Source organism: Ignavibacteriota bacterium (assembly GCA_016716225.1).
In the GTDB taxonomy this organism is placed as follows: domain Bacteria; phylum Bacteroidota; class Ignavibacteria; order Ignavibacteriales; family Melioribacteraceae.
Window position 1 is genome coordinate 3,777,990 of sequence record JADJWT010000001.1, and the last position, 57,671, is coordinate 3,835,660.

Consider the following 57,671-nt stretch of genomic DNA (forward strand, 5'->3'; position numbering starts at 1 on the left):
ACGAAGTAATTTCTGCTGTTGATCTTGGCTCTTTTATAAATAACCAAAAAACAACAGAAAATGAAATAAATATTCCGCAAAGAATATAAAGTAACTGATAATTCTGCGTTTCGGAAATAATGTTTGCAACACCTTGGCTCATCATTTGTGGAAGTACAACAGCAAGATTGAAAATTCCCATAAACAAACCCATTTTATTTTGGTTTATTCTTTCAGTCACAATTGAAAATACAATTGAAATTACAGCCGACCAACCGATTCCGGTTAAAAACATTCCCAAATAAAAATTGCCTTCAAATTTTCCTAAAAATGCAATATAGAAATATCCGATTGCGCTAAAAGCTAAAGCAATTGTGTAAGTTCTAACTCTTCCAATTTTTTGGAAATTGCAGATAAAACCATTGGGAATATTGCTCCAACTGCATTTAGAATTAAAAATCCCAGTGAAACAATATTGCCGGTTGTTGTATCTTTTGTCTGCATAACTCCAGTTAAAAATTCTGCAAATTTATTTGCAAAAACATTTGTAAGATCAATATTTGGAATTATTTGTTTATCAATAAAAAATCCGGACATCACAAACATACTTTGAAAAGCAATCCACGTAAATGTGTGAGCAAGCATAATTTTTTGAAATTCATTTTTATCTGATTCTGCACTTTTACCTTTTATAATTATCCAAGTGCCAATAATAACGGTGTAAACTAAACTAAGAATCAACAAAGGATTATGCATAAATCGTAATTCATTTTGATAGAAATGAAATATTAAACTGAATACACCAAAAACTAAAAATCCGTACAATGGAAAAATTGATTTAACAATATCCAAAACTGAATGTGAATCTTTATTTGTCTCAACTAATCCGGGTAATTCTCTTGGTTCTTCAATCAACAAAATTGGAAATATTGAACAAGCAAAAACAAAAATTGCGGCAATCAATAGTAAAGTTTCATTTCCGTAAACCATAGATAGAAAATATGCCAACACGCCGAAAGTACCCGAAATTACTTGCATCCAAACATAACCGGAAGTTCGTTTTTTCCCCTCCGGAGTTAAATCTGCAATTATAGATCTTGCCGGATTGAATGTTACGTTTACGGATAAATCAAGAAGTAACGCAATAATTGACGCAATAAAAATTATACTTGTAATTCCCGTAGCTTTGGAGATAACTCCAATTTGTGGTAAAGCTAAAAACATCAATGATCCGACAATTCCGCCAATCATTATAAATGGTCTTCGCCTTCCTTTTAGAAACCAAACATTATCACTAATCATTCCAACAATAACTTGACCAAAAATACCGGCAAGCGGTCCGGCAAGCCAAACAAACGCAACTTCATGAATATTCAAACCATATTTTTTATTTAGTATCCAACTCAATGCGGCGATTTGTGTTGATAGCGCAAAGCCAACAGCTGTAGCTGGCAAAGCTAAAATACTATAAAATGTGTTTGTTAATTTTTTCTGGATTTCTAACATTTAATCCTCAACATAATTTTAGCGGAAATGTATCCTAATTTTTGTGTTTAAATTCCCAAATGGATATTGAATTATTTGGTAATATAAATTTTTCATCAAATTTTATTTCGGGTAAATTTTCATTTAGCAAATTTTTTGTTTCAATATTTTCAAAATTATTGGTTGATAAATATCTTGATAAATCAATTTGATATTCTTGATTTCCATCATTTAAAAATATAACTATTTCAATATTATCTAAAACCTTTTTATACACATAAACATTATCTTTCGGAAAATACTGAACAAATTTTCCTATTCTCATTGCTTCATTATTTTTTCTGAGATTTAAAAGTTTTTTCGTGAAATTAAAAATTTCATTTTGGTTGGAATTTCTTCCACCTTCAACAAAAGCATTTAATGAATCTTTCGGAAAACCACCGGGAAATTCTGCTCTAATTTTTCCATGATGTCCGCCGCCATCTATCCCAATTTCCGTTCCATAAAATATTTGAGGAATTCCTCTTGAGGTTAAAATAATTGTTAAAGCTTTTTTAAACTTTTCCAAATTCCATTTTGCGGCAAACATTCCTCGATCTGTATCATGATTATCAAAAAATGTAAGAAGATTATCGGGATTTGAATAAACAAAATCTTGCCCGAAAGTTTCATAAATTTTCAGCAACCCGGAATTTCCATCCAAATAATCATAAAGTGCATCACGAATTGCAAAATCTGTAACTACCGGAAGATTTGTATCAAATTCATTTGGGAAATAATTATTGGTTTGAAACTTTGCTAATACTGCGGGATCGCCTTTCCAGACTTCACCAACAATATTAAGTTTTGGATAATGTGTTAAAATTTCTTTAGCCCAAATTGACATAAATTCCGGATCAGAATAAGGATAAGTATCTTCACGAATTCCATCAAGTCCGGAAAATTCAATCCACCAAATTGTATTTTGAATAATATATTTTGCAAGTAAAGAATCAGTTTGATTCAAATCCGGCATTGTATCAACAAACCATCCTTTATTTGCAAATTCAATATTTCGTTTATCTGCATGAACATCAACATAAACAACTTTATCATGCTCGGCTGGCAAATGATTTTGCGTAGTTCCATTTATCCATGTTGGAGTTGGAGGTTTTGAAATCCATTCATGATTGCTTCCGATATGATTTGCAACGTGATCTAAGATTATTTTAATTCCTCTTTTATGAGCTTCATCAACCAATTTTTTGTAAAGTTCATTGCTTCCAAACCGTGGATCAATTTTATAGAAATCAGTTGCCGCATAACCGTGATAACTCATGTACATATTATTTTCAACAAGCGGAGTGATCCAAATTACAGTTATTCCTAAATCATGAAGATAATCTAATTTATCAATAATTCCTCGAATATCGCCGCCGTGTCTTCCATTCAAATCTTTAAATTCGAACTCTTCTTTTTCATTTGCAATAAAATCATTTGAAGTATCTCCATTAACAAATCTATCCGGAAAAATCAAATAAATTACATCTTCTGTGGAAAATCCTTGATGAATATTTTCAGAATTATTTTTTTCTAAAAGCTGATATTGTAAAGTATCAACTCCAAATTTATTGGAGATTAAAAAATTATAAATCTTTGGTTGTGCAGAATTTTCAATTTCTATTTCCGCAAATAAATAATTTTCATTTTTATGAGGAATGGAAGAAATATTAATCTTTTCATCTAACGAAATCAAATTTGCATGAGATAAATTTTCGCCGTAAATCATTAATTGAATTTTATTGAAAGTGTGATTGCTCCACCAATTTGGCGGTTCTATTTTATTAATTTTTGGCTGCTGTGCGATGAGTAAAATATTTGCTAAAAAGATAAGATTAAAATAAATTTTTCTAAATTTCATAATTCCCGACGCAATTTTATTATTTATATAATCTTTTCAAACCTTGCATTTAACAGTCATTAAAAATAACTTTATTTTTCTTAAAAAAAAGATATGAAAGAAGAATCAAAAAATATTACGCATAACAGAAAAGCTCGGCATGATTATGCAATTCTTCAAACTTTGGAAGCAGGAATTGTTTTAGTTGGTACCGAAGTTAAATCTTGCAGAGAACATAAAGCAAATTTAGTTGATAGTTATGCGAAAATTGATTCTAACGGAGAAGTTTGGCTAATTGGCGCACACATTAACGAATATACACAAGGAAATAGATTTAATCACATTCCAAATAGAGATAGGAAACTTCTTTTAAATTCGAAAGAAATTAGAAAATTAGACCGACAAATAATGGAAAAAGGAAATACGCTTATTGCGTTAAGTTTATATTTCAAAAAAGGAAAAGTAAAAGTTGAGTTAGCAGTTGCAAAAGGTAAAAAGTCTTACGATAAACGTGAAGCAATTGCTAAAAAAGATATGCAGCGCGAAGCTGAAAGAAAAATTAAATTATAAATTTTAGTTTCATAGTAGTTGTGAGGAGTTTACGGTGAAACTTGCTTTTAAAATAAATATCTTCGTTAGCGATTGCACAGTTGTCATTCACGAAATTACTAAGTAACTATGCGGAATCTATAAAAGTTTTTTGGATTCCAGATTAAATCGTTCGGGAAAGACTAAATTAAATATTCAATAAATTTTAATAAAGTGAGTAATGAATGTTTTTACCAGTAAAAGAACAATTAGAAATTATTAAACGCGGAACTTCAGAAATTATTCCAGAAGAAGAATTAGTTAAAAAACTTGAAAAATCAAAGAATGAAAATAAGCCATTAAATATAAAATTGGGATGCGATCCAACTCGACCAGATTTGCATTTGGGACATTCCGTAGTTTTGAGAAAACTTGCACAATTTCAAAAACTTGGACATCAAGCAATTTTAATAATTGGTGATTTTACCGCGATGATTGGCGATCCTTCCGGAAGAAATGCAACTCGTCCCCCGTTAACTTTTGAAGAAGCTCAAGAAAATGCAAAAAGTTATTGGCTTCAAGCAAAGAAAATTCTTGATCCGGAAAAAACCAAAATTGTTAATAATTCCGATTGGTTGGGAAAAATGAGTTTTCAAGATGTGATAAAATTATCTTCAAAATATACAGTTGCGCGAATGTTGGAAAGAGACGATTTTACAAAAAGATTTCAAGGTGGAATTCCAATAAGTATGCATGAACTTCTTTATCCGCTTGCTCAAGCTATGGATTCTGTTGCAATTAAAAGCGATGTTGAACTTGGCGGAACCGATCAAAAATTTAATCTTTTGGTTGGAAGAGATATTCAAAGAGAATACGGTGTTGAAGCTCAAATAATTTTAACTATGCCGCTTCTAGTTGGAACCGATGGAACAGAAAAAATGAGCAAATCTTATGGAAATTATATTGGAATTGATGATACTCCGCAAGACATTTATGGAAAAACTCTATCCATTCCCGATGAATTAATTTTTACTTATTTTGAACTTGGCACAGATATTCCAGCTAATGAATTGGCCGAAGTAAAAAATAAACTTTCTGAAATGAATACAAATCCGAGAGATATTAAAAGAAAATTAGCACGCAAATTTGTTGAAATGTATCATTCAAAAGAAGCTTCGCAAAATGCAGAAGCAGAGTTTGATAAAATTTTTATTAACAAAGGTGTTCCTGATGAAATTCCGGAATTAAAACTTACTGAATCTAATATTGATATTATCGAATTAATTATGAGAGCAGAACTTGCTCCTTCTCGCGGTGAAGCCAGAAGACTAGTAACTCAAGGCGGAGTTTCAATTGAAGGGAATAAAATTGATGATCCGAAAACTATTATCAAAATTGAAAATGGAAATGTTTTAAAAGTTGGTAAACGTAAATTCATAAAATTATTTTTTGAATAGATTTAAATTAATATACTTCTTTAAACTTTTAAACAGAGAGCTTGCATTAAGTTCTTTGTTTATATAAAGATAACACATCTAAAAAACAACTTTTTTCTTTCGACAATAAATCGAAATTATATTTATTCACATTTTTTGTAATTATATGTCTGATGTAAATGTTGAAAAGTCTAAATCAACTTTTCAAAAAGCAAAACTTTTTGTTAAACCGCTTAGTGAAGAATTAACTTCTAAAATTCCACCAACACTTCAAGGAAGTAAAATTTATTTAACTAGACTTGATGTGCCGTTTGAACAACTCAATGTTGTAAAAAAATCTTCAATACTTTTTAGATACATTATTGATGAAAATGCTTCAGATACTGAAAATGAAAAATCAGATTTAATTTCCGAAATTAATCCAGATTTTCATGACAGTAAATCAAGTATAGAGCAACTTGGGAAAGATTATATCGCATCAGAAGATGGACTTTTTATTATTGAAAATCATCGCCCAAAAATAATTCCCATAAGTTTAGATGGATCCGGTGATGTAAAAATTTCTGAAGATACAATGAAAGTTTTGGTTGATATTTATCCATCAATTGATGATCATCCAATTACTTCTTTAGAAGATATAGTAAATAAAATTATAAGCTTAAACGTAACTTCCGAAATAAACAAAAATTTACTTTCAGAAAAATTAGAATTTGTGAAAAATGATAAACATATTTTAAAGGATATTTGTGTTTCAGAAGGAAAATTTCCGGTAAACGGCATTGATGGCAAATTGGAAAATTGTACAGCTAACAAAGAAAAATTGCAAAATTTAAATTGCGATGAATTTCATAAAACAAATCCAATAATTTCAGTAAAAGCGGAAGAATTAATTGCAATTATTCATCAGCCAACAAATGGTGAAAACGGAATAAATGTTTTCGGTAAAAATGTAAATCCAATTCCCGGTAAAGAAGTAAAAATAAAATTAGGTTCCAATACAAAATTTTCGGATGAAAATCCAAATCATATAATTTCAAAGTTGGATGGATTTCTTGAACTTAAAGAAGAATCAATTTCAATTACAGATACTTTTATGGTAAACGGTGATATTGATTTTAAATCCGGAAATATAATCAGCAAAGGTGCATTAAAAGTTAAAGGAAATGTAAATAATGATTTTACATTGAATTTATCAAAAGATATTGAAGTAGATGGATACGTCGGTGATGCAATTTTAGAATCAGGAAAAAATATTATTGTTCACGGTGGATTTTTAGGAAAAGGTAAAGGTATTCTTAAAGCAGATGGTGATATTGAAGTTAAATTTGTTGAAAATCAAAAAGTATTTTCGCGCGGATCCGTTACAGTTTATAAAGAACTGTTAAATGCTCAAGTTTTTGCAAAATCAAAAATTACTTGCAAAGGAAATAAAGCCGTTATTGTGGGCGGACAAACAATTGCCGGTGATGCAATAGATATTTATACTTTAGGAAATTCAAGTGAATCTGAAACAATTGTGGAAGTTGGTTTTGACTATCTAAAGAGAAATTCCATTATTGATAATAAAGCTTGCCAAGCAGAACTTAGAAAAAAACTAGAAGGAGTTGATAAAGTTTTATTTGAGTTTGCACAAATGAAAAGATTGAATGATCAATGTAAAGAAAAAGTAAAAGTATTTGTTGCAGAACATAAAAATTTAATAGCGGAAATTGATAAATTGAAAGAAATAAATTTAAAGTTAACCAATGAAATTTATGTTCCAACTTCATCTAAAATTTCTGTAACCGGAACAATTTATCCCGGAGTGAAAATTGGAATTAACGGAAGATTTTTTATTGTTAAAGAAATGATGAGATCAAAAACATTTGTTCTTTCAGCTGATAATGAAGTTATTGCAATTTAATTTTTATAGCACAAAAATTGTGTAATTTATTTCTTAATATATTCAACAATTATATGAGCCGGAATATTTTTTATTAGATTAAAAATCAAATCAATAAACTTCCACAACGTTAAAGGAAAATATTTTAGTAAAATATATGTGCGCAAAAATATTAAACCTTTATTGCCAAAAGTTTCCCAATTAATATTTTTTATTTCATAAGATTTTATAAGATTGGTAAGAATTTTTTCATCAAATGAATGAATATGTGCATGAACCGGAGTTTTTTTATTACAATGAATACATAAATAATACCGCAACTTTTCTTTGTATGGTGTTGTAACTATTAATTTTCCATTTGATTTTAAAACACTAAAGAGTTCATTTACAAATTCTTCCGGATTGAAAACGTGTTCAATAATTTCCGAAGCAATTACAATATCAAAACTTTTTTCTGAAAATGGCAGATGAAAAGAATCTGCTATAATTTGCGAATGTTTTTGTGATGGGAAATTATTTTTTGCTTTAACTACATTTTCTAAACTCAAATCAAGCGAAACAACTTTTACATTTTTATCAATAAAATGCTTTGCAACCCAAGCTGAACCGCAGCCAACATCTAAAACATTTTGAATGTTATTTGGAATTTTACTTAGTATAAATTCATGAACTCTTCTTTCGTCATGTTCCGTTGCGCCGGTTCTTTCCTCAAAATAATCAAATTCTTTTGCATCAATTTTGTAATGATTTATGTAATCAAAGTTTTGACTCATATTTTTTTTCAATATTTTAATTTTTGTGAATTTGTAAATAAATATAAGAATCTAATTTCAAAAATTGAGAGCTAATATTAAAATATTGATTTCAAAATTTTGCGTGGCTTTAATAATCATTTTTTTTGCAAATAAAATAAATATTGCACAAACAAAATCATTTGAGGATGGTGTAATTTTTTTATCAAAATTTATTGCTTCGGAAGAATTTCAACTAAAAAACAATCCGGATTGTTTTTTAGTTGATACACTTTTTAAAAAAGCTGTTAATTTTTATGATGGAGATATTTCAGAAGCATTGCTGGCATTGACTTTCTCAACACTTCCATTTAATAAAATGCCGGTTACAATTCCAATATTAAATTTAAAATTAGATTTAAAACTTCCAGCGGTGAATGAAGAATTATTCCAAATAAAAAAAGATAACCTACCGGGAATCATTTATTTTGATTCAAATACTAAAGGAAATCAAGATAAGGATAAAGTTGCGCATTTTTTCGGGAATGCATTTCTTTCGTATAATATTTCCTATTTTAATTTATCCAAATTTTTAGGAATGTTTGTTGAAATGTTTGAATCAATCTTTAAAGTAAGTGGTGGAATTGATCCAAGAGATTTGCATACAAATTATTTAGGAGAATTTTTCGGTGAATCAATTAAGAAAAATAAAGAATTGGTTCCATCCGATTTTTTTAAGTTGTATTCTTTATTTTACTTTTCTTATAATTAGATCATTATTTAATAACTTTCTTTTGAATATATGAAATCGATATTGATTATTGATGACGAAAAACAAATTTGCGAAAGTATCAGCATGATTCTTGAATACGAAAATTATTCTGTAGATTCCACAACAGATGTTAAAAACGGCATTAAAAAATTGGAATACAATTCCTACGATGCTCTTTTGTTAGATATTCAAATGCCGGAGATGACCGGATTTGAAGTTCTAAATTGGATTAAGGAAAATGAAATTGAAATTAGTACAATAATGATTTCAGCTCACAGCAATTTGGAAAACGCCATAAAAGCAACAAAACTTGGCGCTTTTGATTTTATTGAAAAACCGATTGAACGAGATAAACTTTTAATAAGTATTAGAAATGCAGTTGGAAAAACAAATCTTATAAAGGAAAATAAAAAGTTAAAAGAAAATTTATCTCAAGATGAAATTATTGTTGGCGAAAGTTCGCAAATAAAATCAGTAATTTCACTTATTGATCGAGTTGCAAAAACTGAATCTCGAGTTTTAATTACTGGAGAAAACGGAACCGGAAAAGAATTGGTTGCCAAAGCAATTCATAACAAAAGTGAAAGAGGAAATAAAGAATTAGTTGAAGTAAACTGCGCTGCAATTCCAAATGAACTAATTGAATCTGAATTATTTGGACATGAAAAAGGATCTTTTACCGGAGCTGCACAAAAAAGAATTGGTAAATTTGAATTGGCAGATGGAGGAACACTTTTTCTTGATGAAATTGGAGATATGAGTCTTCAAGCTCAAGCAAAAGTTTTACGTGCAATTGAAGAAGGTGTGATTGAAAGAGTCGGAGGAAATAATAAAATAAGTGTTGATGTACGAATAATTTCGGCAACAAATAAAGATTTGAAAAATGAAATTAAGGAAGGAAATTTCAGAGAAGATTTATACCATAGATTAAACGTAATTCCGCTAAAAGTACCATCTTTGCGGGAAAGAAAGGAAGATATTCCACTTTTGATAAATCACTTTTCTCAAAAAATTTGCAAACAAAATAAATTTCCGAATAAAACTTTTTCTGAAGATGCAATTGAAGTATTAAGAAATTATGATTGGTCCGGAAATGTTCGTGAATTAAGAAATATTATTGAACGAATAATTATTATGATTTCATCAAATTCAATTTCCAAACAAGATGTAATTTCATTACTTCCCAATGTTGAAACTAAACATGAAGATTTTATAGATATTTCAAATTCGTTTCAAGAGTTTAAAGAAAAAGCTGAAAAAGTATTTATACAAAAACAGTTGGAAATTAATAATTGGAATATTAGTAAAACAGCAGAAATTTTGGATATTCAAAGAAGTCATCTATATAATAAAATGAAAAAGTACGGAATTAATAAAGACTAAATTCTGGAGCAAGTAATGAGCACAATTTTCACAAAAATAATAAATAAAGAAATTCCCGCAAATATTGTTTACGAAACAGAAAATATTTTAGCATTTAGGGATATAAATCCCCAAGCTCCGGTGCACATATTAATTATTCCTAAAATTGAAATACCAAAAGTTACAGATGTAAAAAGTGCGGAGCACGCAATACTTTTAGGAGAAATGTTTGATGCAGCAAATATTATTGCAAAAAAAGAAGAAATTATGGAAGATGGATTTAGATTAGTTTTTAATTGTGGAAATAATGGTGGTCAAGAAGTTTACCATTTACATCTGCATTTATTAGGCGGAAGAAAAATGAATTGGCCTCCGGGATAAAAGATCTTTTAAAAAATATTTAATTTCTATTTTATTGCTTTAAACCCAATATCACTTCTAAAATATATCCTATCAAATTTAACTTTATCTAAAGCTACATAACCTATTTCTTTACAATATTTTAAGTTGTTTTGATTATTAAATGAAACAATATTTAATACTCTCCCACCGGATGTTAAAATTTTTCCATTTTGTAGTATTGTTCCAGCATGAATTATTTTAATATTATCATCAAACTTTTCATCTAATCCGAATATTTCAAATCCTTTTTCATAATTATCGGGATATCCACCGGAAGCGACAACAATGCACATTGCACTTCCTCCGTTATAATTTACAATTTCCTTATCAACCTTTCCCTTAGCAGTAGAGTATAAAAGTCCAAGAAAATCTCCATCTATTAGTTGTAAAACTGCTTGAGTTTCCGGATCACCAAATCTACAATTGAACTCAATTACTTTAATTCCGTTTATTGTATTTATAAGACCGCAATATAAACAACCATTAAATTTTGAATCTGCTTCTTCTAATCCTTTTAAAATTGGAATAATAACTTTTTCTTTAATTTCATTCTCTAATTTTTCGTCAAAAAAACCTACTGGTGAATATGCTCCCATTCCACCGGTATTTTTTCCCGTATCACCATCTCCAATTCTCTTATGATCTTGAGCCGGAGGAAGAATAACAAATTCACTTCCATCGGTAATAACGAAAACAGATAATTCTTCTCCCTCTAAAAATTCCTCTATTACAACTGTGTTTCCGGCATTTCCAAAGACTAATTTTTCCATAATATCAATTATATTTTTTTTTGCATAAACGAAATTTTCAGCAATTATCACACCTTTTCCGGCGGCTAACCCAGAAGCCTTAATAACAATTGGGAAATTTCCGTTTTCAAGAAAATGAATTGCTTCATCCATTTCAGATTTATGAAATATCTTAAATTTAGCAGTTGGAACATTCTTCACCATCATCAAATCTTTGGCAAAAGATTTATCTCCTTCAATTCTTGCAGCATTTTTACTTGGACCAAAAACATTTATTCCTGAATTTCTTAAATCATCTGCGATTCCATTTACAAGCGGTTGTTCCGGTCCGACAATTACCAATTTAATATCCTTTTGTGAACAAAAATTTATTACAGTTTGATGATCTAGCAAATCCAAATTTACATTTTCACCAATTTTCCTAGTGCCACCATTTCCCGGAGCAAAGAAAATATTTGATTTATTGTTTTGTTCGAAAATTTTTAATCCAATTGCGTGTTCTCTTCCGCCGGATCCAATAATTAATATATTCATTATTCTGTTTTTAAATAAAATTGAAAAATTTTTACTAATTGTTCTGTTAATTTTACTCTATCAAACTTATCAATAAATTCTTCGTCGGGTTTGGGAAGTATTTTTTCAACAAATAAATCATGACTTTTTATTAGCACATTTTTAATTTCTTCAATATTTTGTGGTTCCGTAACAAAAGAAGCTCCATATTCCAAAATTAGACTTTTAGATATTCCTTCTGGTAAATTTGCAATTATTGGCTTTTTTGTAGCAAAATATTCAAATATTTTACCTGGTGTTACATTATACATTCTGTTTCCTTTTGGCAGCATTATCCATAAAATATCACTTGAGATAATTCTGCTAAGTGTTTCCAAATGAGTAAGATAACCGATTTCTTTTACAAATTTTTCTAATTTTAATTTTTCAACTAATTTTTGATTTTCTCTTTTAAATTGTCCAATAAAATGAATTTCTATATTAGCTGCAATATCCGGCTGATCAATTGTTAATTTCTTAAAAGCTTGAAGTAAATACTTGGGTGTTATTCCTTCATAAAAGGATCCCGAGTATAATATTATCATTTTCTCAGTTTCCCTAGGGAAAGGATGAATCTTTGCAAAATCATCCGGATCGAAACCGTGAGGAATTATATCAATATCCCTAAATTTAAGAAAAGGATAATTTATTAATAACTCTTCTTTAATGTTTCTATTTACTGCAATTATTCTATCAGTTTTTCTTAAAACTTTGTCTTCAAATATTTTATGTAAATATCTGTGTAACGGAGTTGGATAAAATCTATATTGATTTGTAAGCCAAGCATCTCTATAATCAACAATTATTGGAATATCAAATTTTGCTTTTAATTTTGAAAAAGTCACTGCAGATGAAAATGGTGGTATTGTAATAAAAATAGCATCAAATTTTTCTTCTTTTAATATTTTTCTAGCAAATTTTGCTGATTTTTTTGCCCAAAATATTTTATTATCCGGAATAAAAAAAGTTTTGCTTATTCTTGCAAAAAGTCCTTGAATAAACGACGATGGCATCTTTACTGTATTTTTTTTAACAAATAAAGAAGCAGGGGTTATTGATTCCGTTCTTAGTATTCTAACATTTGAATTTTCGGCTTCTTTTAATAAGGATTCATCATGTGCAAAGTAACTAATTTTTCCAGTTGTAATTACTGTTGGCTGCCAATTAAATTGTGTAAAGTATTTTGTAAATTTTAATGTACGTTGAACACCGCTTAAGCCCAAAGGTGGAAAATAATATGCAATAACAAGAACCTTAAACATATTTTATCTATGAATGATAATTTGGAGATTCTTTCGTAATAATTACATCATGCGGATGACTTTCTCTTAATCCAGATGTAGAAATTTTTACAAATTTAGCATTTTTCTTAAAATCTTCAATAGTTCGTGCTCCGCAATATCCCATTGATGCTCTTAATCCACCAACAAATTGATATATTGTATCAGCAAGCGATCCCTTAAACGGAACTCTTCCTTCAACTCCTTCGGGAACAAGTTTTTTAATATCATCTTCCATATCTTGAAAATATCTGTCTTTACTTCCGTGTTTCATTGCGCCAATTGAACCCATTCCTCTATACATTTTGAAACTTCTTCCTTCAAATAAAATTTTCTCTCCAGGAGTTTCATCAACTCCGGCAAACATCCCTCCCATCATAACCGTATCCGCTCCAGCTGCAATTACTTTAGCCACATCACCTGTTTGTTTAACTCCGCCATCAGCAATTACTGGAATTCCGGTTCCTTCAAGAGCTCTAGCAACTTCAAAAACTGCACTAACTTGTGGAACACCAACACCAGCTATTATTCTTGTTGTACAAATTGATCCGGCACCAATTCCTACTTTTACTGCATCTACTCCAATTTCTACCAATTCTAGAGCAGCTTCTTTTGTTACAATATTTCCGGCAATTAATTGTATTTCGGGATAAGTATTTTTTATTTTTTTTACTGTTTTCAAAACTCCCTCCGAATGACCATGTGCAGTATCTACAACAATTACATCAACATTTGCTTTTATTAAAGCATCTACTCTCTGCATTGTATCTGATGAAACGCTCACAGCAGCACCCACTCTTAATCTTCCTAAATCATCTTTACATGCATTTGGATGTTTTTTCTTTTTCGAAATGTCTTTAAATGTAATTAATCCTTTCAAAATTCCATTTTCATCAACAACCGGAAGTTTTTCTACTTTATATTTTTGCAGTAACTTTTCAGCTTGATCAAGAGTAGTTCCCAATGGAGCAGTTCGCAAATTATTTTTGGTCATAATTTCCGAAATTTTAAGATTTAAATTTGGTTCAAATCTCAAATCTCTATTTGTTAAAATTCCAATTAATTTATTGATGTCATCAACAATTGGAATTCCGCTAATATGATATTTTTCCATCAATATTGTTGCGTCACCAACTGTTTTATCGGCTTGTAAAGTTATCGGATTTGTAATCATTCCGCTTTCTGATCTTTTAACTTTATCAACTTCCTCAGCTTGTTTTTCAATACTCATATTTTTATGAATAATTCCAATTCCGCCTTGAGCCGCCATAGCAATTGCCATTTTGGATTCCGTTACCGTATCCATTGCTGCGGAAAGAAACGGAAGATTTAGTTTAATCTTTTTGGTAAGCATTGATTCTAAATTTGTTTCTCTTGGTAATACATTTGATTTTGCCGGAATTAATAAAAGATCGTCAAATGTTAATCCTTCAAATAATATTTTATCGATGTGCATACAATTTTTCCAAAATTTATAAAATAATTTTAACTTTATCCAAAAGCAGAAATTCCAGTAATATCTTCACCAATAATTAACGTGTGCATTTCATGTGTGCCTTCATATGTTTTTACACTTTCTAAATTCGCAGAATGACGCATGACAGGATATTCATCTAAAATTCCATTTGCGCCAAGAATTTCTCTTGAAATTCTCGCTGCATTTAAGGCAACTTCACAATTATTTCTTTTAGCCATAGAAATTTGTGTATGTTTTACTTTTCCTTCGTCTTTCAGTTTTGCCAATCTATAATTTAATAATTGAGCTTTTGTAATTTCAGTAAGAATATCTGCTAATTTTTTTTGAGTTAATTGATAGCCGGCAATTGGTTTTGAAAATTGAATTCTTGATTTTGCATAATTTAACGCCGATTCATAAACTGCCATCATTGCACCAACAACTCCCCAAGCAATTCCAAATCTTGCTTGATTCAAACACATTAACGGAGATTTTAATCCATTTGAATTTGGAAGCAAATTTTCTTCCGGAACAAAAACATCTTGAAAAATTAATTCTGAAGTAATAGAAGCTCGAAGTGAATGTTTGCCTTTCATTTCGGGAGCAGAAAATCCATTAAAATTTTTCTCGACCAAAAATCCTTTTATTACTCCATCTAACTTTGCCCAAACAACTGCAACATCTGCTAAAGTTCCATTTGTAATCCACATTTTAGCGCCATTTAATATATATCCTCCATCAACTTTTTTTGCGTTTGTAATCATTCCACCGGGGTTTGAACCAAAATCCGGTTCGGTCAATCCGAAACATCCTATTTTCTCTCCGGCAGATAATTTAGGTAGCCATTTATTTTTTTGATCTTCGCTTCCAAAAGTAAATATTGGATACATAACCAAACTACTTTGCACAGATGCAAAGCTTCGTAAACCGCTATCTCCTCTTTCAAGTTCTTGCATTGCCAAACCAGAAGAAATATTATTGAGATTTGCGCATCCAAAATCTTCGGGTAGTGTAATTCCGAAAACTCCCAATTCACCAAGCTGCGGAATTAATTCCATTGGAAAAGTTGAATTTTGATAATGATTTTCAATTATTGGAATTACTTTTTCATCAACAAATTCTCGAACAGAATTTTGAACCAATTTCTCTTCTTCTGTTAGTAAATCTTGAATATTGTAATAATCAACTCCAACAAATTTATTCATAACCTTCTTTCATAATTCTTGAAATTGTTTTTCCAATAATATCAGTTGTAAATCCTTTATTAACTAAATGAGCAAATAATTTCTGTTTTATCTGAATATTTGAATTGTTTTTTTCATTAAGAGAATTAAACTTTTTAACAGCAATTTCCATTGCCGAATTTAAGGAAATTTCATCATCTAGAAAATTCTTGCTTACTTCATTTATTATTTCTCGTTTAACACCTTTTTTAAATAATTCTGATATAATTTTATTGATACCTTTTTTCTTCCTCATTTGATACTGAAAATATGATTCGGTAAAAAATTTATCATTAAGAAAACCAGAATTTTCCAACTCAATTAATACATTTTCTATAAGAATTTTATCAAAACCTTTTTTCAAAAGTTTCATTTTCAATTCATAATTGCTGTGGTTTCTTAATCCTAAATATCTAAAAGAACTCTGTTTAATTTGATAAATACTTGTTTGATGTTTTAATTTTGAAAATTCATCTTCAGAAATTTCATTATCAACGTAAAGATTATTTTTTACAAATAATTCATATGGAATTTTAAATATTTCATTATTATCAAAAAGAACGTTTACCCAATTTCCCTTTTTAGAAATTTCAGAAACAATCATTACTTTTTAGATTTTTCTTCCACAACTTCTTTTTGTTCTTGAGGCAACATACCCAATTTAACTTTTACATCTTTCTCTAAATTTGCCATTAAAGTAGGATTTTCTCTTAATTGTTGTCTAAATTGTTCTCTTCCTTGAAATCTTTCTTCACCGAAAGTAAACCATGCTCCGCCTTTTTTAATAACACCGTGATCCACACCCAAATCAATTAATTCTCCAGATTTACTGATCCCCTCATCGTACATGATATCAAATTCAACTTGTTTGAATGGTGGTGCAATTTTACTTTTTACAACTTTAACTTTTGTTCTGCTTCCGGTTACATCTTCACCATTTTTCAAACCGGCAATTCTTCTTATATCTAATCTTAACGATGCGTAAAATTTAAGAGCATTTCCGCCGGTTGTTGTTTCCGGGCTACCAAACATTACGCCAATCTTACTTCTTAATTGATTAGTAAAAATCACGCAAGTTTTTGATCTGCTAACAGCACCAGTAATTTTTCTCAATGCTTGAGACATTAATCTTGCTTGAACACCCATTTGCGCATCACCCATTTCTCCTTCAATTTCTGAGCGAGGTACAAGTGCGGCAACAGAATCAATTACAATAATATCAAGCGCGTTACTTCTAACTAAAGTATCAACAATTTCTAGAGCTTGCTCCCCATAATCTGGTTGAGATATTAATAAATTTTTAATATCAACCCCAAGTTTCTGAGCATAATTTACATCTAGAGCATGTTCCGCATCAATAAATGCGGCAATTCCGCCGAGTTTTTGAGCTTCAGCAATTGTATGTAAACACACAGTAGTTTTACCAGATGATTCTGGTCCATATATTTCTACAATTCTTCCTCTTGGTACACCGCCAATTCCAAGTGCATAATCCAAACTTACTGAACCGGTAGAAATAGACTCTATTTTATTTACAACTCCATCCCCCAATTTCATTATAGCACCTTTACCATAGGTCTTTTCGATGCTGAACATTGTATCTTCAAGAATTTTTAATCTTGGATCTTTTTCTGCAGCCATTTATCCTCCTTTATTTCATTTTAAAACTTTTTAGAATTGTATATTCTGAACCAGAAGGTTTTAATTCACTTTTTACAAGAGAAACTGTATTTATCAAAAAACTATGTTCAATTTTAGAGTCTGCAAATTTATATAATTTTTCAAAATCTTCATTCCCTTTAATTCTCAAAATCGTTAAATGCGGTTTGAAATTTCTAATTTCTTTTTCAAAACCAAGTAATCCGCATTCATTTTCAATTATATTTTGATTTTTCGAAAATTCATCATTTTGCTTAATTCCAGCATATAGAATTTTTAATTCCCCATTTTTTTTGAAAAAATTAAATTCAGAAAACTCACATTTAACGGAATTCAATTGCAAATTTTCAAATCTATCAATAATCAATTCCGTTAAATAATCTCCAACATCACCTAAAAATTTTGAGGTAATATGAAGTTTTTCATTCGATTCCCAATTTACAAGGTTTGATGAATTATAAATTTCATCTCTTTTATTTGTGATAAAATCTAATGTATCAATAGGTAAATCATATGCAACAAATAATCTATTGGTCATATGAAATTCCCAATAAATTTCTTCTCAACATTTCTAATGCAGCTTGCGAAGTTCTATCTTTGTTTAACAATCTGTTATCACCAAATCGAAACTCTTTTGCTGTACAAACTTTGTCATCACAAATTCCAATAAAGACAAGTCCGACTGGCTTATTTTCAGTTGCTCCGGTTGGTCCCATAATACCGGTAACGGCAAGACCAATATCAGTACCGCTAACCGCTTTAATTCCTTCAGCCATTAATCTTGCAACTTCTAAACTTACTGATCCATATTTGGCAATTAAATCTTCATCAATTCCAAGATGTTCTACTTTTGCACCGTTGCTATATGTAATAATTGATCTTTCAAAATATTTGCTGCTTCCGTTAACATTTGTAATTCTGCTGCTTATTAGTCCACCAGTGCAAGATTCTGCAACAGCAATTGTTAAACTTCTTTCTTTCAAAAGTTTACCTACAACTTCTTCTAGCGATTGGTTATCTTTTCCATAGATGTATCGTCCAACTTTTGATCTAATTTGCTGCTCGACTTCAAATATTCTTTCATTTACTATAGATTCATCTTTATCAATTGCGGTTATTCTAACTTTTACACCAAATTGACTTGGCAAAAACGCTAAATTCCCTTTTTCAATAATTCCTTCAATAGTTTTAATTTCTTCGTAAAGATATGATTCCGGAATTCCAGTTGTTAAAAGTGTTGTTTGTTTTTTAATAAACTGACTTGGAAATAATTCTTGAATTTTGGGAAGTACAAAATCTTCCATCATTGCTTTCATTTCTAATGGAACGCCGGGCATTGCTACAAATATTTTTTTATCTTTTTGAATCCAAATTCCAGGAGCTGTTCCATTTGTATTTTTTATTGGTGTTGCAATTTTGGGAACCAGAGCTTGTTGTTTATTTATATCTGTTAATTTTCTGTTTCGTTTCTCAAAAAATGTTTTTATATCATTAAGGATTTCAACATTTTCAACTAATTCAGTTTTAAAAACTTCCGTAATTGCATGAAGTGTAACATCATCGTTTGTAGGTCCTAAACCGCCCGTACATAAAATAATATCACTAATTTTTAAAACTCTGTTAATTTCTTCAACAATTTCATTTGTTCTATCACCTACAACTGAAGTGCTTGAAATAGTGTAATTGTTATTGCTTAACAATTCGCCAATAAATGCTGCATTTGTGTTAAGAGTTTGTCCAATTAAAATTTCATCACCAATTGTTAAAATATGAATTTTCATATTCGGCTCATTTTATCAAAAAAATATAGTTATAAATATATGCATAATTATTAAGGAATACATTCCAGAAATTACATCGTCAAGTATAATTCCCAATCCACCGGAAATGTTTTCTACAATATTTGCTGGATAAGGTTTTAGAATATCAAGAATTCTCCAGATTATGAATGTAGGAATTATGATATAATAAATTTTAGGCACAAATAATAACGAAATCCAAGTTCCGATAAATTCATCAAGAGTAAAAATTTGAGGATCTTTACCATAAGTTTTTTCAAAATAATTTCCAATTGGAATTCCAATTAAAACCGAAAAAATAATTATTGAAATTAGAAATATTGGATTTTCAAAACCCGGAACTAAATAAAAAAAAAGTGCAAATAAACTTCCAAACGTTCCCGGAGCTTTTGGAATAAATCCAGAAAAAAATCCGGTTCCAATAATTTTTTTTATTTTGTTCATTTTCTAAATAGAATTCTGCTAATCAAAATTCTGTTTTGATAAATATAAATTACACCGGTTATAAAAGTATAAACAGTAATTGCGAACATTGAAAAATATATTAGGTTTTGATTTGTTAAATATTCGATAAGATTTGAAAAATTTTCTTTTAAGAATTGATTTTCTTTCAAAGTGAAAACTATTAGCAAATAGAAAATAAATGTCATTTGAACAAAAGTTTTAATTTTTGCAAGATAATTTGTGGTAAAAGTTTTTTTCTTCCACTCTGCAAAAAGTCTTAAACTTGTAACAAACAAATCTCTGAACACAACAATAATTACCATCCACATAGGTAAAATTCCGATTATTACAAATCCGAAAAAAGCTGCAGAAGTTAGAATTTTATCTGCAAGGGGATCCATAAATTTTCCCCAAGTTGTAATATAATTGAATTTTCTCGCAAGCCAGCCATCGTACCAATCAGTAATTGCAGCTACAATATAAACTGCTAAAGAAATTTGTTTTAAAATTGGATTTTCAGATAAAAATAAAAACAGAAATATTGGAGTTAAAATAATTCTTAATGTGGTTAATTGATTTGGTAATACCATAATTATTAAACTACAGAAAATTGCTCAAAAATTTCATATAAATACTCATAATCATACAAACCGGTATTGTGTCCATCAGCCCATTCAATACCAATTGCGTAAGTTCCAACAATATTAATTTTTGCAATTTTTAATTGCTCCAAAGTGTAAAGAGGAATATATGTTTTGCTCCATTCATCTTTTTCAGCATTGCATAATGCGCAAGGACAAGCATTTCTGAGATTACTTAATTTAACACTTTTAAGTTCTCCGTTATCCCAAGTAACATCTAAATATTGATTTTCCCTAACTTTAATTTTAGTTGGTTTCAAAATTATACTCTTTTTCCCGTTAATAATTCCAACGCTTCTTGATATTTTTTTGAAGTATTATTTATAACTTCTTCTGGAAGATTTGGAGCTGGAGGTTGTTTATTAAAGTTTATTGAAATTAAAAAATCGCGAACGTATTGTTTATCAAAACTATCTTGGCTTATACCTTTTTGATAGGAATCTTTAGGCCAAAATCTGGATGAATCCGGAGTTAATAATTCATCAATCAGAATTATTTCATTATTGTAAAATCCAAATTCCATTTTTGTATCAGCTAAAATAATTCCTCGAGAAAACGCAAAATCTGCTGCAGCTTTATAAATTTCTAAAGATTTGTTTTTAAGAATTTCAAAAACATCTTTTCCAACAATTTCTTTCGCTTTTTCTTCGGAAATATTTTCATCATGATCACCAATATCAGCCTTAGTAGAAGGTGTGAAAATCGGTTCAGGTAATTTTTCTGATTCAACTAAATTTTTAGGAAGTTCAATTCCGCAAACTGTTCCACTTTTTTTGTATTCATTCCAACCAGAGCCGGAAATATATCCGCGAACAATACATTCCAAAGGAATTAATTCTGCTTTTTTTACAAGCATCGTTCGTCCTTCCAGAATATCATAATATTTATGAAGCGCTTCCGGAAATTCAGAAATCTTTGTAGAAACCAAATGATTGGGAATTATATTTTTCGAAAAATCAAACCAGAATTCCGAAATTTTTGTTAGAATTTTTCCTTTGTTTGGAATTCCCTCTTGCATAATAACATCAAATGCAGATAAACGATCTGTTGATACAATTAAATAATTTTCTCCAAGTTCATAAACATCTCTAACTTTTCCTCTTTTGAATAATTTTAAATCACTAAATTCAGTTTGAATTACAACCATCTATATTCCCTTTCAAAATAATTTTAATATTAAAATATAATTAGACATTATTCCTATTCCAATAAATTAGGAATAATTTCACAACCTGCTGAATTTTTTTTGAATTTATCTTTGCGGAAATAAAGTTGTCAGAAAATTATAATCTGGCTTTAGCCCCAAAATGATTAACGTAATTATTTTGATGTTCACCGTAACTTTCAATCATAGAATCAACAAGTTTATACGTGCAATGTTCACCGGCAATTTCAGAGAAAACAATTTCATAAACTTTTTGAGATTCATCCATCATAAACATTTTGGCTAAGTTTTCGTCAAATTCAATTGCTTTCAAATTTGCGTGGCACATTGGACAAAATATTTCCAAATGTTCACCCTCTTTAAGATTAAAACTTGGATGTGTTGTAACTTGGTAATTCCCTAATTTTGGACTAAGAAAAATCAATCCGCGTTTTTGAGCTTCGGTTCTAACAGCCAACACAATGTTAGATTTTACGTTTAATTTTCCTTTACAATACGGACATAAAAAATCATTTTTCATATTAAAGCCAATTTTATTTATAAGTAAAAATATGATTTATTTTTTTGAGTTGAAATATAAAAAGGCAGAGATTTTTGGTGACTAAATATAGCCAAAAGGTTAGAAATAATTTATTACGTATTTAAATTTTATTTTGATAATTGAATACTTTCTTCAAAATCATCATAATTTCTTTCGAATTCCAAATCGGAATAATCTTCAAATTCATCGTCAAAATCAACTGAAGAATCATCAATAAAATAGCTCGAAATGTACAATTTTAGCAATTCTTGATAATCTCTATCAGCGTATTCTTTTTCGATAATTCTTGTGCATTTTCTGAAGATTTTTTTATCCAAGCCATTTTTACAACATTTACCGGGGAGAATGTTAATTCTTAGATCTTTCATAACTTCTTGAAGAAGTATGCTGGCAGTTAGAGAGGCATCGAAATATGCTTCCATTTTTACTCCAAAATTTTTGGTTCATTATGATATTCGCAAATTCTAAGCCAAAATTTTAGTTGATTATTTACTTTTTTTAACACAATTAAAAAGAAAATAATTTATGGCAAAATTTAAACTTAGAAAATGTATCAAATTGAGCTTTAATATTTTTTGTCAATAAAAGTTGACCTCACATAAAAATTTTTCTATTTATTGCAATGATGGAAATCACTAAAGATTATGTTTTTTTTTACGATAATAAAAAGCCACATATTATAACTTTAAATTAACCGGAGAATTTATGAAAGTGAAATTTATTTTAGCATCATTATTTTTAGTATTTCTATTAAGCTGTCAAGAAAGCAACAATGTTCTTGATCCAAATAATCAAGAAAATAATGTTTCATTAAACAAAGTTTCAGCAACTTATTCATCTGATACTTATTTAATTGATGGAAAAATTGGCGGTAAAATTAAGGTAACACACAATTGGAAAAATGAAAATGGTAAAAATTCCAAACTTAAAGCAGTTTTAGATATTCCTAAAAATGCTTTTATCGGAACAAAAGAATTTAGCATGGTTTTCAATTTGGATCATAATTCAGTTGATTTATATCCATCCCCATCTACTTTTGATAAACCACTACTATTAAGTTTGAAATTGAAAAATGTAAATGTTCCTTATGCAGATTTAGATTTTAAATATTTAGATGGTGATGAAGAAGTTCTCTATGATGAAAATATTGTTGATACCAAATTGGGAAATTTAGAAGTGAAAAAAGCTCAACTAAATCATTTTTCTCAATGGGGTTGGAGTAGATAATTTAAGCGCTTTGTTTTACAATAACTTGATTTTTTGAAAATCTTATTTCAAATGTTGAACCAAAACCTAGTGCAGTTTTTACATTAATTTCGCCATTTAAAATTTTTAAATATCTTTTAGCAATTGATAAACCTAAGCCTGTCCCCGGATAGGCTTTATTTGTTCCTTCACTTATTTGTTTAAATTCTTTAAAGATTAAAGGAATATTCTTTTTATTTATTCCAATTCCAGTATCTCTTACTCTTAATATAAATTCATTATTTTCTGTACTTTCAGTTTCAACAACAACGCTTCCACTATCTGTAAATTTAATTGCATTATTTATTAAATTTTCAACAATAACACGTAACATCGAAATATCTATATATAAAATTTCAGATTCTTTTTGAATTCTTAAATCATAATCCAAACCTTTTATTGCTGCGATTCCCTTAAATGAATTGAATATTTCTATAATTTCCGGAATAATATTAACTTCTCTATAATTAACTTCATATCTATCAGATTCAACTCTTGCAAAATCTAAAATCATGCTGAGAGTATTTAATAATCTTGATCCAGTTCTATAAATCCCTTCAGCCATTGACCTTTTTTCATAATCATTAATTTCTTTTGAAAGAATTTCAGAGTATCCTAATATTCCAAACAATGGTGTTCTAAGTTCATGACTCATATTAGCAAGAAAAGTGCTTTTCGCTTTATTAGCAGTTTCTGAGCGCTCAACGGCTAAAATTAAATCTTCTTCTGTTCTTTTCCTTTCATTTATTTCTTCTTCCAATTTCCTTGTTCTTTGTGAAACCAATTCTTCTAATTGTTCTTGGTGTCTTTTTAATTCTTTTTCATTTTTCAAAAGCAATGTTTCTGTTTCTTTTCTAATTCTAATATTTTTTTCAAGTTCAAAATTTCGTTTTCTTTTTTTAAGAAACATAGAAACAAATAATACACTTATTAAAAAGAACAGAAATGTAAAACCAATAATTGTCGATTTTACAAAATCTTGATGCTGCTTTGCTTGTCGCAAAATCTCAATTTCTTTGTCTTTAATTATCATTTGCTGAGCAACTTCAAGTTTTGCAATTGCCTTTTTATTTTCCTCGGAATATATTGAGTCTTGCAATGATCTTGCCTGTTTATAATAAGCAAGTGAGTTGTTAAAATCTCCTAATTCTTCATATGCCTTAGAAAGTAATAATTTGCAGTTTTGAATTTCTTCTTTAATATTAAGTTTTGAAAAAATGTCTAACGCTTTTAACGAAAAATTAATTGATTCGTTTAATATTTTTTTCTTAACGATTTCACTATTTTGTAATTCTTTATCAACAGCAAAAGTAAATTTTAATTCACCAAGATTAATATTTTGGTATGCAACATTTAGCTTGTTGTCAATTTTTTCGGCAAATAATAAAACTGATTTAAAGTTAAAGTAAGCTCTATTATATTCCCGAAGTTTAAGATAAGATAAACCCACATTTCCCATAAAAATTGATTTATTAAAATCATCATTAATTTTATCAAATTCATTTATTGCTTTATTATAACAATCAATTGCATTTCTGTAATCTTTGGTTTCAAAATATACTCTACCAATATTTCCTAGTTGAATTCCTACGTCTCGCTTATCATTCATTTTTTCTGAAATTTCAAGAGCTTTTTCAAAATAATCAATTCCTTCTGAATAACTTCCAAGTGTTGTTTTTAAAATTCCCATGTAATTATAATTATTTCTAATTCCTTTCAGATCTTTGAGCTTCTCAAATAACTTTGCTGAAATATCAAAATTTTTATAAGCATTTGGATAGTCGGAAATGTGAAAATATGCAACACCTAATTTACTGTAAGAATCCGCAATACCATTTTTATAATTTAATTTTTTTGCAATTTTTAAAGCTGAAATATGATTTTCGATAGCTTCTTTAATGTTTCCCTTAAATCTATGTGCCTCACCAATTAAGTTAAGCAAATTAACAGATCCTTTTCCCCAATTAATTTTTTTTGATATTTTAAGAGCTGAATCCGATAAACTAATACATTTTTCAAAATTAGTTGGTGCAAGTTCCCAAGCGGTTTGGTAAAGTGAATTTATATAAGTAGTATCAATATTTTGAAATGGAAAAATCTGATTAAAAGTACAGCAAAATATTAAAATTTTTACGAGAAAAATGGGATTAAGATTTTTTTTAATCATTTTTAAACCAAATAAAGGAATAATTCAATAATAATAATAAATATTGATTTTTAACAGAATTTATAAAAAAAATTATTTAAAAGATTTATAATTATCCAATATCTTGTAAAAGTAAAATTATTAAAATTTTTCTTTGTAAAATTTCAGAATATCCTTAACTTTGTGCTCAAAATTTTGGGCAGATAGCTCAGTTGGTAGAGCAAAGGACTGAAAATCCTTGTGTCGGCGGTTCAATTCCGTCTCTGCCCACCTTGACCGACTTAGTCGGAATTCTGTAAGCCAAGTAACCAAGCTTGGCTTTTTTGTTTTAAAGATTGAGAATTTCAAATGCGGCAATAATGAACTGAATTAAAATCTATAATTATTTTAAAACAATTTGAATTCAACTTAAAAATAAATTAAAAATAGTTAGTCTAAACTTCTCCTATAAACAAACTCCTCCCCATTCCAATATTTTATTTGGGAATTTAACAAATTGCAGTATTCTTCCGTATCTGTTAGCGGAGGTTTTAGTTTTCCTTGAACAACTAATGAATCTCTCATAACGCGAAATTCATTTCCAATAACAATTTCAAAATTATTTAATAAGTAATTATAGTAATAATGTATACTTGCTTTGTTCATATCCATTTCAACATTTACCAGAATTTTATTTTCTTCAGATCGATGCAAAGTTCCTCCACATAAAATTCCTTCGATTCTCTGATTGATATAATGAGTATAATCTGTTTTGGGAAACAAAATATATTCCTCTAAATCTGCAATTGGTAAATATTTATATTGATAATTTGATGTAGTTGGACATTGACCACTTAGTTTTTCAATTTCAATTTGCATAATTCCAGCCTGCTCAAATCCATTATTTACAAAGTTTCCAATCAATTCTTTTTTTCCGTCACCATCAAAATCAAAAATAATTCCATTTGTAATAAAGCCAGCGTTCCATAAAGTTGAGTTTACTCTTTTGCCGGTTTTTAAATCCAATTGAAAAATAGCAGAGGAATAAGATTTAATATTATTTGCGACACAAACCAAAGATTTTTTATTTTGAATAGTTACTGTATCTATTAAAAATGAACTATAAATTGTATTCATTTTTTGCAAATTGGTAGTAATTGTGTCTTTAAAATTATAATTCCAAATCTCATTCTTGTTTTTATCCAAACATATAATTCTTCTAAAATTTGTTTTATCATTTAATTCTGATATGTCTTCATTCGCTAAAATTACTTCATTAATTCCATCATTATTTATATCAACCAATTTTTGGTAATATCTAAAATAAGTTTCATATTTCACCATAGTTGGATTGTAACCCATTTTCCGTGACCATAAAACTTTTCCGGATTTATTTTTTACAAAAATTGAATTTTCGGAAGATTCCAATATTGCCGGATTATCATCCCAATCGCGATAAAGTAAAAATCCGAGAATTAATATAAGCGGCAAAATTATTACAACAGCTTTCCAATTTCTCCTAATTTTTCTTGATGTTTTCTTAACCAAACTCAATTTTTTAATTTCAACTAAATTTCTTCTGTTAAACAAATCTTCCAAACTTTCCACTGCGATAATCGAAATTTTCCGTTTAGGAAACTCTTTTTGCAATTCAACTAATTTTAATTGAGCGGCAATTTCATCTTTTTTTGGAACAACAAAAGTTTGTTCTGCAGAAAAAAATACAAGCTCAGTTTTCTTTTCAACAACATCGCTACTTACAGAAAGTATTTCATTGTTTTTGTTAATTCCGCCGGTGATAACAATTCCGGGCTTTATATTTATTGTGTAATCAGCATTGCTTAAATCAAGTAATTTTTGAATGAATAAAACTGTAATTGCCGTTCCAAAAGAATTTCCAATATAATTTACGGATTTTTGATCGAACTGAATTATAACTTCATAAAATTTTGATTTTGATTTCATGAATGATTGAAGAAAATTTATTGCACTATTCCATGAAATATTAATTTGATCGGAAAGTTTTTCTTCCAGATTTGCATTGCTGGGAATAATGATAAATTTATTTTTTTCATTTGTAAATTTTAATGAAATTGAAATTGTTTCAATGAATCCGCTGTTTAGAATATTTTCATTTTCAAATTTTTCTATTACCGGAAATTTTATTTTATTCTCGTTAATATCTAAAACTTCACCATTTAATATTTTTCGTAGCTCTTCAAATTTAACAGAAAATATTTCAATCGAATAAGAAAGTTTATTTTTAATTTCTTCAATTGAAATGTTGTTAACTAATTCTTTAGATAAAATAATTATTTGGGAAAAACTTTTTGGGTGAACAAAATTAGGGATTGTGTTTTGAAGAAGAACAGCATAATGTTCAATAAATTCGGTAGTAAACGCTTCAATAACGATTTTATTCTTTGTTGAAAGTACTAATGCAAAATATTCTGAAATGAGAAAAAGTTTAATTCTGTCATGAACATTTTCGTTTAATTTTTGGATTAAACTAATTCTATCATTTTCTAAATCAATAATATTCAAAATTTCAACTCACAATAATTGAATCAAAATTTTAATTAAAACAATTTTACAAATATTAATATTATAATTTGATAAACGAAAGATAATTAATATTTAATTTGAGATTATCGAAGATACTATTTTTTGTTTTTTATCCATTTCATAATATTTGCAGGTGGTCTATTATTCTGCAATTCATTTGCCATAAATTCCATTGCTAAATTTATATGATTAAAAAAATATTTATATCCAGAACATAAATAATTTAAATTATTCTCACCATCCGGAGATTTTATAAATCTATGTTTGGGGCATTCGCCATTGCATGCAAAAAGAAATTCACAATTTTTACAATAGTTTGGTAAAGTTAATTTTTTATCTAAACCAAATTTAATTTGCTTACCGGAATCCACCATTGTTTCCAATAAATTGGTCTTTATATTCCCTAATTTATTTTCTGGATAAACATAATGATCACATGAGTAAAGATCTCCGTTATGTTCAATGGCTAAAGCACTTCCGCAAGTTTCTCTAAATATACAAAGACTTGATTTTTGACCAATCCAAGATTCGAGCGCAAGATCAAAAATTTGAACAAAATATTTTCCGACATCATTTTTAATCCATTCATCAAAAATAGCAGTAAGAAATTTTCCGTATTGCAATGATTCAACAGACCATTCAGTTACTTCTGCTTCACCATCAAATTCCGGAGGAATTAAATTTAATTTTGTTGAATTGTTTTGTTTTGATTTTCTTTCAACAATTGGAATAAACTGCATAAATCTGCTGTCTATTTTTTTTAGAAAATTATAAACTTCAAGCGGCTTATATGCATTATCTTTTTGTATGCAAGTTAGCGTATTAAATTCAACATTGTATTTTTTTAAGATAGAAATCCCATTCATTACTTGATCGAAAGAATTTTTACCGCCTTTAAATATTCTGAATTTATTATGAATTTCTTCCGGTCCATCAATAGAAATTCCAACAAGAAAATTATTATCCGATAAAAATTTACCCCAATCATCATTTAATAAAATTCCATTTGTTTGAAATGAATTAAAAATTTTTTTTCCACTTGAGTATTTATTTTGCAAATGAATTGCATTCTCAAAAAAATCAATTCCGAGAATAGTAGGTTCGCCGCCTTGCCAAACAAATGTTACATCTTGAACAACCTGTGTTGAAATATATTGTTTAATATATTCTTCAAGAACAGAATCATTCATTTTCCAATTCTTATTATGAGGATATAATTTTTCTTTTTCAAGATAAAAACAATAAGTGCAATCTAGATTACAAATGGGCCCAGTTGGCTTTGTAATAATGTTGAAGGCGTAAGAATTTTTCATTCAGTATTTTCTATGATGTAAAATAATTTCAGATTTTTTAATTCATCCAAAATGTTGCTGAAGAAAACCACAATATTGTTCCGATTGCCATAATTATTTTATTAGTTTCCATTGAAATAACATTTGTAAAAACCAAAATTGATGGTAGAATTGTTGATATCAATCCGATTAAAGATAAAATCATTAAAACAGTTTTCATATATTTTCCTAATTCAATTTCTTCTGAATAAAATAACTACCTAAAACAAAAATAAATGAAGCAACAAACCATCCGGGAAGTCCTAAGAAAAATATTTCAATTCCAAAATAAAAGTTTAGGAATAAACTAATAAGCAACGTTAAACTCCAAGAAAGTGCGGCGGCAATATTAAATGATTTATTAAACTTTTCAGCAAAATATCTATGTAATTTAAGTTTTGGAAGAATATAAAAATCCATCATAATTATCGCACCCATTGGCATTAAAACTAAACCGTACAAAGCAACAAAATCCAATAATTTCATAACTAATGCGGGGAACATTGAGGCAACAGTAGTAATAATTCCAACAACCATCGTAACTTTCCAAGTTTTCCATTCGGGGCGAATAGCTTGCAAAGCCAAACCAGCTCTGTAAATTGTTGGGTTTGCAGTTGTCCATCCGGCAATAATAACAGTTAAAGCCCCAGCAAATCCAGCTGCGCGATATGCAATTGGTCCCGGTGCAAATTCATTACTAAAATTTGATTCCTTCAAAAAAACAGCATATAATATTCCAGAAGCAATCCATGCAAAATAATGTCCAACAAACATTCCCGCTGCAGAATTAAATCCGTAATACCATTTTTTTGCATATCTTAAAATTGATAAATCTGCCATTCCAATATGCATTGCCATATTAGCAAACCAAGCAAAAAACATAATATGCCAAAAATTAAATTTACTTTGTCCTTCAAGCGGATTTCCAGTCCAGATTGTTTGATCTGCTTTAGTCCAAAATTCAGATATCGAATTTATTTCTAATATTGGTAAAACAGCTATTGCAGCACTAATAAAAACAAGAATCATCCAAGGTGCGGCAATATTCGCAACTTTTGAAACCACGCTGTACCCAAACATCGCCACAATTGTTGTTAAAGCGCCAACAATAATTACTGCAGCAATCCACCCAATACTATTTGGAAGCCAATCATTTAAAGTTGGCATTTGTAAGCCAAATGGAATCCCAACTGCAGTTGCAGAAACAGCAATCATTGATCCAGCCAAAAAACAAAACATTAAAGCATTTACTAAATTATATATTGTAGTTAATTTTTTTCCGCTAATCTTTTCTAATAAATAATAAAGTGTTATCCTTTCCTTTACTGCAATTGGTCCCGTTAAAAATGACCAACTTAAAACAGCTAATAAATTTCCAACAAGTAAACCTAAAATTAAATCAACAGTTGTAACACCATGCGCAACAAATAAAGGACCTATTACAAATTCAGTACCGGCGGTATGTTCCCCGGCATACATTCCAAGAAAACTTTTCCAACTTTTTAATTTATTTACCGGAACCGGTTGACGTTCAAATTCTTCAACTGAATCTAAATGATCCTTAAGATTGTTTTTTTTCATACATCCTCAAATAGAATTTGGGAGAATTATTTTCTACTGCACAAAATTTTATTTTCGTAATTATTCATTTCTTTTATCCATTCTCTTTCAAGCGATACATTATTTGAATAACAATAATAATCCCAAACAGCACCAATTGGATTGAATTTAATTTCTTCCAATGCTGCTAATCTTGCTAAATAATTATTTTCTGATTCTAATTTTTTAATTTTTTCTATCGGTTCAAGTAAAGCTGATAAAAGACTTTTTAAAGTTGATCTTATTCCAAGTACATAAGCACCTAATCTATTTACAGAGCCATCAAAAAAATCCAAAGCTAAATTTATTCGAGAATCTAATTTATATCTAATAATTTGTGCACAAACTTCCATTAGTTCATCGTTTAAAATTGGAATGTGATCGCTATCCCATCTTACTGCTCTACTTATGTGAAATAATATTTCATTTGAGAATTGCAAAACAGAACTTATTTTATCCGAAACATTTTCTGATATATGGAAATGTCCCATATCCAAGCATATCATTTTATTTCTTGTTAAGGCATAACCCAAATAAAATTCGTGCGAACCTACAACATAAGATTCACTTCCTATTCCAAATAATTTACTTTCAACTGCATCTTTTATAAACTTATTTTCGAATTTAACTTTAAATATTTCGTCCAAACTTTCTTTAAGCAATTCCCGAGGTTTCCACTTATCATAACGGATATCTTTTGATCCATCCGGAATCCATAAGTTATGGATTGATGGAGAATTGAATTCCTTTCCAAAGTAGGCTGTAATTTCACGCACGTTTAACATGTTCAATCCAAAACTCTCTAATATCATCATCATAATTACTTAGAGTAAATCCGCTTTCAGCATTTGGATGTGAAAAACATGTTGCATTAAAATCCAATTTAAGATTATTATTTTTTGCCCAGTCAATCCAATTTTGAAATTGTTTGGGTTCAATTTCATTTCTATCAACTTTCCTACCACTAAAATCTCCATAGATTGCATGTAGATTAAATCTGTGTTTCCCCGGAACAAGAGAAAAAACTTTTTCCATATCAGATTGCAATTCTCTAATTGTTCTTGCTTTTCCAAAATAATTTCCAGTTACTCGAATTCCGCCATCGGACAATTGAGAATTGGGCTTTTCAAATCCGGCAACATCATCGGCTTGCCAGCAATGTACTGAAATGGAAAATTTCCGCAATCTTTCTAAAGCTTCATCAACATTAACACCAAATGATGAATAAACTTCTTTTGCATTTTCGAAATTTTGAATAATACTTTTCATTTATATTTTATTTTTTTAAAAATTAGTCAATAATTATTTCATCAATAAACATCCAAGCTTTACCACCGCTGCCTTTGTGCCAATTTGGACATTCATTTAAATTTTCCGCAACTATTTTTATGTATTTTGCATTAGAATTTACATTTGCCGAAAAATCTTTTGTAAATGGTTTCTGATTTTCATTTTTACTAACACTATAATCTATAACGGAAATTTCTTCAAAATTAATGTTATCATTAGATATATAAAACGAAACTTTTTTGGGTAAAAATATCCAAGAATTTAAGTTTGATAAGCAACCTAAGTTAATTGTTTTTACAAATTTATTTTCTCCAAAATCTAAAATTGCTTCAAAATTTTTACCTTCAAATCCCAGCCAATTTCCATCATTATAATTTCCGGAACCGCGATTTCCGTCAACTAAAATCAATTTTCCAATTTTTGAATATTTTTCTTCGGGTAAATTTTTTAGCTCAATGTTTTCTACTGACTTAATTTTATAGAATTGTACTGAATTTATTGGACTTTCAACATATCCATCCTTAAATGTAATTGTATTAATTTTTTCAGATTCATCAATAAGTATTTTTGTTTTATAAAGCTCGGAATTTTCATTTGGTTTATTCTCTCCAAAAGTAAATCTTATTTCAGAATTCTCATCGTTAGATTGTAGTTCTACTTGAATATTATTTTGAAATAAATAACTTTCTTTTATTTCAGAATTATCAATTTTGATAACCGGTTTTGAAGCGATCTTATTTTCTTCGCCAATAATTTTTATGCAAATTGGGAAATCATTTTCACTAAGATTTGACGGTAAAAATATCTTTGTCTCAAAACCTTGTTTCGAAAATTTTACATCCTCTGAATTTAATATCTGCATTTTTGAATTTTCTTTTGGAGCTACATATTTAATTTTAATAGTATCAGATTTTGGTTTTTTTAGTATAAATGCAAAATAATTTTCTAAATTTTTTGATTTTGTATATTTAATATTTTCGCCTTCAAAATAATTTTTTATCGGTCTTGTGTAATAAATTCCTTCAGAATTCTTGTTCATCCATTCACCTACTTTTGTTAATCTTTCAATGCTGGCTTGAGGAATATTGCCTTTTGAATCTGGACCAACATTTAATAAATAGTTACCGCCTTTGGAAGCAATATCAATTATATTATAAATTATTGTTTCTGCAGATTTCCAGTTTTCATCACCTTTTTTATAACCCCAAGAATCATTCATCGTCATGCATGCTTCCCAAGGAAATGCAGAAGTTGTTTCCAATATTTCTTGTTCGGGTGTTCCAAAATCACCGGCAGAATTTGCTTCTTTATTCATTCCTTGCATTCCATCGCGACCTTTTCCGACTCTATTATTAATAATTAATTCCGGTTTGATATTTCTTAAATGATTGTATAAACTTTTTCCTTGATCTTCTGTCCATTCATCAATCCATTCACCATCAAACCAAAGAATTGAAAGATTATCAAATTCTTTTAGAAGTTCTTCGAGCTGTGGAATTAAATATTCATCTCTATATTTTGCAAAATTTTCCTTTGTTGCATTTGGATGATGCCAATCCATTATGGAATGATAAAAGCCTAATTTTATTCCTTCTTTTTTGCATGCTGCCGCTAGTGGTTTTAGTAAATCTTTTTTGTATGGAGTAAAATCAACAATATCATAATTTGTAATTTTTGAATTCCAAATACTAAATCCATCATGGTGTTTAGAAGTTATAACAATATATTTCATTCCAGCTTGCTTTGCTATTTTCACCCATTTCTCAGCATCATATTCTACCGGATTAAATTCAGCTGCAAATTTTTCATATTCTTTTACTGGAATTTTTGCAGCGTCCATAATCCATTCGCTAATTCCAGATACCATTTCCCCCTTATACCAACCAGCTGGAACTGAGTAAATTCCCCAATGGATAAACATCCCAAATTTTGCATCTGTCCACCATTCCATTCTTTCTTCTTTATTAGATTGAGTCTCTTTTAAATAGTCTTTTGGGCCACAGCTTAGAAGTAAAATGGAGAGGAAAAAAATCATTTTAAAATTTTTCATTTTAATACTCATAAATTGTTTAAAATTTATTTGATTATTATTTCATCTATAAACAACCAAGCTTTTCCTCCTTTACCACTATGCCAATCCGGACATACCTTAATATTCTTTGCGGAAATTTTTATAAATCTACTACTCAAATTATTTAAACCAAATTCAAATACTTTTGTTTCGATGTTAAATGAAGGTTCAATTTTATTATGAATTGATTTGATATCAATATAAGAATTACCATCCTGAGAAATTTTTACATTAACACTTTTAGGAGGAAAAATCCATGAACTTTGATTTTGCAAAAAACTTGCAGAAATTTTATTAACTTTCCGAATTTCAGTCAAGTCAATTATAGCTTCAAAATCTACTTCTTCAAATCCAAGCCATTTGCCATCATTGTAATCAAGTGAACCTAACCATCCATCGCTAATAATTTTACTTTCGCCTTTACCATATTTACTGTTTGGGTTTGTACTTAATTGTACATTTTTACCGACCGCAAGATGATTTTCAAACTTAACTCGTGATTCTCCAATTCTACCAGGCTCTCTGTTTTCATTACCTTTAATTCCGGTTAATCGATCACCGAGTTCATATCTAGCTTTTTCGCCAATCTTTTTGAGCTTCTCAACTATTTCAGGATATTTATCAAATACGTTATTTTGTTCTTCAATATCTTCATCTAAATTATACAATTGATAATCAATTGTTTTTTGCCAAGTTGGTCCGGGAAATCCATCTTTACCTACCTCCATACCTTCGTAACTACGTTGAGTGCAAGGAAAATATAATTTCCATTCATTCTTTCTAACAGCAATCAAATCATAATCATAGAAGTACCAAAATTCATCTCTTGGCATTACGTCTTTTTCATTTTTTAGCAATGGTAAAATGTTCACTCCATCAATTTTGTTTTCTGGAAGTTTGGATTCGGTAATAGCAGCTATTGTTGGCAGAAAATCTATTGTCGAAGCCATTTTTTCGCATTTAAGATTTGATTTAATTTTTTCAGGCCACCTTATAACACAAGGAACTCTTGCACCTCCCTCCCACATTGTTCCTTTACCTTCTCTCAAAGGATAAGCAGAACCAGCATGATTTCCAAAATTTAACCAAGGACCATTATCACTTGTAAATATTACCAATGTATTTTGATCAATCTCATTTTCTTTCAATGATTTCATTACTTCACCAACAGACCAATCAATTTCCATGATAACATCACCAAATAAACCCTTTTTACTTTTTCCTTTGAATTTATCAGAAACCGCAATTGGAACATGTGGCATTGAATGAGCAAGATATAAGAAAAATCTATTCTTTGAATTTTTATTAATAAAATTTACAGCTCGTTCAGTATATTTTGTTGTAAGCTGAGCTTGGTCATCCAAATTTTTGACTGATTCAACTTGGTCATTTCCATCAATTAATTTTAACTCCGGATAAAAACTTTTAAAATTTTCAGCGGGTTTTCCGTCAAATCCAACCGGCCACATATCATTAGAATATGGCAAACCAAAAAACTCATCAAAACCTTGCTGTAAAGGTAAAAATTGTTTGTGATGTCCCAAATGCCATTTACCAAAAATGGCAGTTTTATAATTTTTCTTTTTCAAAAGTTTAGCAATGTTTTCTTCTTTGGGATTTAATCCAATGGTTGCAGAATGATTTAATGCACCTCTAATACTTACCCGCTCTGAATAACAACCGGTCAGCAAAGCAGCTCTGGATGCACTGCAAACAGCTGTGGCAACATGGAAATCTGTGAAGATCATTCCTTCTTTTGCCATTTTATCAAGATTTGGTGTATTGTAACCTTTTGCTCCAAATGATCCTATATCCGCATAGCCAAGATCATCGGTAAAAATTAAAACAATATTTGGAAGTTCATCTTCGGAAAGCAATTCGCATGAAGAAATGTATGGAGCTAAAGCGGCTATAGATATACCTTTTCCAACGTCAACAATAAATTTTCGTCTTGAGATATTCTCCATTTAAACTCCTATCAAATTTGAAATTTACTCAACCGAAATTTTTTCTCTCATTTTTATATCTTTTGATGAAGTGCCTATCATTATTCTAAATTCGCCGGGTTCAATAATTCTATTAAGATTTTTATCAAGCATTTCTAATTGTTCCGGTCTAATTGTAAAGTTAACTTTTTTTGTTTCACCAACTTTTAGATTTATTCTTTGAAATCCTTTAAGTTCTAAAATTGGTCGGGCAACTGAAGCAAACAAATCTTTTATATACAACTGAACAACTTCATCTCCATCAAAATTTCCAATATTTTTTAAATCAAATTCTAAATTGATATTTTCACCAATTGCAAATTTCTTTTTATTTAATGTTAAATTCGAGTACGCAAAATTTGTATAGCTTAAGCCAAAGCCAAATGGAAACATTGGCTGACCCGTAAGATTCTCATAATCATCACCTCTTCCCGTTGGTTTATGATTGTAATACAACGGAAGTTGCGATTCATCAATCGGGAATGTAATTGGCAATCTGCCAGCGGGATTGAAATCACCAAATAAAACATCAGCAACTGCATTTCCCCCTTCATCTCCGGGATACCATAAATCAAGTATTGCCGGAATATTATTGATCCAATTCTGCATAACAACTGCACTTCCCCCAACTAAAAGTACAATTGTAGGTGTTCCGGTTTCAGAAATTTTCTTGATCATTTCTTCTTGTTTGCCGGGTAAATTTAAAAATGCTCTATCACGAAATTCACCTTCTTCAATTCCCGCAACTACAACAGCAATATCACTTTTCGCAGCTAAACTTACAGCATCATTTATTTTTTTATTTGATTCATTATTAACATTTGCATCCCAAATTAACTTAACCCTTGCATTTCCGGAAGTTGTGTAGAATTTTATTTTAATATCATAAGATTTATTTTTTACAAATTTATACGGCACTAATTTTGTATTGTATGATTTCTGAATCCAATTATCAATTACCAATTCATTATTTATAAAAATTTTGTAACCATCATTTCCTTCAATTCCAATATTTACAAAACCATCAATCGGTCCAAGAATTTTCCCATCCCAAATAACAGAGTACCAATCATAATCTAATTTTTCTTGATCCGGTGAAAATAAAGTCCATCTAAAATTTATTGATTCATCCAACTTTGTAAATTTAGGTTCATCAGTGAAATTCGGATTATCATAATACTTTCCGATTAAACCGTTCTGTTCTTTTCCATTATATTCTGATATGAGAAATTCTGTTGGTACAATTTTAGAAAGTTGATCTTCTCTGCCACAACCAGGAAGATATTCAACTTGTGCAAAATTTTTAGTTTTGGTTTTTATTCCATCAAGAATATTTACAACATTATTTCCGGGACCGCTGTATCCGCCAAGTCTTGCTTCAACTGCATCTTCTCCAATCACTGCAATTTTTTTAATTTTTTCCTTATTGATTGGCAGCAAATTATTTTCATTTTTTAGCAAAACAATTGATTCCAAAGCCGCTTTCTTTGCTAAAGCTCGATGTTCATCATTTGCATTAAAGTTATTTGCAACACTTGCATCAACATATGGGTTTTCAAAAAGTCCTAAATTAAACTTTGCAGTCAAAACTCTTTTGACCGCAGCATTAATATCTTCATTGCTAATCATTCCTTTTCCAAAAGCTTCATAAAAAAGTGGAAAATGTTCATAAGAAGTTTGAAATATTACATCCAATCCACCATCAATAGATTCTTTAGTTGATTCAGCATAATTCTTTGTTGTAAAATGTAATACATTAGCGCCGCCAATTGCACCGGCATCTGAAATAACAAATCCTTTAAATCCCCATTCGTTTTTAAGTTTTTTATTCAATAGCCAATCGTTTGCTGTGCATGGAGTTCCATCATATGAATTGTAAGAAATCATTAATGATAACGCATTCCCTTTTTGAACTGTATTCCTAAATGCCGGGAAATATATTTCCTCCATTAGCCTTTCGTTAAAATGAATTGGATAGCTGTCCCTTCCTCCATCACCAACATTTGCTGCAAAGTGTTTTGGAGTTGTAATTACTCCCATTTTTTCAAATTCGGAAACAAATGCAACGCCCATTTCTGAAGTTAGATAAGGGTCTTCCCCATAAGTTTCTTCAACTCTTCCCCAACGAACATCTCGTGCAATATTTATTACGGGAGAAAGTATTTGTCTTATTCCTCTTGATTTAACTTCTGTTGCTATTGCATGAGCAACATCTTTCATTAAATCAGTATTCCAAGTTGCTGCAAGACCAATAGCTTGAGGAAATGCTGTTGCATTATCTCTAACTAAACCATGAAGTGCTTCATCAAAAGGAATGATTGGAATTCCCAAGCGAGTTTCTTCTACAAAATATTTTTGAATTTCATTGATTTTATTTGCAACAGATTCAGCAGAACCGGATTTGCCATAACTTAAAAGCTGTTCTGCTGCATTGCTTGAGGTGCCTTTTGTTGAAACTTGAAAACCAAAAATTCCATTTTTATATTTTTCTTTTCCATCACTCAAATCCCCGGGAATCATAAACATTTGCCAAAATTTTTCTTCTAAAGTCATTTTTGATAGTAGATCTTCTACTCTTTGTTCAACTGGTAAATCTCTATTTTGATATGGATATTTTTGTCCAATAATTTGAGAAGTTAAAAAGCTGAGTAATATTAATACAATTTTTCTTTTCATATTTTTCTTGTGTTTTTTTTAATTTTTAATATTGCTATATGCAAACTTGAATAAAATAGCCATAAAGTTTTAATCAAACTTAGGTGATATTTTTATTGTTTCTATTGAATTGTTGCCTAATTTAATTTTAATAGAATTTTCATTGTTAGGAATCTGCGTTATATTTTCTTCAATTAAATTTGTTAATATTGCCGATTTTATTTTTGAAAAACTCAAAATTTCTATTTCGTTATCTTTCCCAAGAATATCAAAACATCTTACAATTATTGAGCTATCATCTTCAGATTTCTTGATTGTTGAAATAATTACATTTGATTCATTTGTTTTGAAGAAACTTTCAACTTCATTAAGTTCAGCATTTTCAAATTTATTTGGATTAACAACAACAATTAATTTTTCATTAGCTTGCTTTCCAAATTGAAATCCATTATCCCAACCACTTTTATGAGAAGTAAAACTAAAATTGTAATGGTGATTTCCGGTTTGCAGATATTCATTTCCTTCACCATGACAGCTTTTTCTTGATGCTAATAAAATTGGTTGAAGAATTGTTATATCAGAATTCAAATTTGTCGGATCAATATAATCAGCAACAGCAACGCATGAACTTAAAGTAACACCAAACTGGTTACCATTTGCACCAATCCAATTTTCAATTCCACGCGGATGAATTTCCTTGCACTCAGTTGTATATCTTTCGCCAGCCGAACCTTTAAGCTCATCTTCACCAACATTAACAACTCCAAATGCTGTTTCATAGGATACTTGAGCATTTCTAATATTTATTGGTAAAGCCATTCTGTATTCTCTGTAAAGTACGCCTTCCCAATTTTTCAATGCAATATCAAAATCAATTCGTTTAATATTTTTATATAAAATTATTTTTTGTTCAACAACAGCATTTCTAATTTTTTGTCGTGATAAAAATGAACTAAAGACATCTCCATTTTCAATAAGTTTCCAATCAGTTTTATAATTACTTGTTTTATCAAACCCTTCCATAGTCGGCTGCTGAATATCTGAAAATTCTCCAGCTCCATTTCCTTCTGATTTCATTGTGAAAACTTCACCACCTTTAAAAGAAGATATATCCAGTAATTCAACATTTAATTCTTTGTCAAAAATACTTTCTAATCCTCCGTTACCAAATTTAACTTTATAGAACTGAGTTTCGTAAATATTACTCTGTTTAATATTTTCGTTGATTTTAGAATCTATCAAATAAAAAGTATTGTACCCAATTGATGGAATATTTTCAGCAATAAAATTTATTTTCGCAAACTTTAAACTTTCATCTTCATAAATTTCTTTATCAATTATTTGAATTGGGATATTTTCATTTTTTAGATTAACCAATTTTGGAAACCGAATTTTTCCTTTATCAAAATTTATCACAAATTCAACCGCATCATTTCTTTCCCAGTTTAAACTATTAAAAACAACAATAGGAATACCTTTTTCCTTATCAGTATTTATTTTTGAAGCTATTGAATTAGTAGAAATCTCAACTAAATTTTTAGCTTCATTTTTTGCATGAACGAATTTACTTAAAAAGAGATCATCTGTCGTTTGTCCTTCCTTACCTCCCCAACCATGATCCGGATAAATCTTTGCTTCCCAAGCATCATTAATTTGTTTAGAAGGATAATTACCAAAACTATTTGAAGTAAGTGAATTAATTGATGCAAATTTTTCTGCAACTGTTAACAAAATATCTGCTTCTCTACTTGCTTTTAATGCTTGATAATGAGATGGCCCATGAATATAAAGCCACACTGCTGGCCTCTCTCCTTTAATTTGAGGAATTTCAGATGCAGCTGAAACGAAATTATCTAAAAATTCATCAGCAGTTTGAATTTTAAATTTAGGGAGCTGAAATTTTAATTTTGATCCAACATTCGTTTCTATTTCATTAATACTTTCCCAGTTCTTTATTATGTGGCTATAATCTTTTGCTGGACTCATATCCCAATCCGATAAAAGTGGGATGATATTTTTTTCAGAATTATTTAAGAAATATTTTTCCCAGCTTAATGAAGATTCTGCAATATAATTGGCAGCATCATAAACATCTTTTTGTAAATGAGTGAAAGCATCTGCATAATGTCCGGGAGAAAAAGTCGTAACAAATGAACTATCCGGACTATACCAATTATAAATTCCTTTTTGAAATCTGCTAATCATCAAATAATCAACACCGGACTTTTTCAAAATTTGAGGCATTTGTAAAACTCTGCCGGGAACATCAACATTCCAATAAACTTTAGCATTATAATTAAAATTTTCTTTTAACCATTTTCTACCAAAATAAAATTGACGAACAAGCGATTCACCAGAATACATTTCTTCATAAGGCTGAATGTAACTTGCACCGCATGATATTTTTCCATCATCTAATAATTTTTGTAAAGTTGCTTTTTGATCTGGATGCCTCTCGATATATTCCTTAATCATTAAAGCATCTTCAATATCAAACCGATATTCCGGATTTGATTCAATTGCTGTTTTAATAAGCGGAGTAAGAAGCATTGTATCTCTTTCAATAACACATTTTTCCGGACTATCCATCCATGCAATATCTTGATGACTGGAATTCATTAGATGAATTTGTCCTTTGCTGAGTTTAGAGTTAGATAAGTTGAGAAGATTTTTAACGGTAAAAGGTTTATAAATCCTTTCACAAATTATTTTTGTGTTATTTTCAGATTTTATTATTTCATTATTTAAAACTGAATTTTCTAAAAGTTTCTGAGTTTTAAATTCATTCTTTAGATTTGGTAAATCAATTAATTCAGAGTTTTCATCATTAACAATAAATCTTGAATTAAAGATATTTTTGATATTTAAATTTAATTCTCCAGTGGAATGATTTTTATCTTCTTTCAATAAAACATCATAATTATTTGAACCAATTTTTATATTCAGTCTTTTATCTTTATAAGTTATCGGAGCAGTAAAATTAAGAATTGTTTTTTCATCATTTTGGAAATCGACATTTAACCAAGTTTCAAATTTCGCTAAATTTTGAATATAAGAAATTACATCTGATGATTTGAAAACAATCAGCCAAGTATTGTTTCCCGCAGCTTCACCAACAATTTTAATTTTGACTGTTTGATTAGGTTTTATCCAACTTTTAGGAGCATACAAAGACATGTAACCATGTGCATCATTATGCTGATCAAGTTCAATTGTTGTAAACTCTAAAATTCCTCCTTCGGGATTTTCAAATTTTCTATCTTCATCTCTTCCGCTAATAAATTCAAAACGTTTTACATCATTAAAAAAAACATCAAATTTTTGACCATTGCCTTTCATGTCAACTGCTGCAATCCACGTAAACCACAAACCCTTTGCAAGATTCTCCGGAATATTTTGGGTTTCCCATTCAATTGACATATTACCATCAGTACATCTTGTAAGCAAGCCTTGAGTTACATCCGTTCTAAGACTGTGATAAATAAAATCATTTGCGCCAATATTTTTTGAAAATCCTTCCAAATGATTTTTTGACTTTAAAGCAAAATTAAATTGTTTAATTAATTTCGTATTATTTCCAAGTTGTTGTGATGTAATATTTACAACTAAGAAAAGTAAGAAGATAAATCCTTGTCTAATTTTCCTCATAAAATTTCACTTAAAATTTATTCAAAACAATGGTGAATTAATTCTTCAACAGTTGTTGTAACTAAGCAAACTGATGTATCAGCAGCTCCATAATATATTTTCACTTCTGAATTTTCTTTGGCAAAACCTTCTGTGTCGAATTCTTCGACAATAATTCCAGTTGGGAATACAACGTTTGGTACTTGTCCAGCTAATTCATAAATCTCTCTTGGTTCCAAAATATTTTGAGTTCCCCTCGAAATTACTTTTGCGGGCTTTTCTAAATCATGAAGCATTACACCCATTTGATAAATTGGAGCATAATGCATTGCAATTCCATGATAAGTGTGAATCCAGCCTTTTTTTGTTTTAATTGGCGGAGTGCTGCTTCCAACCATTTCATCCCAATAAAATTTATTACCTTCTGCAACAATGGCTATTCTTTCCCAATTTAAAATATCTTTTGATTTTGAAACAACAATAGAATTTCCGGTTAATGGACCGCCTTCAATTTGTGCAGTATTTGGTCGTTCGAATCTATAATATTCGCCATTTATTTTTTCTGGAAATAAGACACCGTTGCGAACATTCTTTTCCGAGACTACTCCAAGAAAATTAAACTTTTGAAAATCATTTGTTTTTGCTAAACCGAGACTGCAATAATTATCAATATCCATTGCAAACATTATAAAATATTCATTTTCAATTTTTGTAATTCTAGGATCATACATGTGATAAAGTTTTCCACCAAGATTTTCCAAACCTTCTAATTCAACTATTTTATTTTCAACATTATATTTTAAGCCATCTTCACTTTCAGCCATAACGAAAAAAGTTCTTCTTCCTCTATTTTGAACTCTTAACATTAGCAAATACTTATTTCCAAATTTTATTGCACCGGGATTAAACACAGATGTTGCATCAATCAAATGCGGTTTGATATTGGGAATATCTGAATTTTTCACAACCGGATTATTTTTATATCTTAACATACTTTCTATTTTTCCTTAAATTTTTAACTATTTATTTAATTGATTTATTGCAAACGCATAAGCACCCAATGAAATTGCTAAGCTTGTACCAATTTTGGAAATTCCAACACCAATTCTTGTTTCCGGATCATACTTAATTTTTTTATCGGAACCAATTATTTCTAATTCTTTTGTAGAACCTTTTAAAAAATTTGCAAGTTCATTTTCTGATTCTAAATTATAAATCTTTTGAGTCAATCTTCTAAATTCAGATCCATCTTCTCTTATAAAATTGGAATTCATTTCGTTTACTAAATGAGGCATAAATAAATCAGATGCGCCAGATAATCCTCCCCCAATTACAATGAGTCCATCAATTAGAGTTATAGCATTTGATATTGAATCCCCTACAGCTTCAGCCATTGTTTTAAAAGCTGTAATTGCTGCTTCTTTATTACCTTCTTTTACACCGTTTGCAATTTCAAATAAAATTTTTGGTTCCGGAGATTCTATCGGTGAAATACCAACAATATCTGCATAAACCTTTTTTATGCCTCTGATGCTTCCATGTTCTTCAATATTTAATTTGGGTGAAAGTTTATTTCGCATCAACCAAATTTCTGCGGCACCAGAATTATCACCAGTAAATAATTCTCCATCTCGAACAATACCAGCACCAAAACCGGTACCGAGTGTAAGTCCAAATAAATTTTTATATTGTTTCGGACTACCAGCTTCTTTTAATTTTTTATTAATTTCCGGAAGGAATCCAAAAATTGCTTCTCCATAAGCATAAAGATCTCCATCATTATTGATGAAAACTGGAATGCTGAATTTATTTTGTAAGAAAGGACCAAGTGCAACACCACCTCTGAATGCTGGAAGATTAGGCAAATCTCCAATAATTCCATTTGGATAATCTGCTGGTCCGGGAAATGCGAAACTAATTGCTACCGGCTCTTCTTTTAATTTTGATTTTACTTCATTAAAACCTTCAACCAAAGTTGATAACATTTTTTCCAGATCTGTTGGTTGAGATGGATATTTTATTTCATCTAAAATTTGTTTATTTCCTTGAATTGCTGTAAACACTAAATTTGTACCGCCGGCATCAAGTGTCATAACAAGTCTTTTATCATTTTCAAAATTCATTTTAAACCTTATAATTGTGAGATTTTATTTACAATTTTTAATTAAGTCAAATTCGAGCAAATTATTCTAATAATTCTAAGCAATTTTTTTCTTTCCTTTTAGTGATAATACCAATAAATATGCAAAGCAAATTGCCGGAACAATATAAGCAAGAGTTAATAAATCTCTATCAACCAATTCTCCCATAATTAATGGAACAATTGCTCCACCGCTAATTGCCATAACCATTAAGCCGGAAAGCTCACTTGATCTTTCTGGTTTTTCTTCAATTGTAATTGAGAATAACATTGGCCAAATATTTGCGAATCCTAAACCGCCCAAAATAATTCCAATAATAGATAAATATTCTTGTCCAGTCATAATTAATATCACCCCTAATAATCCAAGTACAGCAGAAATTCTAAAAAAAGTTCTTGCGTTAATATTTATACTTCCGGCAACTAATCTGCCAAAAGTTATAGTTCCAAAAAAAACTGTTGGTCCCCATAATGCAGCTTTATCTGCAGAGAATCCAAAACTTTCCAATGATGGTTTTAAGAAACGTGCCATACAGACTTCAGCACCAACATAGAGAAATATTCCTAATACAGCTAAAGCAAATACTGGTTCATTTAAAAGTTTTAAAGATGATGAAATACTTGGAGGATCATCAGATTTTGTTTCATTCACTTTTAAAGATGCAACAGAAACAAATGCAATTATCATGAATAATAAAAATACTGGGAAAACACCTCTCCATCCCATAGTAGCAAAAATTGGAAGTATTAATACTAAACCAACTAAATACGCAGAGCCGGATGAACCAAGCCCTTTAATTCCTTGAGCTAATGCAAGATTCCTACTATACTTTCCTTCTTCACTTACATCATACATAATTGGATTTCCAGCGACTTGAAGAAAAGTTGTGCCCACACCTAACAGAAAAATACATATTACAAGTAATGTAAAACCGGGATCTATAAAAGTAGGTATTGCCATTGCTACAATGTTTAAACCTAATCCTATCAATAATAAATTCTTTTTTCCAATGCGAGCTGCCAAAACTCCACCAGGAACACTAAAAACCGCAAAAGCAATAAATACAAAAAATGTAAGCAAAGTTGCAACAACTGCACTTAATTCATAATTTTTTTCAACTGCACTTGCCATTGGTCCCATTGCATCTGCAACACCCATTACAAGAAATGTTAAAAATATTGGAATAGTTTTAAGTTTCATAATTTACCTTAAGATGTTTGTTGTTAATTATTTATTCAAATTACTCAATTATAATTTCATCTGAAAAAAGCCATGCCGAATTGCCGGAACCTATATGCCAATTAGGACAAATTCCAACATTCTTTGCAAAAATTTTTAATTTATTTGTTTTAATTTTCTTGAAAGTAAAAGAAAAATTTTCTTTAAAGATAATCGTAGATTTCAAATCGGATTTTCTAAATGATTTACTGAAAATTATATCACTTCCATTTGAATATGAGACTTCAACCCATTCGGGTAAAAATATCCACGATTCAAGGAATTGTAAAAAACCAATTTTTATTTTACTGATTTCAATTTCTTTACCAAAATCAATGTTGGCAACAAGATCATTTTTTTCAAAACCTTGCCATATAGATAAATCAGCACTAGAAGTCATTTTTTCCGGCCCGCAAATTCCATCTAACAATGCATTAACATCTCCGCCAGAATATTTTTTACTGAATGGAAATTCAAACGATATTTTTCCGCCAATTCCCTTATGATTTATTTTAATATTTTTTTGAGGCAAAAACTTTGTCAAATCTGTATCATCATATTTTTCTTGTAACTTTTGAAGTTCAATTTTCATTTCAGATATTACAGACTGATATTCTTGATTCTCATAAACATTGTTTAATTCATTTGGATCCTTCTCTAAATCATAAAGTTCCCAAGCATCAATATCATAATAGAAATGAATTAGCTTATAACGAGAATTTCTAATCCCATAATGTCTTTTAACGCTATGTTCAGCCGGATATTCAAAATAATGATAATAAATTGATTTCCGCCAATCAGATGGATTCTTTCCTTCTAATATTTTCTTAAGTGAATTCCCTTGCATATCTGTAGGAATTGGAACATTTGCATATTCTAAAAATGTTGGAGCATAATCAATATTTACAACCATATTTTCATTATTGACAATTCCCTTTTCACCATAAGGAACTTTTATTATTAGAGGAGTCCTTAAAGATTGCTCATACATGAATCGTTTATCAAACCAACCATGTTCGCCTAAATAAAATCCTTGATCAGAAGTATAAACCACAATTGTGTTGTCTTCCAAATTATTTTCTTTTAAATAATCCAATACTTTCCCAACATTCTCATCAACAGAAGCAATACACCTTAAATAATCTTTTATATATCTCTGATATTTCCATTTGGCTAATTCTTCATCGGTTAAATTACTTTCCTTAAAAAATTTATTTTCATCATCATAAGCATTGTTCCAAATTGATCTTTGTTCATCAGTTAATCTATCAAATGAACTTTTCCACCAATTATTATTAATCTTTTCATTTTTAAATTTAGATTTTTCATTTTCATCAATTGGAACTTTTAAATCGTAATCAATATACATATCTTCATCAATTTTCATTGTTTGATTTTTTGCGGCCTCACTTCTTGTTTTATAATCATCAAAAAATGTATCGGGAAGCGGAAATTCCTTATCATCATATAAATTTAAATTATCCGGTTCCGGCATCCAATTTCTATGCGGAGCTTTGTGATGAAGCAATAAACAAAATGGTTTACTCTTGTCTAAATTATCCAACCAATTAAGTGCAAATTCCGTAGTTAAATCAGTAACATATCCTTCCACTCTTTTTTTTGCCCCCATTTCAATAAAATCCGGATTATAATATTCACCTTGATCCGGTAAAATATTCCAATAATCAAAACCTACCGGTTCACTTTTAAGATGCCATTTACCAACAACTGCAGTTAAATATCCATCTTTTTGCAGTAGTTTTGTAAAAGTTTGTTGTGATCCATCAAAGGTTGTTCTGTTATCAATCATTCCATTTATGTGATTATATTTCCCGGTAAGCATACATGCACGGCTTGGTCCACATATTGAATTTGTAACAAAACTTTTTTCAAATAGTACTCCTTCTTTTGCAAGTCTATCAATATTTGGCGTTAAATTTAATTTCCCTCCATAACTGCTAATAGCTTGATATGCATGATCATCACTCATTATGAATAAGATATTCATACGTTTTTTATTTGCACATGCTTCAAAAATATATGGAGAAACTGCAATACCAGCAGCAGTTACACTTACATGTTTTATGAATCTTCTTCTATCCATATTTTACTTTAATTAATGTTTGTAATTGTCTCTTTGTTATCCGGTATTCGAATTTCAATTTTAACATCTGAGTTTTCATTTCCATCAATTTCACAATTGAAAGTTAATTTATGATTTCCACTCGATAAAATTAAATCAGAATTACTAAATTGAATTGTATTTCTAATTTTCCAATTCTTGGTATAAACAGTTGCGATTTTATTCTTAGACAATTTTAAAATTTCATTTTTTTGAAGTTCAACTGGAATTTCAATTTTTCTAAAGTTATCAAATTCCAAAACTAAATTTTTTACTTTATTTTCTTGTGATGAAATTATTATTTCTGCTGATGAATCACTAACTGAATTAGTAAAATTAAATTCAGAAAAAGTGGGTTGTCCGGGTTGAAGATTTTTTTTATTGTACGAAAACTTGAATGAATGAATTTGTTGAAGTAAATATTCTTTATTTGACTTTTTCGTTAATCTGAATTCATTTTTGATATCTTTCATTTTTTCTTTTTGTTTTTCAGAAAATAAATTTTCAATACGAACTTCTTCCCACAATCCAATTGTGTTTAATATTTTTTCAGATAAATTATTCTCTTCAAGAGATTTGTCACTAACCACAAAAGCATACCCAGCATTATAAGCAGCAGACCGAACCAACATCCATTCAATATCTTCCAGACTTGTTTCCGGTCTTAATTGAAACCAACCCAACATTGCCGGCATTAAATTTCTTTGAAAATATTCTTGATTCTTTAATCTGTATTCTGTTTGACTTTCTCTAAATCCAGCATACCAAGGTTCTCCCCAATTCATTCTTGTATATAAATGCCAAAAGAAATGTGTAGTTCTGCTTGCATCGGCAATAAGACTTGTTTTGATATTTTCATCCAAATTATTATACCAATTTTGAGTGAATAGAATTTCCCCATAATTGCCCATTCCGGTTGATCTATTTCCTTCCAATCCATCGAATGATATTTGCCTTAAGCCAGTTTGATTAAATATTTCTGCAATATTTTTTGACACTTCCAAACTTAATTCCGGATCAGTTGAAAATACTTTATAACCATGATCTGCCAATTTTGAAATTATACTTCTTTTAAAATGCATTGCAGCATTAGTGCCGAATACACCTCTTTCACAATTTATTAATTTCCAACCATTTTCATTTATAACTTTTTCATATCTAATTAATTCTTCATCAATCTGAACTGTTTTAAGATTATTATTTTTATATTGATCAAAAAATTTGGGATCTGCAATTGCAATATTTTTTTGACTTTCGTTAATATCTTCAGTAATTACAGAATTCCCCACTTTACCAAGTCTTTTATCCGGAACCGGAGTAACATATTTGTCATTTGTAGTAATAAAATTAGATAAAGTATGAATACCAATTTGTATTCCATTTTGATTTGCCTTTTCAACACATTTTTTTAATCCTTTAATTCCATTAGGGAAATTGACTTTGCTTAATTCAAAATTACCCCAAGTTTCAAATGGATTTCCATGATACAAATATTTTAAACCAGATTTTTTAATCAGTTCTATTGCTTTATCAATTGTTGTTTCCGTAAAATCATAAATCAAATATGCCCTAGAAGCCGCTTTAGATGTTTTGCCCCATTCCCCTTCCAGCATTGGATGAGGAAGATTTTCATTAATTTCTATTTTTGAAATCGTATTTAAGATATTGTTTTTTGTGGTTCCAAAAATTGCTATGGAAGATCCAATAATTCCGCCATCGTCATATTTCGGCGAAAGATAAAATTCATGATCTAAATTTTCAATTATTCTTTCTTGATTTCTATTTCTACAATATGCTTGAAGTGAACTTCCGTATTTAGTTGGTATTGCAGCTTCCACTCTATACAAAACATAATCTTTTCCAGCTTCACTTAAATCAGTCCAATCATCTTGAGCAAAAATATTAATTTGCGGCATACAATCATTGTTTGTCCAAGGAAATCCTCCTAATGTTTTTGGATTTAGCGACTGAAGTCCAATCGCAAAATCTTCACCTTGAACAACACCAATTGTTTCTCCAATTATCTTATTTAGTTTGGTATTGTACGGACCCCAAATAATTAATTCAACTTCATCACTAGTAAAATCATTTACTTCAAATTTTATATAATTTGAATTTGCTTCATAATTAATTACGACTTTTGTATCATTAAAAAAAGTAAGTGTAATTTCATTGCTGTTAGAATTTAACTCAGCATGTTCCGGATTGAATATTTTATCATATACTTTTATTGATAATAAGTATGACGATGTATCTGCAACTAGAAAATTTTCATTAGTATTTTTTTGAAGAAGCTCAATTAATTTTCCTTTGCTATCTATTGATAATTTAAATAAATCATTTTCTAAGGATAAAATCTGATCTTTGTTTGAACATGAAATTATAGAAAATATTATTACAAAAAATATTATATTCTTTTTCATAAGCACCTTTTGTAAATTTTGAATCATTTAGTAATAATTCCAATCTCTGCTGCAGAAGCCCAAGGATTTCCGTTAATTTCATTTATTGATTCAAGTTTGATAAATCGTGCATCAACATTTTGCTGAAATAAAATTTTTTGCTCAACCGGATTATTCTTTATATTGCTAAACTCACCTTGAATAATTTTATCCCAATTGCTTCCATCTAAACTTGTGTAAAAAATAAATTCTTTAATCGTTCCATTAATAATTTCTTTTCTTGGTAAATAAGAAAAACCTTTAATATTGATTTTTTCACCTAAATCAATTTCGATTGAATGCGGATGATCTGGAGAATTTGGTCGCCATTGTGTTATCCAATTTGTATTTTCATCATCATCAATTGCTTTATCTGCATGTTCATTATTATCATCTTGTTCACTGGATACAAAATGAACTTTCCATTTTGCTTTACAAATATCAAATTCCTTAGTTATAATATCACTGGCATTATTATCCGAATCGTAAGCAATTGCTTTAATCATTCCACCTTCCGGAAAATTGAATGTTTCACTAAATACTTTTGAATCATTATTTGGATTCTTCCCATCAATAGAATATTTAATAATTGGACCAGAGACTTCACAACTAATATTTACAAATCCATTTTTATCTCTTGAAATAATAGGATTCGTGACTGGAACTTTTTCAAAAAAAAGTTCAAAATTATTTATTGTTGGATTTAGTCTTGAGTTTAAAATTCTTATTCTTACTCTATCAGAATAAATATTTGAAGTTTTGCAAATTCTCTTGTAACCAACGGTTGTGCCATCTGATATTTTTACCCATTCATTATTTACAAGTGATTCGATTTCAAACGAAGATATTCTTTGTGAAAATTTTTGAATTTGCTCTTGGAATAAGATTCTGTTAAAATATTTCTTTTCGTTTAGTATTATTTCAACGTAAGGTTCCATATCATTTTCATTCGGTATCCAGCAAGTATTAGGATTATCGTCAATAATATTGATGGGTTTGTGATTATTATCAATGTTTGAAGAAGCAACAACAGAACTTCCTTTTGCCAAATTATTTGTGAAAGTTTCATTTAATCGTTTTCCAACTTTATTTAAAACTTGAACATCTCTATCGGAAAATAATCCTTTGTTATTCGGGGGAATGTTAAGAAGAAATACTGTGTTCCCTCCAACAGAACGGTACCAAATATCAATAATTTTTTGAGGAGATTTTACATATTGAGCTTCATCTCTCCAAAACCAACCTTCTCTAATTGATGTATTTGTTTCTGCCGGATACCAATGAAGAAAACCGTTATTTACAATTGCTTCCTTAATTTTATTTATTGATCCCAAATCATCATCTGTCATATCCGGCCAAGTCCAATTATTTTTTGAACCTAACATTGGAATTACTGACCATTCAGATTCTCTCGTTTCACCGGCTTCATTTCCACACCATCTAACATCCGGACCTTTGCCAAAAATTACTGCTTGTGGTGCAAGTTCACGAATTAATTCATACCAAGAATTATATGTATACTGTTGATTTCCTTTTGTTTTGGGATGTGCGCCATCAAACCAAACTTCATAAATTGGTCCATACTCAGTAAGCAATTCAAAAAGTTGATTCATAAAATATTCATTATAATCATCAACCATATATTTAAATGTTTTTTTATTTATAAATTCCTTTCCCGTTTTTCTTGGTATTATCCTTTCAGAATATTTACTGCCGTTTCCATATAAACCATTTTGATTTTCAATTTGATAAAGATCTGCTGGCGATAAATATACACCAAGTTTTAAATCATATTTTTTACAAGATTCTGCTAAATCTTTAAGAACATCTCCTTCACCATTCCGCCAAGTACTTGATTTTACTGAGTGATCAGTATATCGAGTTTGCCAAAGACAAAAACCATCATGATGTTTTACGGTAAGAATCACCAATTTCATTCCGGCAGATTTTATTGCTTCACACCATTGATCTGTATTTAGTTCAGTCGGATTAAATATTTTTGGATCTTCAAAACCGGTTCCCCATTCTCTTCCGGTAAATGTATTTACTCCAAAATGAATAAATGCTGTGAACTCATTTTGCTGCCATTCGTATTGGCGTTGATCCGGCAATACAGAAACAGCTTTTTGCAAAACTTCTGAATCTGTTAATGGAGTATTTTTATTCGATTGTGCAAATATGTTTGAAGAAATAATTATTAATGATAAAAATAAAGTGTTGAAATGTGTTTTATCAAATTGGTTTTTCATAATGCAAAATTTTATTTGTGATTTTTTTTTATTTAATTAACTCGATAAATCAATTTTTATATTTCCCAATCAAAACTCCGGATACATTCCATGAACTGAAACTTCCTCCTTCTTTTTCTCCAATTGGAATTGCAATTTTAAAAGTATGTTTTCCGGCTGATAAATTTGATAAATCTATTTCTACCGGAACTGTAACGGTTCCTGGACACCAATTCGATCTGCTTAAATCCGATGATGAAAGTCCATTTTCAAAATTTCCGGAAGAAGGATTTGATAATCTGAAAGTTCCGCAATCATCTCGCCACGGAATAAAACTATAAATTAATTTATCATCAATAAATATTTCATTTAATTTTTTATTAAATTCATCACCATTTTCCCAACCGCCATGACCTGTACTGGTAAATTTTAGTTTCATATTTTCTAATCCTACCGGAATATTAACTGAAACTTTCAGAGAATCATTGTGAAACATTGTTCCGTAATTCTGATCAGACATTTCCATAATGTTTACGGTATTAAATATTGATTTGATCCAAACATTTTCAGTTTTTTCACTCGGCACAAAAGATGGATAAATTTTAAAATTTACCGAAGCAACATGTCCGCCTTTATCATAATTACCAATAAATATTCCTACCCAAATTTCTTTTCCTTCATTTGGTAAAAGATCTGTTATTTCTCGCCTATAAATAATAGAATCAGCCCAATTATATCCTTCAATCTGTGTATAATCATTAAATTTTCTAACACCAAAAGGAGTGAAAAATCTCATTAGTTCAAGAGGAGGTTCATAATTTTTAGTTGAAATTACTCCTTGAAATTCATTACCATTTATATCTTTATAAATCGGAATTCTGTTAATTCCAAATTTTAATGCATCTAAAAAAGTTGTATCAGTTTCGTTTGGAATTATAAATAAACTTCCAACTCTATCGTAAGCATCGCCGTTTGACCATTGCGAAACTTCAGCAAATACAATATCACCGTTATTTAATTTTGGCAATAATAATTTTTTAAGAAGTACAGTGCCTTTGGAAAATCTGTAAGTTAAGTTTGCTTGGTCTAATTTGGGATTAACAATTGTATCACCAAAATTTATTTTTTGATGTTCAAAAATTGGAATTGTTTTAAATCTACTGTCTATTAATTTTCGTAAATATGTTTTATTATCAACTTCTCTTGCATTTTCTAAATTGTATTTCTTTTCATCTGTAGATAACTCGCGAAAATCAATTTTGCTTGCGAAGGTTTCATAATCATTATTTCTAATCACCTTAAGTACTAAACCTAATCCGGGAGCAATTGAAATAGTTGGAGTTCCTTTAATTTTCAATTCATCTGTGTACCAAACTTCTATTGTATTTGATTTAATTTTGAATATTGCTTTCTTACAATTATATCCTAATATATTTTCTGTTTCATTTGTTATAGTTCCTTCTTCATATTCCGAAAAAGATTTTCTGAAAATATATTTTTCATTATCACCAATTTTAAGAAGCTGCAATGTTTGTTTATTTTCCAAATCAAGAAATTGACTTTCCTTTTCTTTACTAATTCTTCCTTCCATTTTGTAACTAACAAATCCATCATCATAAAACATTTTTAATGAAACATTTTCGGCGAGTTTACTATTATTTCTGAAACTATATTCAACAACTGCTTTATTTAAATTTGTTTGAGAATAGATAAAAGAAGAAAATATGGAAAGTAAAAAAAAACTTTGCGTAAAGTATTTTAATTTTTGTTTCAAGATTGCCCCGTAATTATTTAGCAAAGATTATTTTTTTTCATCAAGTGTAATATTGGCAAACTGATATTTTGATTCATTTAAAATAATTTGCTTTTCAACTCTTTCGTAATTTGTTTCTGCAATAATTTTATACTTTGTATTTGGTAATAATTTTATAATTAAAAAATCATTAAAATCATGTTTCTCGTCTTTTGTAATTCCTTCCTCAACAATTTTATCTTCTAATAATATTTTAATATTTCCTTTAATTCTTTTTCCATTTGGTTTATCAAACAAACGAATCGCCAAAATTACTTTACCATCTTCCGCAACAGATTTGCTATATCTATTAGTAACAATATCCGCATAAACATATGTTGCCGTGCTATCAAAAAGTGGAGGGAAAATTACATCAGTCTTTTTAAATGATGCAGCATAAATACTATACTTCCATTCTGAATCATCCGAAGTTAATGCCCGTTCGCCAAACCAAGTTTTATTAAGAGGACTTTCTTCTTCTGCGCCAATAAAATGCCAACCGTTATCCCAAATTTCAACCCATGAGTGATTTCCAGATTGATCTTTCCATAATGGAACACCAACAAATCTTGCCGGAATTCCAACAGATCTGCAAGCATCAATTAAAATAATTGAAAGTCCGGTACAAGATGCAAGTCCCGCATCAATTGATTCATAAGGACTTTGATCAGCTTTTGGTCTTTTTGTTGAATAATGTACGTTAACAATATTCCAAATTTCTTTATTCAATTTTAGAGTAGCTTCTGAAGGTGAATTTAAATCTTTAATTAGCGGATAAAATTTATTGTGAAAATCTTCTCTCCAATTATCTCTTCTTTCATGAAGATTTGCATATGGTAAAATATAATTTAAAAATATATTCTTTGGAATTTCCTTTCCCCATTTAACTTGTTCCATCACCTTATATGAGAACTCTAAATTTGTTAACAAAAATTCAGAAGATAAATTTTGTAAATCTCTTTCCGGCATATTTTGCAAGAGAAATAATAATCCTTCTTTTTGATTTACCGGACAGTTTTCTATCGCCAATTTAATTTGAGTTGAATTTCCTTTTGAAATCTTTAGCAGATATTCTTCATTAAAAGAATTATTGATATTTGAAATTTCTAAATCTCTACTTGAACAATTTGCAATTAAAAATATGATTGAAATTCCAACTATTAGAAAATACAATTTTGATAAGTTCTTTTTCATTTTACAATTTATTTTATGATTAATAAAACAGAACCGGTAAGAATTTATTGCTTATTATAAGTATTTTTAAGTATCTTACTTACACGTGTAAGTAAACTTAAATAATATTCATCAAAAAAGATATGTTTTTAAAAAATCTTTTAAATTTTTATACGATTGGAATAAATTTTAAGTTTTATTGAAAGATTAAAATTCTACAAAAATCATTTAATTTTTTCACTTTTTTAATTCTGCATGCAAACAAGAATCTTAAAAAAAAGTAAAACATTTGTTGATCAAAATCTTACACGGAATTCACCTCTCAAAAATATTCGTGAACCAATAATTAAATTTGGAAATTTTTTATTTGATATGATTAGAATAATTTTTTCGCAGAAATTCATAGCATTTTTTGAACATTTATTCTAAATAATTTTTTTTTATTTAAGGAGATTTTAAATTGATGAAAAAAATAATTTTCGTAATTGGCATAAGTTTGGTATTTATTTCATGTCAAACAAATACAAAAAAAGATGTTAGTATTATTCCCGAACCAAAATCTGTTGAAGTACAAAATGGAGAATTCATAATTAATGACGAAACAAAATTGATTTATGATAATGAATTCGGAAATATTGATAACATCTTAACTTATGTTAATAATCATTTAACGAAAAGTTCTGGCGCTGAAATAAAAACAGCTGTTGGAAGTAACGTAAATGAAAATTCAATCTACTTTAAATTTGATAAGAATATCACAAATGAAGAAGGTTATCAGTTACAGTCAAATACTGATGGAATAACAATTTCAGCATCTTCAAATATTGGAATTTTTTATGGAGTTCAAACTTTATTGCAACTTTTACCAACTGAAATTTTTTCTCAAAGCAAAATTGACTTTGATTTAATTATACCATGTATAAATATTTCAGATGAACCAAGATTTAAATACAGAGGAGTTCACCTTGATGTTGGTAGACACTTCTTTACTAAAGAAGATATTAAAAAATATATTGATTATTTAGCGATGCATAAAATTAATAAATTCCATTGGCACTTGACTGAAGATCAAGGCTGGAGAATTGAAATTAAAAAATATCCAAAGTTAACTGAAATTGGTGCATGGCGAAAAGAATCAATGGGAGATGAAAAACCACATGGTGGTTTTTATACTCAAGAAGATGTAAAAGAAATAGTGAAATATGCACAAGATAGATTTATAACTATAATTCCGGAAATCGAAATGCCGGGACATTCACAAGCTGCATTAGCTGCATATCCTGAACTTTCGTGCACCGGCGGTCCTTTTGAAGTTGGGACAGTTTGGGGGGTTATAAAAGAAGTTTATTGCGCGGGAAATGAAAATACGTTTGAATTTCTTGAAGATGTTTTAACCGAAGTTATAGAGTTATTTCCAAGTGAATATATTCATATTGGTGGAGATGAATGTCCCAAAGAAAGATGGCATGAATGTAAAAAATGTCAATCAAGAATAAAAAGAGAAAATTTAAAAGATGAGCATGAATTGCAAAGTTATTTTATTACTAGAATCGAAAATTTTCTACTTACAAAAGGTAAAAAAATTATCGGATGGGATGAAATTCTGGAAGGAGGTTTAGCTCCACAAGCAACCGTAATGTCATGGAGAGGAATTGAAGGCGGAATTGCTGCTGCTAAACAAAATCATGATGTGATTATGACACCGGGTTCTCATTGTTATTTTGATCATTTCCAAGGTGACGCCGCTAATGAACCACATGCTTTTGGTAGTAAATTAACATTATCAAAAGTATACTCTTATGAACCAATTCCAGAGGAGTTAAGCCAAGATGAAGGTAAATACATTTTAGGCGCGCAAGCAAATTTATGGACGGAACAACTTCCCGAATTTAAAAATGTGGAATATATGTTACTGCCAAGAATTGCAGCTTTATCTGAAGTTGTTTGGACAACTAAAGATAAAAAAGACCTTGAAAATTTTATAAAAAAAATGGATAAGCAATTTGAACGATACGAATTTTTAAAAGTGAATTATGCAAAAAGTGCTTACAACGTAAACATTGGTACCGAGTTTAACGAAACTTCAAAAACTTTGATG

43 protein-coding genes, 1 tRNA gene and 1 pseudogene (2 of these 45 cut by a window edge) are annotated in these 57,671 nt (G+C 29.3%); 9 read left to right on the plus strand and 36 right to left on the minus strand.

The genetic code is table 11. From position 1 onward, the window contains the following. The 3 genes in view from IPM32_16345 to IPM32_16355 are tightly spaced (at most 34 nt apart) and all read right to left on the minus strand, a layout consistent with a single transcriptional unit that may run on beyond the window. On the minus strand, nt 1–439 hold the 5' portion of the coding sequence (locus tag IPM32_16345) for an MFS transporter (protein MBK8946821.1). Its footprint begins 20 nt before the window's first position; 439 of the gene's 459 nt are visible here — the first part of the coding sequence; it begins with the start codon at nt 437–439; its stop codon lies off the left edge, out of view. After that, on the minus strand, nt 343–1,485 hold the full coding sequence (locus IPM32_16350) for an MFS transporter (protein ID MBK8946822.1): 1,143 nt from the start codon (nt 1,483–1,485) through the stop codon (nt 343–345). Before IPM32_16350 ends, IPM32_16345 begins: the two co-directional genes overlap by 97 nt. Nucleotides 1,486–1,519: 34 nt before the next feature. After that, nucleotides 1,520–3,364: a cyclomaltodextrinase N-terminal domain-containing protein gene (locus IPM32_16355; GenBank protein ID MBK8946823.1), complete on the minus strand. Its 1,845-nt coding sequence runs from the start codon at nt 3,362–3,364 to the stop codon at nt 1,520–1,522. Nucleotides 3,365–3,457: 93 nt separating this feature from the next. Here IPM32_16355 and smpB point away from each other — a divergent pair, with 93 nt between their 5' ends. The 3 genes from smpB (at nt 3,458) to IPM32_16370 (ending at nt 7,210) form a co-directional block, all read left to right on the plus strand. Next, complete coding sequence (gene smpB / locus IPM32_16360) at nt 3,458–3,913, plus strand: SsrA-binding protein SmpB (protein MBK8946824.1); 456 nt, start codon at nt 3,458–3,460, stop codon at nt 3,911–3,913. A 203-nt stretch (nt 3,914–4,116) separates the two neighbouring features. Then, nucleotides 4,117–5,328 carry a tyrosine--tRNA ligase gene (locus tag IPM32_16365; protein MBK8946825.1) on the plus strand — a complete coding sequence of 404 codons (1,212 nt, stop codon included), beginning with the start codon at nt 4,117–4,119 and terminating at the stop codon, nt 5,326–5,328. Nucleotides 5,329–5,473: 145 nt separating this feature from the next. Beyond that, nucleotides 5,474–7,210: a DUF342 domain-containing protein gene (locus tag IPM32_16370; GenBank protein MBK8946826.1), complete on the plus strand. Its 1,737-nt coding sequence runs from the start codon at nt 5,474–5,476 to the stop codon at nt 7,208–7,210. Between the two features lie 26 nt (nt 7,211–7,236). Here the strand turns inward: IPM32_16370 and IPM32_16375 are convergent, their stop codons facing one another. Further along, the gene (locus tag IPM32_16375; protein ID MBK8946827.1) at nt 7,237–7,962 is read right to left on the minus strand and encodes a class I SAM-dependent methyltransferase; all 726 of its coding nucleotides are present in this window, start codon (nt 7,960–7,962) and stop codon (nt 7,237–7,239) included. A gap of 103 nt (nt 7,963–8,065) precedes the next feature. On the opposite strand from IPM32_16375, the gene IPM32_16380 reads away from it, so the two are divergent. The 3 genes from IPM32_16380 to IPM32_16390 are packed head-to-tail and all read left to right on the plus strand — an operon-like array spanning nt 8,066 to nt 10,435. Continuing rightward, entirely contained in the window at nt 8,066–8,692 is a 627-nt protein-coding gene (locus tag IPM32_16380; GenBank protein MBK8946828.1) for a hypothetical protein, read from the plus strand. Nucleotides 8,693–8,722: 30 nt separating this feature from the next. Next, nucleotides 8,723–10,075, plus strand: a complete 1,353-nt coding sequence (locus IPM32_16385; protein MBK8946829.1) for a sigma-54-dependent Fis family transcriptional regulator — start codon at nt 8,723–8,725, stop codon at nt 10,073–10,075. Between the two features lie 15 nt (nt 10,076–10,090). Further along, the gene (locus IPM32_16390) at nt 10,091–10,435 is read left to right on the plus strand and encodes a histidine triad nucleotide-binding protein (GenBank protein MBK8946830.1); all 345 of its coding nucleotides are present in this window, start codon (nt 10,091–10,093) and stop codon (nt 10,433–10,435) included. 26 nt (nt 10,436–10,461) lie between these two features. On the opposite strand, the gene purD is transcribed toward IPM32_16390, so the two are convergent. From purD to IPM32_16460, 14 genes are all read right to left on the minus strand, one after another. After that, complete coding sequence (purD, locus tag IPM32_16395; GenBank protein ID MBK8946831.1) at nt 10,462–11,739, minus strand: phosphoribosylamine--glycine ligase; 1,278 nt, start codon at nt 11,737–11,739, stop codon at nt 10,462–10,464. Continuing rightward, complete coding sequence (locus tag IPM32_16400) at nt 11,739–13,019, minus strand: glycosyltransferase (protein MBK8946832.1); 1,281 nt, start codon at nt 13,017–13,019, stop codon at nt 11,739–11,741. Before IPM32_16400 ends, purD begins: the two co-directional genes overlap by 1 nt. Before the next feature lie 7 nt (nt 13,020–13,026). Further along, nucleotides 13,027–14,493, minus strand: coding sequence for an IMP dehydrogenase (gene guaB / locus IPM32_16405; GenBank protein ID MBK8946833.1), 1,467 nt, complete (start codon nt 14,491–14,493; stop codon nt 13,027–13,029). A 35-nt stretch (nt 14,494–14,528) separates the two neighbouring features. Further along, nucleotides 14,529–15,698 carry an acyl-CoA dehydrogenase family protein gene (locus tag IPM32_16410; GenBank protein MBK8946834.1) on the minus strand — a complete coding sequence of 390 codons (1,170 nt, stop codon included), beginning with the start codon at nt 15,696–15,698 and terminating at the stop codon, nt 14,529–14,531. Next, on the minus strand, nt 15,691–16,320 hold the full coding sequence (locus tag IPM32_16415; protein ID MBK8946835.1) for a regulatory protein RecX: 630 nt from the start codon (nt 16,318–16,320) through the stop codon (nt 15,691–15,693). The genes IPM32_16410 and IPM32_16415 overlap by 8 nt, the downstream gene beginning before the upstream one ends. Next, on the minus strand, nt 16,320–17,357 hold the full coding sequence (recA, locus tag IPM32_16420; protein ID MBK8946836.1) for a recombinase RecA: 1,038 nt from the start codon (nt 17,355–17,357) through the stop codon (nt 16,320–16,322). Before recA ends, IPM32_16415 begins: the two co-directional genes overlap by 1 nt. A 10-nt stretch (nt 17,358–17,367) precedes the next feature. Beyond that, a complete protein-coding gene (gene thpR, locus IPM32_16425; protein ID MBK8946837.1) occupies nt 17,368–17,913 on the minus strand; it encodes an RNA 2',3'-cyclic phosphodiesterase in 546 nt (181 codons plus the stop codon). Beyond that, nucleotides 17,903–19,156, minus strand: coding sequence for a competence/damage-inducible protein A (locus IPM32_16430; protein MBK8946838.1), 1,254 nt, complete (start codon nt 19,154–19,156; stop codon nt 17,903–17,905). The genes thpR and IPM32_16430 overlap by 11 nt, the downstream gene beginning before the upstream one ends. A 15-nt stretch (nt 19,157–19,171) precedes the next feature. Beyond that, on the minus strand, nt 19,172–19,618 hold the full coding sequence (locus IPM32_16435) for a phosphatidylglycerophosphatase A (GenBank protein ID MBK8946839.1): 447 nt from the start codon (nt 19,616–19,618) through the stop codon (nt 19,172–19,174). Then, nucleotides 19,615–20,208 carry a CDP-diacylglycerol--glycerol-3-phosphate 3-phosphatidyltransferase gene (pgsA, locus tag IPM32_16440; protein ID MBK8946840.1) on the minus strand — a complete coding sequence of 198 codons (594 nt, stop codon included), beginning with the start codon at nt 20,206–20,208 and terminating at the stop codon, nt 19,615–19,617. Before pgsA ends, IPM32_16435 begins: the two co-directional genes overlap by 4 nt. A 5-nt stretch (nt 20,209–20,213) precedes the next feature. Then, complete coding sequence (locus IPM32_16445) at nt 20,214–20,519, minus strand: DUF971 domain-containing protein (GenBank protein MBK8946841.1); 306 nt, start codon at nt 20,517–20,519, stop codon at nt 20,214–20,216. A 2-nt stretch (nt 20,520–20,521) separates the two neighbouring features. Next, nucleotides 20,522–21,406 carry a phosphoribosylaminoimidazolesuccinocarboxamide synthase gene (locus tag IPM32_16450; protein ID MBK8946842.1) on the minus strand — a complete coding sequence of 295 codons (885 nt, stop codon included), beginning with the start codon at nt 21,404–21,406 and terminating at the stop codon, nt 20,522–20,524. A gap of 136 nt (nt 21,407–21,542) precedes the next feature. Continuing rightward, complete coding sequence (locus IPM32_16455; GenBank protein ID MBK8946843.1) at nt 21,543–21,944, minus strand: hypothetical protein; 402 nt, start codon at nt 21,942–21,944, stop codon at nt 21,543–21,545. A gap of 128 nt (nt 21,945–22,072) precedes the next feature. Then, the gene (locus IPM32_16460) at nt 22,073–22,387 is read right to left on the minus strand and encodes a hypothetical protein (protein MBK8946844.1); all 315 of its coding nucleotides are present in this window, start codon (nt 22,385–22,387) and stop codon (nt 22,073–22,075) included. Nucleotides 22,388–22,670: 283 nt separating this feature from the next. On the opposite strand from IPM32_16460, the gene IPM32_16465 reads away from it, so the two are divergent. Then, the gene (locus IPM32_16465; GenBank protein MBK8946845.1) at nt 22,671–23,192 is read left to right on the plus strand and encodes a hypothetical protein; all 522 of its coding nucleotides are present in this window, start codon (nt 22,671–22,673) and stop codon (nt 23,190–23,192) included. Nucleotide 23,193: 1 nt separating this feature from the next. Here the strand turns inward: IPM32_16465 and IPM32_16470 are convergent, their stop codons facing one another. Next, entirely contained in the window at nt 23,194–25,377 is a 2,184-nt protein-coding gene (locus tag IPM32_16470) for a tetratricopeptide repeat protein (protein MBK8946846.1), read from the minus strand. 176 nt (nt 25,378–25,553) lie between these two features. On the opposite strand from IPM32_16470, the gene IPM32_16475 reads away from it, so the two are divergent. Next, a tRNA-Phe gene (locus IPM32_16475) sits at nt 25,554–25,626 on the plus strand. A gap of 159 nt (nt 25,627–25,785) precedes the next feature. On the opposite strand, the gene IPM32_16480 is transcribed toward IPM32_16475, so the two are convergent. From IPM32_16480 to IPM32_16560, 17 genes and pseudogenes are all read right to left on the minus strand, one after another. Next, on the minus strand, nt 25,786–27,879 hold the full coding sequence (locus tag IPM32_16480; GenBank protein ID MBK8946847.1) for a hypothetical protein: 2,094 nt from the start codon (nt 27,877–27,879) through the stop codon (nt 25,786–25,788). A 116-nt stretch (nt 27,880–27,995) separates the two neighbouring features. Next, entirely contained in the window at nt 27,996–29,213 is a 1,218-nt protein-coding gene (locus IPM32_16485; protein ID MBK8946848.1) for an anaerobic sulfatase-maturation protein, read from the minus strand. A 37-nt stretch (nt 29,214–29,250) separates the two neighbouring features. Next, nucleotides 29,251–29,412, minus strand: coding sequence for a hypothetical protein (locus IPM32_16490; GenBank protein ID MBK8946849.1), 162 nt, complete (start codon nt 29,410–29,412; stop codon nt 29,251–29,253). An 8-nt stretch (nt 29,413–29,420) separates the two neighbouring features. Continuing rightward, complete coding sequence (locus tag IPM32_16495; protein MBK8946850.1) at nt 29,421–30,812, minus strand: hypothetical protein; 1,392 nt, start codon at nt 30,810–30,812, stop codon at nt 29,421–29,423. Nucleotides 30,813–30,838: 26 nt separating this feature from the next. Then, nucleotides 30,839–32,099: pseudogene (locus IPM32_16500) on the minus strand (L-rhamnose isomerase). A 22-nt stretch (nt 32,100–32,121) separates the two neighbouring features. Next, complete coding sequence (locus IPM32_16505) at nt 32,122–34,182, minus strand: alpha-L-fucosidase (GenBank protein MBK8946851.1); 2,061 nt, start codon at nt 34,180–34,182, stop codon at nt 32,122–32,124. 14 nt (nt 34,183–34,196) lie between these two features. Next, nucleotides 34,197–36,158, minus strand: a complete 1,962-nt coding sequence (locus tag IPM32_16510) for a sulfatase (protein ID MBK8946852.1) — start codon at nt 36,156–36,158, stop codon at nt 34,197–34,199. Between the two features lie 24 nt (nt 36,159–36,182). Next, a complete protein-coding gene (locus IPM32_16515; GenBank protein MBK8946853.1) occupies nt 36,183–38,852 on the minus strand; it encodes a glycoside hydrolase family 3 C-terminal domain-containing protein in 2,670 nt (889 codons plus the stop codon). A 69-nt stretch (nt 38,853–38,921) separates the two neighbouring features. Then, nucleotides 38,922–42,479: an alpha-mannosidase gene (locus IPM32_16520; protein ID MBK8946854.1), complete on the minus strand. Its 3,558-nt coding sequence runs from the start codon at nt 42,477–42,479 to the stop codon at nt 38,922–38,924. Between the two features lie 17 nt (nt 42,480–42,496). Beyond that, nucleotides 42,497–43,450 (minus strand): glycoside hydrolase family 130 protein, encoded by a 954-nt coding sequence (locus IPM32_16525; GenBank protein MBK8946855.1) that lies wholly within the window; start codon nt 43,448–43,450, stop codon nt 42,497–42,499. A 27-nt stretch (nt 43,451–43,477) separates the two neighbouring features. Beyond that, nucleotides 43,478–44,581, minus strand: a complete 1,104-nt coding sequence (locus IPM32_16530; GenBank protein MBK8946856.1) for an ROK family protein — start codon at nt 44,579–44,581, stop codon at nt 43,478–43,480. 75 nt (nt 44,582–44,656) lie between these two features. Continuing rightward, nucleotides 44,657–45,799 (minus strand): MFS transporter, encoded by a 1,143-nt coding sequence (locus tag IPM32_16535; GenBank protein ID MBK8946857.1) that lies wholly within the window; start codon nt 45,797–45,799, stop codon nt 44,657–44,659. Nucleotides 45,800–45,839: 40 nt separating this feature from the next. Then, the gene (locus tag IPM32_16540) at nt 45,840–47,921 is read right to left on the minus strand and encodes a sulfatase (GenBank protein MBK8946858.1); all 2,082 of its coding nucleotides are present in this window, start codon (nt 47,919–47,921) and stop codon (nt 45,840–45,842) included. A gap of 8 nt (nt 47,922–47,929) precedes the next feature. Beyond that, on the minus strand, nt 47,930–50,362 hold the full coding sequence (locus IPM32_16545) for a hypothetical protein (GenBank protein ID MBK8946859.1): 2,433 nt from the start codon (nt 50,360–50,362) through the stop codon (nt 47,930–47,932). Between the two features lie 23 nt (nt 50,363–50,385). Beyond that, a complete protein-coding gene (locus IPM32_16550) occupies nt 50,386–52,629 on the minus strand; it encodes an alpha-L-fucosidase (protein MBK8946860.1) in 2,244 nt (747 codons plus the stop codon). A 49-nt stretch (nt 52,630–52,678) separates the two neighbouring features. Then, entirely contained in the window at nt 52,679–54,382 is a 1,704-nt protein-coding gene (locus IPM32_16555) for a peptide-N-glycosidase (protein ID MBK8946861.1), read from the minus strand. A gap of 27 nt (nt 54,383–54,409) precedes the next feature. Continuing rightward, the gene (locus tag IPM32_16560) at nt 54,410–55,594 is read right to left on the minus strand and encodes a transglutaminase domain-containing protein (GenBank protein ID MBK8946862.1); all 1,185 of its coding nucleotides are present in this window, start codon (nt 55,592–55,594) and stop codon (nt 54,410–54,412) included. A gap of 442 nt (nt 55,595–56,036) precedes the next feature. Here IPM32_16560 and IPM32_16565 point away from each other — a divergent pair, with 442 nt between their 5' ends. Next, nucleotides 56,037–57,671, plus strand: partial view of a family 20 glycosylhydrolase gene (locus tag IPM32_16565; protein ID MBK8946863.1) — the 5' portion only. It continues 660 nt past the right edge of the window; the window shows 1,635 of its 2,295 coding nt (coding positions 1–1,635); its start codon is at nt 56,037–56,039; its stop codon lies off the right edge, out of view.

Excerpts from the sequence above, each read along its gene's own strand:
- IPM32_16535 (MBK8946857.1), bottom strand. The coding sequence starts at position 45,799 with ATGAAACTTAAAACTATTCCAATATTTTTAACATTTCTTGTAATGGGT.
- IPM32_16485 (MBK8946848.1), bottom strand. The coding sequence starts at position 29,213 with ATGAAAAATTCTTACGCCTTCAACATTATTACAAAGCCAACTGGGCCC.
- IPM32_16540 (MBK8946858.1), bottom strand. The coding sequence starts at position 47,921 with ATGGATAGAAGAAGATTCATAAAACATGTAAGTGTAACTGCTGCTGGT.
- IPM32_16530 (MBK8946856.1), bottom strand. The coding sequence starts at position 44,581 with ATGAATTTTGAAAATGATAAAAGACTTGTTATGACACTTGATGCCGGC.
- IPM32_16490 (MBK8946849.1), bottom strand. The coding sequence starts at position 29,412 with ATGAAAACTGTTTTAATGATTTTATCTTTAATCGGATTGATATCAACA.
- IPM32_16465 (MBK8946845.1), top strand. The coding sequence starts at position 22,671 with ATGAAAGTGAAATTTATTTTAGCATCATTATTTTTAGTATTTCTATTA.
- IPM32_16550 (MBK8946860.1), bottom strand. The coding sequence starts at position 52,629 with ATGAAAAACCAATTTGATAAAACACATTTCAACACTTTATTTTTATCA.
- thpR (MBK8946837.1), bottom strand. The coding sequence starts at position 17,913 with ATGACCAATAGATTATTTGTTGCATATGATTTACCTATTGATACATTA.
- IPM32_16355 (MBK8946823.1), bottom strand. The coding sequence starts at position 3,364 with ATGAAATTTAGAAAAATTTATTTTAATCTTATCTTTTTAGCAAATATT.
- recA (MBK8946836.1), bottom strand. The coding sequence starts at position 17,357 with ATGGCTGCAGAAAAAGATCCAAGATTAAAAATTCTTGAAGATACAATG.
- IPM32_16450 (MBK8946842.1), bottom strand. The coding sequence starts at position 21,406 with ATGGTTGTAATTCAAACTGAATTTAGTGATTTAAAATTATTCAAAAGA.
- guaB (MBK8946833.1), bottom strand. The coding sequence starts at position 14,493 with ATGCACATCGATAAAATATTATTTGAAGGATTAACATTTGACGATCTT.
- IPM32_16560 (MBK8946862.1), bottom strand. The coding sequence starts at position 55,594 with ATGAAAAAGAACTTATCAAAATTGTATTTTCTAATAGTTGGAATTTCA.
- IPM32_16505 (MBK8946851.1), bottom strand. The coding sequence starts at position 34,182 with ATGAGTATTAAAATGAAAAATTTTAAAATGATTTTTTTCCTCTCCATT.
- IPM32_16515 (MBK8946853.1), bottom strand. The coding sequence starts at position 38,852 with ATGAAAAGAAAAATTGTATTAATATTACTCAGCTTTTTAACTTCTCAA.
- IPM32_16390 (MBK8946830.1), top strand. The coding sequence starts at position 10,091 with ATGAGCACAATTTTCACAAAAATAATAAATAAAGAAATTCCCGCAAAT.
- IPM32_16365 (MBK8946825.1), top strand. The coding sequence starts at position 4,117 with ATGTTTTTACCAGTAAAAGAACAATTAGAAATTATTAAACGCGGAACT.
- IPM32_16430 (MBK8946838.1), bottom strand. The coding sequence starts at position 19,156 with ATGAAAATTCATATTTTAACAATTGGTGATGAAATTTTAATTGGACAA.
- smpB (MBK8946824.1), top strand. The coding sequence starts at position 3,458 with ATGAAAGAAGAATCAAAAAATATTACGCATAACAGAAAAGCTCGGCAT.
- IPM32_16460 (MBK8946844.1), bottom strand. The coding sequence starts at position 22,387 with ATGGAAGCATATTTCGATGCCTCTCTAACTGCCAGCATACTTCTTCAA.
- IPM32_16545 (MBK8946859.1), bottom strand. The coding sequence starts at position 50,362 with ATGAAAAAGAATATAATATTTTTTGTAATAATATTTTCTATAATTTCA.
- IPM32_16415 (MBK8946835.1), bottom strand. The coding sequence starts at position 16,320 with ATGATTGTTTCTGAAATTTCTAAAAAGGGAAATTGGGTAAACGTTCTT.
- IPM32_16400 (MBK8946832.1), bottom strand. The coding sequence starts at position 13,019 with ATGTTTAAGGTTCTTGTTATTGCATATTATTTTCCACCTTTGGGCTTA.
- IPM32_16455 (MBK8946843.1), bottom strand. The coding sequence starts at position 21,944 with ATGAAAAATGATTTTTTATGTCCGTATTGTAAAGGAAAATTAAACGTA.
- IPM32_16385 (MBK8946829.1), top strand. The coding sequence starts at position 8,723 with ATGAAATCGATATTGATTATTGATGACGAAAAACAAATTTGCGAAAGT.
- purD (MBK8946831.1), bottom strand. The coding sequence starts at position 11,739 with ATGAATATATTAATTATTGGATCCGGCGGAAGAGAACACGCAATTGGA.
- IPM32_16495 (MBK8946850.1), bottom strand. The coding sequence starts at position 30,812 with ATGAAAAAAAACAATCTTAAGGATCATTTAGATTCAGTTGAAGAATTT.
- IPM32_16525 (MBK8946855.1), bottom strand. The coding sequence starts at position 43,450 with ATGTTAAGATATAAAAATAATCCGGTTGTGAAAAATTCAGATATTCCC.
- IPM32_16410 (MBK8946834.1), bottom strand. The coding sequence starts at position 15,698 with ATGAATAAATTTGTTGGAGTTGATTATTACAATATTCAAGATTTACTA.
- IPM32_16470 (MBK8946846.1), bottom strand. The coding sequence starts at position 25,377 with ATGATTAAAAAAAATCTTAATCCCATTTTTCTCGTAAAAATTTTAATA.
- IPM32_16375 (MBK8946827.1), bottom strand. The coding sequence starts at position 7,962 with ATGAGTCAAAACTTTGATTACATAAATCATTACAAAATTGATGCAAAA.
- IPM32_16370 (MBK8946826.1), top strand. The coding sequence starts at position 5,474 with ATGTCTGATGTAAATGTTGAAAAGTCTAAATCAACTTTTCAAAAAGCA.
- IPM32_16435 (MBK8946839.1), bottom strand. The coding sequence starts at position 19,618 with ATGAACAAAATAAAAAAAATTATTGGAACCGGATTTTTTTCTGGATTT.
- pgsA (MBK8946840.1), bottom strand. The coding sequence starts at position 20,208 with ATGGTATTACCAAATCAATTAACCACATTAAGAATTATTTTAACTCCA.
- IPM32_16520 (MBK8946854.1), bottom strand. The coding sequence starts at position 42,479 with ATGAGGAAAATTAGACAAGGATTTATCTTCTTACTTTTCTTAGTTGTA.
- IPM32_16350 (MBK8946822.1), bottom strand. The coding sequence starts at position 1,485 with ATGTTAGAAATCCAGAAAAAATTAACAAACACATTTTATAGTATTTTA.
- IPM32_16510 (MBK8946852.1), bottom strand. The coding sequence starts at position 36,158 with ATGGAGAATATCTCAAGACGAAAATTTATTGTTGACGTTGGAAAAGGT.